Genomic DNA, 42,193 nt, shown 5'->3' on the forward strand with positions numbered 1-42,193 from the left:
GCCTGCGGTTTGATTAGAGAAAGCATTTTTTCTGCATATCTCTTACCCAGCTCTCTGTAGCCGGCAGCATTGAAATGAAGATTGTCGGGAGCTGCTTCACAGCCAGCCGAGGAGATAACATACGAATCGGGCAGAGTTGAAGGAAGTTTCGCTATGATAGAGTTCATGCTGGCACACTTGCCGCCCTGGTCTGCTCCCACCATTTCTCCCGCAAGCAAAGGCACTGGAGCAATGCCCAGGTCTTTTATCAGGTTACTATACACGGTTTTAACTTTTTTCGGCCAGTCAGCATCTCCCGTATTCGATTCCCCCTGGTGTAAAAGAACTCCCTTTATCACCCCATCTTTCATGGCGGTTTTCGCTGTTTCTACCAGCCGCTTATATGGGTCGCCGTCGTATTCCCTGACCATGTTCTTTAGCCAGTCAGGCGAAGTTGATACGTAAGTCTGATAGTTATCTTTGTCGAAAAGTTCAATTTTACAACCCCCTACCGAAACATTTATTACCCCGATTTTGATATCCGGCGGAAGTGCCTTAATCAGCGTTTTTCCAAAATAGTCAGCAGGAGTGAGGCCAGTCCTGCACCTGCAGAGGGGAGGGACGGCAGGGTACCAGTTACCTCTGGTTCTTCCAAGATCGGGACAATCGACCGATGCGAGGACCTGGAAACGACTGTCTGCTATCGTGTCCTGCGCTTCAAATTTTGCATTTCCTTCCATATTTGATTGTCCTAAACATAAGAAAATATAGAAGTTAGGGTCCTGTGAAAATGCTTTCGTCGCCGTTAACAGGAAGATGGTGAGCGTTAGTATCGCTGAACATGATTTTCTTTTTAATTTGGTTTTCATATATCTGTTTTTAGGTTGTATATGGCTGATTTATGCTGCCTAAGCCTCTGATCTCTGACGCTACCAGTTCGGATGTCTATTCATTTTCTGGTTTGAGATTTCGGACTTATGGAAGTCAAAGCTAATCTATAAGCGCTGAAGCGAAATGCCAATCTGTAAAAAAAGATAGTATAAATGTTCAATCTGTAGCCCGCGAAAACGACCTCAACAGATATTTGGAGCAGAAGAATAATTCTTTAAACATTGGTGCTATTAATTTGGACGTTTTAACCATCCTGTCAGTGTCCATGCTCTTAGTTTTGGCGATGCATACAGGTCTGTCAGCCTGCCGTGTGATAAAACTAACATAATCCTTTTTAAAAAATGAATAATAGTAATGTAGAACTGCTTAAGAGCCTTGCATCTCAGGTAAGGCGCGATATTGTACGGATGGTTCATTCCTGTCAGTCTGGACATCCCGGCGGTTCCCTTGGCTGTACGGATTACCTGGTCGCCCTCTATTTTTCTGAAATGTATCATAATCCTGAGTTCAATATGAACGGGAAGGAAGAAGATCTTTTTTTCCTCTCTAACGGACATATTTCACCTGTGTTCTATTCGATACTGGCGCGGTCGGGGTATTTCGAAATTTCAGAACTCAGTACATTCCGAAAATTGGGCTCAAGGCTTCAGGGGCATCCTACTACCCATGAAGGGTTACCCGGGATCCGGGTGGCATCGGGCTCCCTGGGACAGGGACTTTCTGTCGCAATCGGCGCCGCTCTTACTAAGAAGCTGAATGGAGATGACCGCTGGGTATTTTCTCTTCACGGCGACGGCGAACTGCAGGAAGGACAGATATGGGAAGCCGCAATGTTCGCAGCCCATAACAAAGTGGATAACCTGATTGCTGCAGTTGATGTTAATGGCCAGCAGATAGATGGGCCTACCGAAAAAGTACTTTCTCTGGGCTCCCTTCGCGAAAAATGGCTCGCCTTTGGCTGGGATGTGCTGGAAACAGAAGGGAACGATATGGAGCAGGTTGTAGGTGCGATCAGGGAAGCGAAAAACCGGAGTAATAAAGGAAAGCCGGTCATGATCCTGCTGCGTACCAGTATGGGATACGGTGTTGATTTCATGGCAGGAAGCCATAAATGGCATGGAGTAGCTCCCAATGACGAACAGTTGAATGCTGCGCTGGTACAGCTTGAAGAAACCTTAGGCGATTACTGACCGGTACTTTTGCAGACAAACCTGAACAGAACAATTAAACCGTTAAATGACAGATGAAAAAATACACGTATAGTGAAAAAAAAGATACCCGTTCCGGTTTTGGAGCCGGGCTTTTAGAAGCGGGCAGGAGAAACACCGATGTCGTCGCCCTGTGTGCCGACCTGATCGGATCTCTTAAGATGCAGGACTTTATAAATGCGTTTCCCGAACGCTTTTTTCAGGTCGGTATCGCGGAAGCCAATATGATTGGAATGGCTGCCGGACTTACTATTGGAGGCAAAATTCCCTTCACCGGTACTTTTGCCAATTTCTCAACAGGACGGGTGTACGACCAGATCCGGCAAAGTGTTGCTTATTCCGGTAAGAATGTGAAGATCTGCGCCTCTCACGCGGGCTTAACCCTTGGTGAAGACGGTGCCACCCACCAGATCCTGGAAGACATAGGTCTTATGAAAATGTTACCGGGAATGACCGTTATCAATACCTGTGATTTTAATCAGACGAAAGCAGCAACGATCGCTGTCGCTGAATATGACGGACCTGTTTATCTCCGTTTCGGCCGTCCGGTTGTTCCGGTTTTTACAGCTCCGGACCAGGAATTTAAGATCGGTAAAGCATGGATGGTGAATGAAGGTATTGATGTGTCGATTTTTGCCACAGGTCACCTTGTATGGGAAGCAATCCTGGCAGGTGAGAAGCTTGCGGCCGAAGGAATCAATGCCGAGATCATAAATATTCATACGATAAAGCCTCTTGATGAGGAGGCCGTACTGAGATCTGTTGCCAAAACAGGGTGCGTAGTGACGGCAGAAGAACATAACAGGCTGGGCGGCCTTGGGGATAGTATAGCTCAGGTACTGGCTTCGAAATTACCATCACCACAGGAATACGTCGCGGTGAATGACTCCTTCGGCGAATCGGGGACACCTGAGCAACTGATGAAGAAATACGGGCTCGATAGCGAAAATATAGTAAAAGCAGTTAAACGTGTTATGCAGCGGGCGGGCAGCCGTAAAGGAGTGCTGCTCTAAAAAAGTACATCATGATGAAACGAAAAGGATTTAAAATTACTCTCCTTCACAAGAGCCTGACAATGCTCTCAACAGTCGCAATGTGTATGCTCTCTCCAGCATCTGCACAGCAGAATAATAAGGCAGCTAAGAATGCTCCCCTTTTTTCTCAGTTTGAGTATAAAGGGAATGACCGCGTTTACAATGAAAATCCGCTGAAGGACGATGAGTTCTATACTCCGGTTCTCCAGGGATGTTACCCCGATCCAAGTATCACCCGGAAGGGGGATGACTATTATCTTGTAAATTCTTCGTTCGCTTTTTTTCCCGGCGTACCGATCTTCCATTCCAGGGACCTTGTTAACTGGAGGCAGATAGGACATGTGCTCGATCGCACTTCTCAGTTGAAAGTCTACGATTCTGGCATATCCGCCGGGATATATGCCCCCGCTATTAAGTATAATCCGAATAATGACACCTTCTACATGATTACGACCCAGTTTTCGGGAGGTATAGGGAACATGGTGGTCAAGACCAAAGATCCGGAGAAGGGATGGAGTGACCCAATTAAACTTCAGTTCGAAGGGATAGACCCGTCTCTCTTCTTTGATGATAATGGAAAAGCCTATGTGATCCACAACGATGCTCCTCCTAAAGGAAAAGCTTTGTATGAAGGGCATCGCGTGATCAAGATCTGGGAGTATGATGTTCAGAATGACAAAGTGGTTCCCGGAACAGATAAAATTATCGTTGACGGAGGAACAGATCTCTCTCAGAAACCTATCTGGATTGAGGGGCCGCATATTTATAAGAAGAACGGAAAGTATTACCTGATGTGCGCAGAAGGCGGTACCGGTGGTTGGCATAGCGAAGTGATTTTTGTCAGCGATAAGCCTGACGGACCCTTTATTCCCGCTAATAATAATCCAATTCTTACCCAAAGATACTTCCCGGCTAACCGTGCCAATAAAATTGACTGGACCGGGCATGCCGATTTAGTGGAAGGCCCGGGAGGGAAATACTATGGCGTTTTTCTTGGGATCCGGCCCAATGAAAAGAACCGGGTGACAACAGGCCGGGAAACTTTTATACTCCCGGTAGACTGGAGCGGCGAATTTCCTGTATTTGAAAACGGCCTCGTTCCTTTAAAAACAAAGTTGAAAACCCCGGGAGGTGTGAAAAGTCTTGCCGGGCAAAATGGCTTTTTTCCTAATGGAAACTTTACCTTCAGAGATGATTTTGCTAAAAAACCGCTTGATTACAGGTGGATTGGTGTAAGAGGGCCGCGTGAAGACTTTATTACCTTAACCAAAGAAGGGTTGAAGATCAGTCCCTATAAGCAAAACATAAAAGCGGTAGTTTCTACATCCACTCTTTTTTACAGGCAGCAGCATAACACCTTTAATGCAACTGTAACGATAAAGTACGTTCCCGGATCTGAAAAAGACCTGGCTGGAATAGTGTGTTATCAGAGAGAAACATTTAATTATGTATTCGGGCTAACAAAGAAAGGAAGTGAATCCTACCTGGTACTGGCCAGAACTGAGAGGGGTAAAACTACTGTGATCGGAAGTGAAAAAGTGGATGCCCGTAAACCGTTACAATTACAGGTTGAAGCTAAGGGAGACAATTATCAGTTCAGCTATTCCACGGATAAGCAGCAGTTTAAGAACATAGGGGGAACCGTATCAGGAGACATCTTGTCAACGGATGTTGCAGGTGGTTTCACCGGCTCTTTAATCGGCTTGTATGCCACTGCTGAAAATGATATCACTCCTTAAATCTGCAGAAAAATCTAAATACTTAATTGTAATTTCGCGAACAGGCATCTGGTGTCTTTAGCCAAAAGTATAAATCTTAATGAGCACTTCATATCTTCAGCGACCATTACTGCAGCTTTTCACTACGGCGTTTATCCTGGTCTCAGTTACCAAACTTCAGGCCCAGGAAAAGTTGTACAGGAACAGTTTTCCCTTAAGGGATGTAACCTTGCTCGACGGGCAATTTAAGCATGCCCGCGATCTGAATACTCAGGTTTTGTTAAAGTACGATGCCGACAGGCTGCTGGCAGGATACCGGAAAGAGGCAGGCTTACCTGCCAAAGCCAGTATTTACCCAAACTGGGAAGGCCTCGACGGGCATGTTGGAGGCCATTACTTGTCGGCGCTGGCAATGAGTTACGCATCGGCTAATGACGCTGAATGTGGCAGGCGGCTGGATTATATGCTGTCAGAGTTAAAAGCATGCCAGGCTGCTAATGCTAAAAAATATCCTGACTGGGGTGCTGGATATCTGGGAGCGGTACCTGGAGGGGCCGGATTGTGGCCCCAGATAAAATCGGGCAACGTCAGCATTGTCTGGAAGTACTGGGTGCCATGGTATAATGTCCATAAGATGTATGCGGGTTTAAGGGACGCCTGGCTGTATGCGGGCAGGGAAGATGCTAAAAAGATGTTTCTGGACTTTTGCGACTGGGCTCTGGATATTACTTCGGCTTTGTCAGCGGAAAAGATGGACGAAATGCTGGCCAGTGAGCATGGTGGCATGAATGAGGTTCTGGCTGATGCATATCAGATAACAGGTGATGAAAAGTATCTGGTTGCAGCTAGACGGTTTTCTCACAAAATGCTTTTGGACGCAATGGCTGCATCCAGTGATAACCTGGATAACAAACATGCAAATACACAGGTGCCTAAGGCGGTGGGTTTCGAAAGGATCGCCGAGCTGTCGCATGATGAAAAGTATGGAAAAGCAGGAAGCTTTTTCTGGGAGACTGTTACCTCTACCCGCACGCTTGCTTTTGGCGGCAACAGCAGAAGGGAGTTTTTCCCTTCCGCGGCGTCCTGTACTGATTTTGTTAATGAGGTAGAAGGGCCTGAAACCTGTAACACCTATAACATGCTAAAGCTTACCGAGGATCTCTTCAGAGGCACTCCGTCTGCTAAGTATGCCGACTACTACGAGAAAGCCCTTTACAACCATATTCTATCGTCGCAGCACCCTCAACATGGTGGATATGTCTACTTCACACCTGCGCGTCCCCGGCATTACCGGGTGTATTCCACTCCTAACCAGGCTATGTGGTGTTGTGTCGGCAGCGGCATGGAAAACCATAGTAAATATGCGCAGTTTATTTATACGAAGGTTAAAGACTCGCTTTATGTCAATCTGTTTATTCCGTCAGAATTAAACTGGCGTGAAAAAGGCGTCATCATCAGGCAGGAGACGCAGTTCCCTTCATCAGAACAAACAAAACTGATCATAAAGAAAGGGGGGGGGCGGTTTAAATTAATGATCCGGTATCCGCAGTGGGTAAAAGAGGGGGCCCTGGGCATCAGGGTCAACGGGCATCGGATTCCTTTTGAACAAGCCCCCTCTTCCTACATCTGTGTCGACCGGCTGTGGAAGAAAGGTGATGTCCTGGAAATAGATTTACCGATGCAGAATACCTCTGTACCTCTCATTAATGTTCCGCACTATTTTGCATTTATGCACGGACCCCTTCTCCTGGCTGCAAAGACGGGTACCGAAGATTTGAACGGACTTGTTGCCGGCGATTCGCGCTGGGGCCATATCGCCAGCGGAAGGAAACTTCCTCTCGACAAGGCCCCCGTTCTTATAGAGAATGATATGGCTTCGCTTGCCGGAAAAATACGTCCCGTACCAGGTAAGCCTCTTTCATTTGCCTTCTCAGATCTAAAAATAGAAAACGCCGCAGATGTGGTTTTAGAGCCATTCTACAAGATCCACGACAGCCGGTATGAAATGTACTGGATGGCATTATCACCAGGAGCCTATAAGTCGTATATCGATTCTTTATCGGTACTTGAAAAACAAAACCAGGAACTGGAGAAACGTACAGTTGATTTTGTAGCGCCCGGTGAACAGCAGCCCGAAGCAGATCATGCGATGGAAAAAGAGAACTCGTCGTCCGGAAATATGATGGATGCTTTCTGGCGGGATGCAAAAAATGGCGGATACTTCAGTTATAAGCTGAATACGCAAAATGAAACAGGACTGAGTCTCATGGTCAGCTATTGGAATGAGCCTGATGATCAAAAAGCATTCGATATTTATATAGACGGGAAGAAGCTTGACGCCGGCAGTGCTGATAAAAAGACCGCTAAACCAGGTCTTTCGAACGTAGAGTATATCATCCCCGACCCTCTGTTGAAGGGAAATGCCGTGATCAGGGTCAAATTCCAGGCTGGTCAAAGCACTGAGACGGGAAGGATCTTTAAAATCCGCTTACTGCGAAAATAACAAGAACCTTCGGCGTTCCTTGATTGTCTTTCTTATAACCTGTAAGCCGATAATAAAACAAGCGCCCGGATGAGGATATCAAAACCTCATCCGGGCGCTTGTTTTATGGCAACACGTTGTTTTAGTGTCTTTCGCCTGGCCTATAGCTTAATCGTGTATGTAAACGATTCTGGTCCTGAGTATACCTGGAATTTATCAAGCGGACGTGGTCCGCAGCTCGCAGACCCAACTCCCAGGGTTTTAGAAGAAATACATAAGACTGTTGAGGTACTTGCCGGCAGGTCTATTTTATACTCTACGGGATACATCTGCTCATCGGTATGCGGCAGGGCAGATACTTGCATAAGTTTCTCGTCCGACCTGATAAGTACAGGCGGATAATCTTTTCCTGTTAGCTTTGCCCATCTTACCTCTTCATGATTTCCCCGTTCCATTGGCTTTTCATATTCATACTGCTCATTAACACCAATTTCATACAGCCCCACGTCTGCCGCACTTTTACGGTCCGGGTAATTTTCAAAAGGCCCTCTGCCAAAGAATTGCATCCGGTCATATTTTTTATCAAGCATCATCCTGACGCCGATCCGGGCAAGGTTAATGCGCAGACCTTCAAAATTTATATCATTGTCAACCTTTACAGAGCCATCCCCCTTAACCAGGTAACTTGCCGTATGAAACACGGCAAAGCCTTCTTTTCCGGTAGCTTTGGTTCTGGACGTTATCCTGACGCTTGTTTTACCCAGTTTTTCTGATTTGATGCTCACCACTTCATATTTCAGGTTATTGACTCCAAACCTTTCACCGATAGAATAAACCCAGTCATCGTCATTCCGGTGTGCCGCCCGCCACAAATGGAGTTTTGGCGCCCCATCCTGCGCCAGGAGATTCTGTCCGTTCTTTGCCAGCCGACTCATAAAGCCTGTGTTCTTATCGAATCCTATCACGAAATCCTTTCCTGTAACGGTGATAGTAGCGGCATTCTCACTGAGCGTAACAGGCAGGCTGGTTCCGGCTTCTGCAATAGGTTGTGTGTGCACCGGCAGTTTAAATTGTGCAGAGGCGACTTCGAACCCCTGATCGGCCCAAAGCGTTTTTTCTTTCTGGGTATAGGAGATCCGAAGAAAATATTCGGCTCCGGCTTTTGGATGTTCGATTTTATAGGGGATCCTGGCAAAACCGGTCTCCCGGGCGCGGATGGGACGATGCTGTACGGTTCCCTTCGCTATTTCTACCCCGTCTTCACTTAAGCTCCAGTGGGTAGTAAACGCATCGAGCGGGATAAACTGATATTTATTCCGTATTCTTATACCTCCGCTAACAGGATCAGTTAATTGTGTTTCTATCCATTGAAATGCTTTTTTCATTTCGGGAAAATGAGGCTTTGTTCCTTTCCTTTCCCAGTCGACAACACCCTTATGGATAAAATAATGGTCGTTAGGATATTCACCAAACCCTCCTCCGTAAGCAAGTATCGGATGCTCAGGATTTCGTTTATTCCATAATCCCTGGTCCTGAAATTCCCATATAGCGCCGCCCAGTATTTCGGGATGCTTGTCAAAAACCTCAGAATACTCATCCAGGGATCCCATGGAATTAAACATGGCGTGAACAAACTCGCAGATATAGAATGGTTTTGTTAACTTTTTATTCATGGCGACATTTGCATAATCCTCTGCCGTTCCATACATTCTGCCATCCAGGTCTGCAGGGTTATTTTTCCCTGTGCCAAAGCGTTCATAATGTACAAAGCGGGTTGGGTCTATGGCTTTGACGGCAGCCATCGCTGCTCTGACATTAGTTCCGCCTGCGCCGCCTTCATTTCCCAAAGACCAGATAATCACTGAGGGGTGATTCTTGAAGTTCTCGGCATTGGCGACGTTCCTGTCAACAATCGCAGCTTTCATTGTGGGCTCTTCATCAAACTTGTTGTCGTAGCCGTGATACTCCATGTTCGCTTCAGATACCAGCCAGATCCCCCATTCATCACACAATTCATACCAGCGGGGATCGTTTGGGTAATGCGACGTACGAACGTGGTTACAGTTGCCTTGCTTGATAATCTCCAGATCACGGATCATCTGTTCTTCTGTAACCGCGTGTCCAACGTCCGACCAATGCTCGTGACGGTTCACCCCTTTCAGCTTGACCGGCACTCCGTTTACCATGAAAATACGGCCTTTGATTTCTACCTTCCGGAAACCAGTTCTGGACGACAGGATCTCGCCTGCTGAAGTGGTCAATACCAGCGTATAGAGGTTGGGGGTTTCGGCTGTCCATTTCAGTGGGGCAGGAACATTAAACTTCAGCTTTAGTTCTGCTTCTTCTTTAGATTTTAATGCAGCTCCGTTCGCCTTGGTTTTCGCGATTTCATTTCCTGTTTTATCATACAGGATAGCCGTCAGGGTCTGACCTGCAACAGCCTGTCCGCCATAATTCCTGATACGTGCAGAGACATCTATTACCGCATCTTTATACTCCTTGTCGAGATCTGTTTTAACAAAGAAGTCGCGGACGTGCACTTCCGGTGCACTCCAAAGGGTAACATTCCGGAATATGCCGTGTAAACGCCACATATCCTGGTCTTCTAACCAGGTGCCTGAGCTATATTGGTATACTTCCGCTGCAATGAGATTTTTACCTTTCTTCAGATATTTGGTGAGGTCAAATTCCGCTGCATTGCGGCTGTTCACGCTGAAACCAACTTTCTGTCCGTTCACCCATAGGAAAAAGGCACAGTCTACTCCGTCAAAAGTGACAAAAATACGTCTGCCTGTCCATTCAGAAGGAAGGTCAAACTCTCTCCGGTAGCTTCCAACAGGGTTTCTTTCTTTAAATGAAGTGTACCGTTCTTCCGGTTCGCTCATGACATGCGGGAAGTCCCGTTTTATCGTGTAGCCCAGATTCCGGTAGAACGGTGTCCCGTATCCCTGTACTTCCCAATTGGAAGGTACAGGGATCTCTTTCCACGCGGATACATCAAAATCTGGTTTATAAAAGTCAGAAGGACGCTGTTCCGGCCGGGGCACCCAATTGAACTTCCATAACCCGTTAAGGCTCCTGCAATAAGAGGATGAATGTCTTTTTGCCCTTAAAGCTTCCTGCAGGTTGGCATAAGGCATCAACGTCGCATGGTATGGCTCTTTGTTTATACCCGTGATTTCAGGGTTTTCTATTTCAGGTGGAACCGGGGCATTTCCCCGTGCCGATGGTGGATTTAGCTGAGCATTGACGCTTTTTACGGCGATAAATACCATAAATAAACTCAGAATAATGTTTTTTTTCATTTTACTGCTGATAACTGGATGTGTGATTAGTGGATATCTTCTTCAACTTCGTAGTCTTGCGGAGATGTCAGGGTTTGTATAATGTGTGCTGCATATAATTGATTCAATGACAAGTGGATTGACTGATCGTCAAATGTAATGTGTAAACTGGTCATTTACAAAGCTAAATGTAGCTTGAAATTCTTATGGATACGAATGGCTAAAACTCTGTCCGGAATGTTCATGCCTGAATGTCTTTATCAACATTTGTGCTATCATTTTCTTAAATCATGCCATCATCACACTTCTTTATTGCTGATCTTGCAATCATTGAAAACCAATTACCAGGCCGCTTACATCATGATACAAGCCAATATGTTTAGACTAAGTTTCTTCCTGATTTTATCGTTTCTGTTGACTGGTGGTTCCTGTGCGCTCTTTGCTCAGAACCCTCTGATCTCAGGTCAGTATACAGCAGATCCGTCTGTCAGGGTTTTTGGCGATAAGGTCTACCTGTATCCTTCGCACGACATTCCGGTACGTCCGGGCAAGGGACGGCCCGGCTGGTTCTGTATGGAAGATTATCATGTGTTTTCGTCGGCAAACCTCACCGACTGGACAGATCACGGAGTGATTGTATCTCAGAATAAAGTCCCCTGGGTGAAGTCTGACACTTACAGCATGTGGGCACCTGATTGTATCTTCAGGAACGGGAAGTATTACTTTTATTTTCCGGCACCACCAGCTGATACCACTCTGGGCCGGGGATTTGCAATAGGGGTGGCAGTATCAGATAATCCTGCAGGGCCGTTTGTTCCTGAGCCCTCTCCCATAAAGAACGTTAAAGGTATAGATCCTAATGTGTTTATTGACAAAGACGGGCAAGCTTATTTGTACTGGTCTCAAGGCCATATCTATGGTGCAAAGTTGAAAGAGAATATGCTTGACCTTGCTTCAGAGCCGGTGATTCTCCAGAAACTTCCCGAAAAGGGTTTAAAAGAAGGCCCTTATCTGTTTGAGCGTAACGGCATTTATTATATGACATATCCGCATGTAGAGAACAAGATAGAAAGGCTTGAATATGCGACAGGTGACAATCCACTCGGACCCTTTAAAATGGCGGGCGTCATAATGGACGAATCTCCCGACGGATGCTGGACCAACCATCATTCGGTCATAAATTTCAAGGGGCAGTGGTATTTGTTTTACCACCACAACGATTATTCTCCAAGCTTTGATAAGAACAGATCGGTTAGGCTCGACAGCCTGTTTTTTAACGCAGACGGAACGATCAGGAAAGTCGTGCCTTCCCTTAGAGGGGTTGGTCTCACTTCTGCAACGCAAAAGATCCAGGTTGATCGTTATAGTAAAATAGGTGAAAAGGGAGTATCTGTCAGCTTTGTTGATACTGCCGACAGGTTCAGGGGATGGAAAACGCAGTTTACTTTACCTGGCTCGTGGCTGCAATACAACCGCGTGGATTTTGCGAAACAAGCTCATCGTACCGTGACGCTGCTGGCGTCCTCTGAGACTTCCGGTATACTGCAGATCAGGACGAATTCCTTGTCCGGCCCCGTGATCGCCGAGGTGAAGATTCCCAAAAGTTCTTCATGGAAAATAGTCAAAGCCAATTTAACCAGGTCTGTTACCGGGATACAAAACCTGGTTTTAGTGATGAAGGGGCCGGGCAACATCACGCTGGACTGGCTGAGCTTCGGCGAGAATCCTGAAGCCGGTGCGGCATTTTATTCAGGTAACTATCCCAATTTGTTCCGGAAAGCCGGATATACGCAGGAAGATATTGACCGGAAGCTGAACAAGGCGTATCACGATATTTTCGAGGGGCCCGGCCGCATCTATTATACGGTTGGTGATTCCATGGCATATGTATCGGATCTGAAGAACCATGATGCAAGAACTGAGGGCTTGTCATACGGCATGATGGTAGCTGTTCAATTGGACAAGAAAGATGTTTTTGATCGTATCTGGAGGTGGTCAAAAAAATACCTTCAGCACCAGGAAGGCCCCAGGAAAGGTTATTTTGCCTGGAGCATCAATCCTGAAACCATGAAGCGAAATGCAGAGGGATCTGCTTCTGACGGCGAGCTGTATTATGTGACCAGCCTTCTGTTTGCAGCAAACCGCTGGGGCAATAACACGGGGATCGATTATTACCGCGAAGCCCGCACGATCCTCGACGCCATGTGGGAAAAGGATGGCACCGGGAGGATCTTTAATCTTTTCAACACCACCAGTAAACAAATAACTTTTGTACCGGAAGGCGACGGTTACAACTGGACAGACCCTTCTTATCATTTGCCTGCTTTTCTGGAAGTTTGGGCTCTTTACGCCAGGGATGGTCATGAACAGTTTTACAGAGACTGTGCCGATACGGCAAGGGCCTTTCTGCACCGTACCTGCCACCCCGAAACTGGCCTGAATCCTGATTATGCCGACTTTAGCGGCGCTCCTCATAATACCCGGTGGATGCCTGCTGCATTTCGCTTTGATTCCTGGCGGGTACCGATGAATATCGCCATGGATTACGTCTGGTTTGGAAAAGACAGGGTCTGGCAGGAGAGCTACGCGCAGCGGTTTCAGAATTTTCTTCGCTCAAAAGGGATAGACACCTTTGAAGATCAGTTTAACATGGACGGTTCCCGGCCTGACTTTATCCTTCCCGCTGGTAATGTGAAGAAACTAAGGCATTCTCTCGGTTTGATATCTACCGCTGCTTCTGTCTCCCTGGCAAACACGAACGGCAAGAACTATGATTTTGTTCATGCTTTATGGAAAGCGAAACTGGAACCTTACGACGACGGCTACTTTGATCCTTATTATGATGGTTTGCTTTATTTGTTCAGCCTGATGCATTTAAGCGGTAAATATCAGATTATAAAGCCCCTGAGGTGATATAGTAGTTTTTTTAGGAGGATATAAGGCTCTCATAGCCGGGTAGTTTGAACATTTGTTCCATTATCATGAACATCAGACCTGCTGTCTGGCGCTGGGTCTGTAATATCTTTACATAAGAGAAGCCAATTATAAAACAGGCATTCCAGCTTCGTAGAAAGGATCATATCGCCGCATAGTCTGATAAAACTGTGCGATAAACGGTTTATATTCGGAGCGGAAGTAAATACTGGTCATCTTATGGAAATTCGATACCCTTTAAAAACTTTTTCAGTTCGCTGTAAAGTGTTTTTTGCTATTCTTTGTATCCTGCTGTTAAAAAACGTATACGCACAGGAGGAACCGGTCAACTTTATCAATATTGGCAGTAAAGAGGGACTTTCTTCAAATATTGTAAATTCCATCCTGAAAGACCGTTATGGTTATATGTGGTTTGCCACCGACGACGGCCTGAACAAATATGATGGCAGCCACTTTACCGTTTACAGACATGATCCGGATATAGCCGGGAGCATTATCTCCAACGATGTCTCTGAAATTTATGAGGATGGTGAAGGGAATCTGTGGATCGGTACAGCCATCGGGCTTACATTCTACAACAGGCGTATGGATTCTTTTATAAGTTACACCTCCATTGTGAATTATTCCGTGACTTCCATCTGCAGCGATATGTCCGGGAAAATATGGGTGGCGGGCTACGACGGACTTAAGATCATTGATCCGAAAACCGGAAAAGAAGTGGTTCGAGGAACAGAACTAAAAAATCCTGAAGCCAGGAGAGGGATGCCGGGCAAAGGCATCCTCCGTCTGTTTCGCGACCAGAGGGGACGCATATGGTTGGGAACAAGCAACGGTTTATACCTCTACCGGCGTGAGAGTGGCCTGTTTAAACGTTTCGTACATCTGGATAGTGACCCGTTTAGTATAGCCGACAATACGGTCAGATCGGTATGTGAAGACAACCATGGGAATATCTGGTTTGGAACAAACAACGGCTTAAGCATGTTCAGCCCTTCGCAAAACGGCTTTATCAATTACTATCACAATGATAGTAGCCCCGCTACGCTGAACGACAACATGATCTATGCGGTTGCATCAGACAACAGGGGCAAGCTCTGGGTGGGTACCGAGCAGGGTTTGAATATTTTCGACAGTAAGACCAAAAAGAACCTCCGGCTGGAAGGGAATAGCAGGAACAGGTATGGCCTGATAGGAAAGGCGGTTAAAAACATCTTCATTGACAAGCAGGGGATATATTGGATTGCCGCTTTCCGGGCGGGAGTGAATAAGTATGATAAAAATCTGCCGTTTTTTAACTTCAGGCAGGTAAATGCTTCGGATCCATCGGGACTTAGTGCCTCTGTTGTCACATCTTTTGCAGAAGGCATGGGAGACGACCTGTACATTGGTACCGACGGAAGAGGATTGTCATTGTTCAATACAAGTACCGGTGTATCCGGCCGTCTCACCCTCCCCGGCGTACCGGCAAGCTCGGCCCTGTCAATCATGGTACTTGAGAGAGCTTCTTCCGAAGTCTGGATCGGAACTTTCCTCCGGGGTTTGCTGATAATGGATTTAAAAACCGGACAATGCCGGCAGATCACAAAAGGCAGAGGTGCACAAAATATCAGCGGCAACGATATCTTTAGTATCAGGAAAGACAGCCGGGGAAATGTGTGGGTGGGAACCAACGGACAGGGAGTGGATCTTTTTGATGCGAAGACTAAATCCTTTTATCATCTGAATAATACGTCAACAGGTAAGTTCAGGCTGATGCTGAACGGATATATCAGGGCGATCGAAGAAGACAGGAACGGAAATATGTGGATAGGATCGAGCGGATCGGGAGTAGCTGTTTACAACCCGCTTAACGGAAGGTCCAGGATATTCAACCGGCTCAACAGCAGGCTTCCAAATGATAATGTGACCGCAGTTTGTGTAGCCCGGAATGGGGTGGTCTGGGTCGGACTGCGTGGTGGCCTCGCTTTTTATAACGCAGGGAAAGATCAGTTTGTGTGTTATACAGAGAAGAACGGCCTTGCTAATGCTGTGATCTATAAGATCCTGGAAGACAATGCCGGGAAGCTGTGGGTCAGCACCAACAAGGGGATCAGCAGTTTTGACCCCGCATCGGGAAAGTTTAAAAACTATTCTTATCATAACGGATTACAGAGAAACCCTTTTGTGCAGGGTGCAGGCCTGAAGCTGCCCGATGGCAGGATGTTCTTCGGGGGTATAGATGGGTTCAATTACTTTGATCCCGAGCAGCTGCATGCCACCATCAGGATTCCGAAGGTGGTGCTCACAGATCTGAAGATCTCAAACAGGAGTGTTGTCCCCGGGGAGGATTCTGAAATTACAGAGCATATTTCGGTAGCAAAGGACATTTCTCTCGACTATAAACAGAATTTTACCCTGGGTTTTTCAGCCCTCAATTATACCTCGCCTGAAGAAAACAGGTATCTGTATAAGCTTGATAATTTCGATAAGGAATGGAACCAGGTGGGGAAGTCTACCACCGCCTCCTACACCAATTTAGGTCCGGGAGAGTATACGTTTAAGGTAAAGGCCCGGAGTGATGCCGGCGAATGGACTACTCCCGAAACCTCCATTACTATTCATGTGCGGCCTCCTGTCTGGATGACCTGGTACGCTTTTATTTTCTATGTATTGCTGATCGCATCTTTCTTATGGTTCCTTCGTTACCGGGGTATACAAAGGATTAAAGCCCGTTTTGAACTGGAGCAGGAACGTTTGTATGCCAGGCAGCAGATTGACCAGGAAAGGCATAAGGCTGATCAGCTTCGTCAGTTCGACCAGCTAAGGATCAAATTTCTTACCAATGTCAGCCACGAGTTCAGAACTCCTGTATCTCTCATTGTCGGACCCCTGGATCAACTGCTTCAGCAGGAAACCAACCCCGCCAAAGTGAGGCGCCTGGATATGATCAGGAGGAACGCCCGCAGATTGCTGAACCTGGTTAATGAGTTGCTGGATTTCAGAAACCTGGAGGAGAAAGAATCAAAGCTGAATATGACGGAAGGTGATTTTATCGCCTTCGCCCGTGATGTCGCCGAATCATTCAGGGACCTTTCCGAGCGCAAGCAGATCAGTTTCGGATTCAGGAGCTCCTTTAAATATTATTTTACAAATTTTGATAAGGATAAGATTGAACGCATTCTGTTCAACCTTCTCTCTAATGCGTTTAAATTCACGATGCAGGGGGGAGAGGTGGTCTTGTCCATACAGGGCACTGAGAACCGGGATGGGATTAAGGTAATTCTCACCGATACTGGTATCGGAATAGAAAACAGGAAGCAGGAGCAGATTTTCGAGCCTTTTTTCCAGGGAGAAGCCAATCCTGCAATTCTGAATCAGGGCAGTGGCATCGGTCTTTCTATTGTAAAGGAATTTGTTAAAATGCACGGAGGAAGAGTAGAAGTGGAAAGCATTGAGGGCAAAGGCTCTGTTTTTTCTATTTATTTTCCATTTGTGCAGGTGGATGGTGACGGAGCTGCTGAAGATGTGTCATTGTCAGCTGAAGAACCAGGAGGAGATCCGGCCGGCAGCCCGCACCCGGAAGCTGTCTCCTCCAGCCATCTTCCGGTAGTGCTCCTGGTAGAAGATAATGAAGAATTTCGCTTTTATCTGAAGGACAGCCTCAGAGGATTCTATCGTATTGAAGAAGCTTCAAACGGAAAGGAGGGCTGGCAGAAAGTCCTGTCTGTGCATCCTCAGGTAGTGGTAAGTGATATTAGCATGCCCTATGTCAGCGGGGTGGAGCTTTGCTGCAAGATCAAAAGTGATAAAAGGACCAGCCATATTCCCGTTATGCTGCTGACGGCCCTGACCAACGAAGATGATCAGTTGCAGGCACTGGAGACTGGTGCTGATGACTATGTAACCAAGCCCTGTAACTTTGAGATTCTGAATGTGAAAATTCGTAATCTCCTCGCTTTGAATGAACGGCTCAGGAATACCTACAGCAAGCAGATAAAAGTGGCTGCACCTGAAGTGCAGATAGAATCTGACCAGGAAAAGTTCCTGAACAAAGTCATACAGTATATCGATTCCAACCTGACTAACCCTCAGTTATCGGTAGAAGACCTGAGCCGCCGGATGGGAATGAGCCGGGGTTCTTTATACTCGAAGATACTGGAGGTAACCGGAGAGACCCCGGTTGAATTTATCCGGTCTATCAAACTCGACAGGGCTGCTGTACTGCTCGAAAAGAGCGATATGAATGTGGCGCAGGTGAGTTATTCTGTAGGCTTCTCCACGCCTAATTATTTCTCCAGGGCCTTCAGAATCAGGTTTAATATGCTGCCATCGGAATATATCAGCCTGAAGCGTGAGGGTACGGGGAAAATCTGATTTACCGGGTGATATAACACCGCCCGGTAAATCAGAAATGGAGAAGCCTTTGTTTGATAAATGTATCAGACAGAGGCGTGTTTCGCCGAATAAGGAATGATCTCTTCAATCGTTCCGTCACTGAGGTGCTTAAGCGGCGCCACCTTAACAGAGCGCAGGTGTGTAACGCCCCGGGATAATGACGAATCGTGATAGAACAGGTACCAGGAACCTTCGAACTCGGCTATTGAATGATGGTTGGTCCAGCCTACCACGGGATGAAGCACGATCCCTTTGTAAGTGAAAGGTCCGTAAGGATTGTCTCCCACTGCATAACAGATAAAATGAGTGTCGCCGGTAGAATATGAAAAGTAATATTTGCCTTCATATTTATGCATCCAGGAGGCCTCAAAAAATCTCCGGTCGTGATCGCCCGCTAACAGAGGCTCGCCGTTTTCGTCGACAATCAGGAGCTCACGAACCGGTTCTGCAAACTCTTTCATATCGTCTGAAAGCAATGCTGCTCTCGGGCCAAGGGCTTTTTCATGGGGCAGCGGTTCCAAATTCTCTTCACTGTATTTATGGTCCCGGTAATGTTGTAGCTGTCCGCCCCAGATTCCTCCGAAATACATATAATGCTTACCGTCGTCGTCACAGAAAACGGCGGGATCAATAGAGTAACTGCATTTAATAGCTTCCGGTTCGGCAGTAAAGGGGCCGCTTGGCGAATTGCTGCTTGCTACGCCGATCTGGAAGATACCGTCGGCCCTTTTAGCAGGAAAATAAAGATAATAGGTGCCTTCTTTAAAGGCTGCATCGGGCGCCCACATCTGTTGTTTGGCCCAGGGAACGTCTTTTACATGAAGGGCGACACCATGATCTGTTACCTCTGCCCCCGGCGAATCCATGGATAATACGTGATAATCTTCCATGGCAAAATGACTGCCCAGGTCATCAAAGGGGATATCTGTTTCGATATCGTGCGAAGGATAAATGTAGATCCTTCCGTCAAAAACATGTGCCGAGGGATCGGCTGTGTAAATGTGCTTAACGAGAGGCTGCGATATAGCCCTCCTGTTTAAGTCATCAAAATCAATATGATCTATCGGATCTTCCGGCATAAATTGAAAATTTTATAATGTAACGATACAAATACTTTTATTCCACTATCTCTGTTCTGATCTCCGAACCAGATTCTCTTCTTTCCCTCAGATCCTTTTCTATTTGCAGTTCTGTTTCCTTACTGATAGGATACCAGAACAAAAGGATGGCTCCCGCAATAAATATGAGGCCCGGAATGGTACTGATAAGCATCCTTATGCCATTCGTTGCCGATTCAGCCTGTACAGCCACATCGGGAACATATCCAAATATACCCAATAACCATGCTGACAAAGCTCCTCCCACGCTGAGCCCGACTTTCAGTCCGAAGATCATAGCAGAGAAAACGATGGCAGTCGCCCGCCTGTTATTTTTCCATTCCGAATAGTCCGCCACATCGGCAATCATTGCCCAGAGAAGAGGAATGGTAATTCCATACAAAAATCCATGAATGATTTGTGTAACGAAGACTGCAACAACAGCCGCATTTGAGTAAAAACTGATCGCGATCAGACAGATTGCCGAGAGGGCGAGAAAGCACCCGTAAATATTCCGTTTCCCGAACCTGTCAGCCAATGGCTTTGAGAGGAATATTCCCAGGATCATCGAAATAGTACTGAAGGCGCTCGTGAAACTGGCGACAGCATAGGGGGCACTCCCCGGTTTCGTAAATTCTTCAAATGCATGGGGGGGGAAAATGTTGCTCAATCCGCTGATGATACTGTTAAATCCTACAATGTCCAGGAATTCAACCTGGCTTGCCTCTGTCAGGTAGTATTTGAAATAAAAGATATTCATTCCTCCTTTGGTCGCAAGCGTTGTGAATACCAGGATGGTCAGCACCAGCATAATGATCCACGGCTTATTAGCACCCAGGTCAGCCAGGTCTTGTTTGAGCGGGGTTTTCTGCTCTTTTGGGGGAGCAATCCGTTCCCGGGTTGTCAGGAATGTAATAATGAAACAGATCACTCCTGTAACAGCGAAAACGAGCATCACCTTTTCGAATCCACTAGCTTTGTCGCCGCCTCCCAGTGAAAGCGCCAGCGGCAAAAGCAGTACCTGGATGGTGAACTGTGCGATCATTACAGCCACAAAACGATAGGATGCCAGACTGTTACGTTCTTTCATGTCTCCGGTAAGCACCCCGCTCAGAGCGGAGTAGGGGAGATTGTTGGCCGAATAAACAATCACCAGCAGGAAGTATGTAATAAAGGCGTAAGCAATTTTCCCGCCTTCATTAAATCCTGGTGTCGAAAAGGCCAGCAGGGAGATTATTCCAAACGGGACTGCGGTCCATAACACCCATGGCCTGAATTTTCCCCACCGGGTATTGGTGCGGTCGGCTATTGCACCCATAGCGAGATTAAAACAAGCCCCTACTACACCACCGATCAGCATAATAAGACTGGCAGAAGCAGGAGGTATCTTATATATATCGGTATAAAAGAAGGCGAGAAACGCCATTAACGTTTGAAAAATGAGATTTGCCGCCAGGTCACCAAGACTGTAACCTATTTTTTCGGTAACTGAGAGCTTTTGTCTTTTGGGCACTCCTTTATCTGCCAGAATATCTGATACAGATGAGTTATTGTTTGAACTGTGCATGGTTATTATCACTTAGGATATTGGAGGAATTTTTTTTCTTAAGATTTATGAGCCTGTAAAAAGCAGGTTTCGGCGCGAATTCCCTGTCAAAAAGAAGCGGGTAGTTAGTCCTGCCCGGAATAGGCCAGTTATTAAGCCATGACACGCCGTCTGCAACTCCCCACACCGTCACCCTGCTGATTTTGTCACGGTGCTTTAAGAAGATACGGAATACTTTTTCATAGCTGTCAGCCAGCTTTTTCTGAACTGAATCGGGTAGTCCGGCCGTGTAGGGATTTAATGTTGCTGCATACCTTGCTTTTTTACCTACATCTGCTTCATTGGATTTAAAAGGCGTAGGCAATACGCTGATATCGAGTTCTGTAAATGCTACTTCAAGCCCAAGCGCGGAAAATTCGGAAATGGCATCTTCAATATTTTTCAATGGAAGATTGTCGATGTTCCAGTGTCCCTGGATCCCCACTCCGTCAATCCGTACGCCCGCCGCCTGTATTTTCTTGATTAGCCGGATGGCACCCGCTCTTTTTGCCGGCTGCTCTATATTGTAGTCGTTATAATACAGCCTGGCTTCGGGAGTGAATTTCTGGGCAAGCCTGAAAGCATCTGTCACATAGTCCTCCCCGAGTTTTTCGTAAAAGATAGACGTCCTCATGCTTCCGTCTTCATTCAATGCTTCATTCACCACATCCCATGAGTCGATCTTGCCCCTGTATCTTGAAGCTACTGTTTGGATATGGCTGTTAAAGAACATGCGGACTGAGTCTGCACTTTTCATTCTGTGGACAAAAGCCGGCAATTGGCTGTGCCACACAAGGGTATGGCCGGTAACTTTCATCTTATTCCGCTTTGCATAGGAAATAAGTTTATCTGTCACATCGAAATGATACACGTTCCATTCGGGATGTATCTCTTCCGCTTTCATCGCATTTTCCGGTGTAACCGCATTGAACTGTTCAGACAGGATTTTTGCAGACTTAGGGTCCTTTTCGAGTATTTGATACTCGTTAATAGCTGTGCCAATCAGGAAATCGTCTTTGAAGCTCTCTTTAAGGGCTGGAGCCTTTTGTATGGCTGTCAGGTTCCGCGGATTCCGGCAACTGTCCAACAAAAGGAATACAGGAATAATGGTTACTAAATAACGCGCTTTGTTCATATAAAGGGTTTAATTCTAACTGGCTTTTATTCGTGCTGGTCAGGAAAGTAAAACTAGGATACCCCGGCAGCAAGAAAGGGGACTTTTAGCTATTTTTATGATACAAATGTTTTATCGCAGACAGGTAATCTGGTCAAACAGGCAAAGCTGCCCTGGCAGGGCTTCTTTTAAGGACAAAAATATCCGGATGAACATTTGTACTATCAATTTGGTTAATCCTCTCATTCCCGCAAAAACAGGCTGGTAACTTTGTCCCATACAATAACAGACCCTTTATCAACCTGATTTAAGATTAGCGAAAGTGTGAAAAAACTAGTACTCCTGATATTCCTGGTGTTTTCGGCAACTGCCTGTATTCATGCCGGCAGCATTGTAAAAGACCGCTTTGTCTATACCGAAAAAGGGAAAGATTATTTCCCTATGGTGACTGGTGGCCGGGCAGTTTCCCTTCTGTTTGACTCCCGTGACCATAAAGGGGTTCTTTTGGCTATAAATAGTTTAAGGGATGATTTTAAAAAAGTAACAGGGAATGAACCTGCTGAAGCAGCCGGCAGGTACAGGATAATAATCGGAACGGCCGGCAAGTCTCTTATAATTGATGATTTAATCAGGACGGGAAAGCTTCCTCAGAACGGACTTTCCGGAAAAAACGAGAAGTTCATTATCCAGGTCGTCAAAAGTCCGTTGAAAGGTGTAGAGTCAGCTCTTGTTATTGCCGGCAGCGACAAGCGTGGTACTATATATGGAATTTACGAATTGTCCGCTCAGATGGGTGTTTCTCCATGGTATTACTGGGCGGATGTGCCGGTTACCAGACGGAATCAATTGTATGTTAAGCCGGGGGGATATACACTCGGAGAGCCGGCGGTAAAATACAGGGGAATATTTCTGAATGACGAAGCCCCTGCCTTATCAGGGTGGGCGCATGAAAAGTTCGGCGGATTTAATCACCGGTTCTATGAAAAAGTGTTCGAACTGATTCTTCGTTTGAAAGGCAATTATTTATGGCCTGCTATGTGGGGAAACAGCTTCAATTCGGACGACCCTGAAAACCCGCGCCTGGCAAATGATATGGGCGTGATAATGGGAACCTCCCATCACGAACCGATGATGCGGGCTCATGCAGAATGGAAAAAGTTTGCTGGAGGAGGGCAATGGAATTATGCGACCAACGCTTCTGGCCTGGATGAATTCTGGAGACAGGGAATCAGGAGGATGGGGAGTAATGAAAGCGTCGTGACGATAGGTATGCGGGGAGATGGAGATGAACCGATGAGCGAAGAAAGCAATATCAGCCTGCTTGAGAAAATAGTCTCTGCCCAGCGCCGCATACTGGAAGAGGAAACAGGGAAGCCGGCGGAAAAGGTTCCCCAGCTATGGGCTCTTTATAAAGAGGTCCAGGAGTATTACGATAAAGGGATGCGCGTCCCTGACGATGTCACCCTGCTTCTCTGCGATGACAACTGGGGGAATATAAGAAAGCTTCCTGAGCTGAAAGATAAGCCAAGGGCAGGCGGATATGGTATTTATTATCACTTTGATTATGTAGGGGGACCGAGGAACTATAAATGGTTAAATACCAACCCCATTACCAAAGTATGGGAACAAATGCATCTAGCCAGGGAGTATGGGGCAGACCGGCTCTGGCTCGTGAACGTCGGAGATCTTAAACCAATGGAATTTCCGATTGAGTTCTTTCTTGACTATGCCTGGAATCCGGAGCAATGGACATCAGACAAGCTGCAGGACTATACCCGGTTATGGGCGGAAGCTCAGTTCGGCGCTGCACATGCCGGCGAAATAGCAGACATCATCTCTTCTTACACCAGGTTTAACGGAAGGGTGAAGCCCGAACTTCTCAGTGAAAAAACATACAGCCTGCATCATTACAGGGAATTTGAAAGGGTGACATCAGACTACCGGGAACTTCTCAGCCGGGCTGAGAAAACGGGTAAACTTTTACCGGCGCAATACCGGGACAGTTATTTTCAGCTTGTTCTTCATCCCGTGATGGCCTGTTCAAATCTTTACGAACTTTATTATGCCGTGGCTTTGAACAGGCTGTATGCTGGTCAGCGGCGTGCTTCCACTAATGAACTTGCATCAAAGGTCAGAGATTTATTTGCCCGGGATGCAGAGATAAGCAGGATCTATAATCAGGATATCGCCGGCGGCAAGTGGAACCACATGATGGATCAGACTCATATCGGTTATACTGGATGGCAGCAGCCCGAGACGAATATAATGCCACGCGTAGACGAAATAGAGGTGCCCGAAAAAGGATATGCAGGCCTTGCACTGGAAAACACCGCCAAATGGTGGCCGGAATCAGACACGGTAGCAGTATTACCGGCATTCAGTCCCTGGTCACAGCAATCTTACTTTATGGAATTGTTCAACACCGGGAAAACTCCCCTGCAGTATGCAATATCCTCCGGCTCTTCTTTCGTAACGGTCAGCTCCCCTGACGGGCTTCTGGAAAAAGATAAAAGAATAGAGGTCAGCATTGACTGGAAGAAGGCTCCCCGCGGAGAACACCAGGTACCGCTTGCTGTCAAATGCGGGGACCGTACTTACTCTGTTTTAGTAAAAGTGTTTAACCCGGCGGAGGGTGAAAAAATAAAAGGGTATGTGGAAAGCAATGGGGTGATAGCCATGGAGGCCGCTGGTTACAGCAGGCTCCGGAAACATGGCAATGCTTCCTGGGCGGTCATTCCCGGTTATGGAAAAACCTCCTCCGCTATCAGTCCTTTCCCCGTTACATCTTCCCCTTTTTCTGCCGGGCCTCAGGCTCCGTGTGCAGAATACGACTTTCATTCATTTAGTAAAGGAGAGGTGAGTGTGAATGTACTGGTGGCTCCGACCATCGACTTCCATAATACAGGTGGTATGAGATATGCAGTTTCCATTGATGACGGCGAGCCTCAGGTGGTCAAAATAAACGGGGCATCCCCTGATTGGGGATGGGAAAGATCTGTCGCCCGGAATATCAGGATCCTGACATCAAAGCATCAGCTGAAATCTGAAGGAGCTCATACATTGAAACTGTGGGCAATTGATCCGGCTGTAGTGGTCGAAAGGATCATTATCGATGCAGGAGGGGTAAAAAACTCTTACCTCGGTCCTCCCGAAAGCGCAAAGAAATAACTTTAAAAATAGAACAAAATATCAATTAAATATCATTATGAAGTTTTTTATCGATACTGCAAACCTTGCTCAAATTAAAGAAGCACATGAAATGGGCGTATTGGACGGCGTTACCACCAATCCGAGCCTGATGGCAAAAGAAGGGATTTCCGGACATGAAAGGGTTATAGAACATTATAAAACAATTTGCGGCATTACAGACGGCGACGTAAGCGCTGAGGTGATTGCTACTACATTTGATGAAATGGTAGCCGAAGGAGAAGCCCTGGCGAAGTTACATGAACGGATTGTAGTGAAGGTCCCCATGATAAAAGAAGGGGTAAAGGCCATCAAATACTTTACATCCCGCGGGATCAAAACCAACTGTACCCTGGTTTTCTCTGCCGGACAGGCTTTGCTGGCTGCCAAGGCAGGAGCTACTTATGTATCCCCGTTCATTGGCCGGCTGGATGATGTATCAACTGACGGTTTAGGCCTGATAGAAGATATCCGGACTATTTACGACAATTACGGATATGCCACCCAGATCCTTGCGGCATCAGCGCGTCATCCAATGCATATAGTGGAATGTGCTAAAATCGGAGCTGACGTCGTCACTGCGCCACTTTCCGCAATCGCGGCACTGCTCAAACATCCTCTTACAGATAACGGCCTGGCGCAATTCCTGGCAGACTATAAGAAGGCGGCTTCGCAGGCAGCTATCGGATGATCTTAGGGCTTAAAAGCCCGGTAAACAAAATTCTTCGTTTATGCAGCGTATTAAGATATTTTTCTCATCTCTCATATTGTCGGCTGTGCTGTCTTTTTCGGCATCGGCACAGGTACGGCTTCCTCAGATTATCAGAGACAGCATGATTTTGCAAAGAAACGCTCCTTTGAAATTATGGGGATGGGCATCTCCCGGTGAAAAGGTACGGATCCGCTTCAACGGAAAAAGCGCCGCAGGCAAGACCAGTCCGGGCGGCCGCTGGCAGGTTCAGTTACCCGCTATGAAAGCAGGAGGGCCTTACACCATGACTGTAAGCGGGAAAAATACCATTGTACTGAAGGAAATTTTGATCGGGGATGTCTGGGTATGTTCCGGTCAGTCTAATATGGTGCATCAACTGGCCATCCACAACATCACGTATGCAAAAGATATCGAAACGGCGGACTATCCGCAAATCAGGCAATTCTGGATTCCAACAACTACACGCTTGGAGGGGCCTGCCGCCGATCTTCCGCCGGGCAATTGGAAATCCGCCAATCCGAAGGATGTCAACACCTTTTCTGCAGTAGCTTATTTCTTCGCAAGGAATATCTTTGAAAGGCATCATGTGCCTGTTGGGATCATTAATGCAAGTGTAGGAGGTACTACTATCGAAGCGTGGACGGGCGAAGATGGACTGAGCGGTTTTCCCGGGATAAAGGAAGTGATCACCCGTAACAAGGATACTGCCTGGGTAATGAGTCAGAAACGCCGGCAGCCCGCCGGAAACACGGCCAGAATGAAAGATGCCGACAAAGGTACGAGCGGACCGGTCAGCTGGTTTGATCCTTCCTATGTTCCGAAAGGCTGGCAGGCTTTCGATGTTCCGGGCTACTGGGAGGATCAGGGGATCCGCGATCTCGACGGAGTCGTGTGGTTTCGGAAAGAATTTGAACTGCCTGTGCATGTTGCAGGAAAAAAGGCTTCCTTATTTATGGGAAGGATTGTTGATGCCGATATCGCATATCTTAACGGGAAACAGGTGGGCAGCACGTCTTATCTGTATCCTCAAAGACGGTATCAGGTTCCGGAAGGAGTTCTGAAGGCCGGGAAAAATATCCTGGTGGTCAGAGTTCAGAACAATTCAGGCAAAGGTGGCTTCGTTCCGGTGAAACCTTATTTTCTGAAGGTGGAAGATGTTGAGGTGGATCTGAAAGGTGACTGGGAATATAAGGTAGGGCAGGTTTACAGGCGGGACAATGCATCCCGCGGATTTTATGCATTCTCAGAGCAAAGTCAGCCGGCGTCCCTGTTTAACGCCATGATCGCTCCTTTTACATCTTATGCTGTGAAAGGTGTACTGTGGTATCAGGGAGAGAGTAATACCGGGAATGCACAGGAATACGGGAAACTGCTGCCTGCTTTGATCGCAGATTGGAGAAAGCAGTTTGGCAGGGCAAACCTTCCTTTTTATTATGTCCAGCTGCCGAATTTTGGCGACGCGGTCTATCTTCCCTCAGAGAGCGGTTCGGCGGTGATCCGGGAAGCGGCTTTAAAAACATTGTCGGTTCCTAATACAGGCATGGCTGTGACCATCGACCTGGGCGAATGGAATGATATCCATCCGGATAATAAAAAAGACGTCGGCGAACGCCTGGCTTTGATAGCACGGCATTTCCTTTACGGAGAAAAAGACCTGGTATTTAGCGGGCCGCTCTACCAGTCATCCAGGATAGAAGGAAATAAAATAATTGTTAGTTTTTTACACACAGGCGGCGGGCTGATCAGCATAGACGGCGAGCCTCTCTCTCAGTTTGCTATAGCAGGAGCCGACAGGAAGTTTGTGTGGGCTAATGCCAGGATCACGGGGGATAAAGTGGAGGTTTGGTCGGATGAAGTTCCGCAGCCTGAATTTGTACGCTATGCATGGGCTGATAATCCGGTCGGTCCCAATCTGTATAATGTTGAAAAATTGCCTGCATCTCCTTTCAGAACGGATGAGTAACGGCAAACATTTTTTACTACTAACTAATACGTAACTAATCATGAACATCAAAACCATTTCCGGTATTTTCTGCATTATCCTATGCATGACAACCGCAGCCAGGGCTGAAAACGGGCATCAGCTATGGCTAAGAAAGGGAAAAGCTAACCCCGTAACCATTGTTTGTCAGGGAAGTTCACCTATATTAAAGAACGCTGTAAAAGAGCTGGAGGCCGGATGGCTGGGCGAACCCGGCTCAAAGTTAATCCTCTCAGTGGGCAGAGATAAAAGATTAAAGGGAGATGGTTTTATGCTGGATTCCCGTGGCATACATGCTTCTACGGATAAAGGTATTTTGTATGGAGTATATGATTTATTGCGTCGTCAGAAGACTGGTGAAAGTGCAAAATCCGTTGTCTCCAACCCTGCCTATGAGTACAGGTTACTGAATCATTGGGATAACCTGGATGGAAGTGTGGAACGGGGATATGCCGGACGTTCTATATTCTGGCGCGGAGATAAGGACCTGGCGGTAACACAAAATGACAGAGTTCTCTGGCAGGAATATGCGCGGGCCTGTGCCTCGGTAGGAATAAACGCAAGCGTTCTGAATAATGTCAATGCCTCGCCCCGTATACTTGACCCTGAATATCTTAAAAGAGTAAAAGCTATTGCTGATATTCTCAGGCCTTATGGAATAAAAACGTTTTTGTCTGTGAACTTCTCTTCGCCGGTGAGGCTGGGGGGACTAAAAACATCTGATCCCCTGGATAAAGATGTGATCAGGTGGTGGAAGGTAAAAACTGAGGAGATCTATAAGCTCATTCCTGACTTTGGAGGCTTTCTTGTAAAAGCAAACAGCGAAGGGCAGCCCGGTCCCCAGGATTTCGGCCGGACCCATGCGGACGGGGCGAATATGATGGCGGATGTGCTGAAGCCCTATCGCGGCATCGTGATGTGGCGCGCCTTTGTTTACAGCTCACAGGAAAAAGACCGTGCCCGTCAGGCATACAACGAATTCATGCCCCTTGACGGGGCTTTCAGGGATAATGTCATCATACAGGTAAAAAACGGTCCTATAGATTTTCAGCCAAGGGAACCCTTCAGCCCTCTTTTCGGGGCGATGAAAAAGACGGCTGTTATGCCCGAGCTCCAGATCACGCAGGAGTATCTCGGGCACTCTTACCAGCTGGCCTTCCTGGCTCCTATGTGGGAAGAATGTCTCAAGAGCGATACTTACCAGGAAGGTAAGGGCAGCACGGTCGCCCGCTGTACGGATGGCAGCATCTTTAAATACCCATATACGGCCATTGCAGGTGTAGCAAACACCGGGCTTGATTTAAACTGGTGCGGGCACCCCTTCGCACAGGCCAACTGGTATGCCTTCGGACGGCAGGCCTGGGACCATACGCTGACAAGCGAACAAATCGCAGATGAATGGACAAAACTGACTTTCTATAACCCGGACGTTGCTTATGGAAAATCAGAGAAGCACGGCGACTGGGAACGCGGATTTCTAAAACCGGTAAAGGAAATGATGCTGGAGAGCAGAGAGGCTGTCGTGAACTACTCCATGCCCCTTGGCTTTCACCATATCTTCTCAGCAGATGATCATTACGGGCCGGGCCCCTGGTTTGGACCTAAGAGTGTAAGGCCAGACTGGACCTCAGTGTATTACCACCAGGCGGATACCAATGGCGTTGGCTTTAACCGTACCCGTAGTGGCAGTAATGCAGTCAGTCAGTATCACGAGCCCCTTGCATCTCAGCTCAACGATGTGCAGACCTGTCCCGAAAAGTACTTGTTATGGTTTCATCACTTACCCTGGGATTTTAAACTCAAAAGCGGAAAAACACTATGGGATGAGATCTGCTTTCACTACGATCATGGAATACAGCAGGTCAGAGGATTTCAGAAAACCTGGGACCTGACAGAACCCTATGTCGATAAGCAACGGTTTTTACAGGTTCAGAACTTGTTGATGCGTCAGACCCTTGATGCCCAGGTATGGAAGGACGGCTGCATTCTTTATTTTCAGCAATTCAGCAGGAGGCCGGTACCCTACGATTTGGAGCGGCCTGTGTTCGGTCTGGAATTTATAAAGAAAAAGAGACCAATATTGATTTTTGAATGATGTATCTGGCGTATTTGCAGGGCACCTAAACTCAGCATAAACAACTGTTTTTGATCGCCTGACCTGTGGTGTTGCATCACAGTGCTGGTTGATCTTTTTTTACATGATTCCGTGGTAAGCTTTCTACTGCTCCATTCTGAATTTTATTGCTTCGATCGGATCAGGTAAATCAATCGGAAATTTCTCGTTCTCGTATTTTTCAATTAAGATGCCAAGGATTTCCAATTCGTCTCCATCTTTTGATCCCTTCCTGGCATCAAAGATCTTCTCGAGTCTTGCGAGCGCCTCAATGTAGTCGTTCTCCGTTTTTATCGGCTTCAATTTCATTTATAATATACATATAAATTCGGTAACCATAATGGATCTTTATCGAATTAGAATGATAAAAATGACTAGAAATGAAATACGCAAATCCAGCTCAAGCCAACAGCCATCTTTTATTGTGTCCGACGGAAGTATAATCTTGCAATTCCAGCACAGCAAAGTTAAAAGCAAACTTTTGCCGAAAGTGCATTGACCACTACGTAAAGATATAATGTCTTGAAAAATCACCTGTCTAGAAAATACTGAACCAATCGACAAATAAGAAGATACTCAGCAGACCCGGAATATCAATCTTTTTATCGTTAACTCTTTTTAAATGCTGCTTCTTCCACTTTGAGAAACCCGATTTATAAGTGGTACCGATAGGAAGTTTGTATTTAATATTATCATTTAGAATTACATAGTTCCTTCCCACAACAGCTGTTATTTTTGAATTGTTAATAATATACGACTTATTGATCCTTTGAAAACCGGAAGAAAGAACGGTTGTAATGCTTTTTAATGTCATATGAGTACGATAGTTTTTATCACCCTCCATATGGATATTGAGATAGTCCTCAAAAGATTCAATATAAATGATGTCTTTAAAAGGAATAATGGCATCTATTATTCCATAGATGCTTTTTGCTTTTTTTATAAAAAGAGATTCCGGACTGGTTTGGTATTTGCGTACATTTCTGTCACTTGTAAGGCTACCTGCGGTTGCCTGCTTTAAGTGCTCGTTTGCATTATAAATAGTTGGATACTGGGCGGTTAGGTTGTTAGTGGGGACTGTAATAACTACTGTAACTTGCCTTAATAAAGATAAGTCTGGTTCATGAGCTTTTATCAGTCTTTCATCAACAAATACTAATTCAGTTTTCAGGACAATTATCTGTTTCAGTGCGGCATAGAAATCGTTGGTCAATTCCAAAACCCATTCTAGGGAGAACGAAGTAAAACTAGAGGTGAGAGCGTTTAAAGTGTTCTGATCTCCTATTACGTAGCAGGTTATCATATCATGATAGATTAGGGACTATTGTTTGTTTTCTCTTTTTAACGTGTCGGAAAAAGATATTATTAAAGATAATAATTTTCTAAACATAAGTTCAGTAGAATGTTGTTGTAATTTTTCTGTTATGTTTATAAGGGAGCTAAATCTCTATTTTTGTTAGGAATAAAAGTAGATGTTTTTTTAACTGAATGGAAGATGTATAATGAAAAACATCAATATATTATCGGGATTTAGTGGCGTAGAAAGGATACGTTTACCCCCTGAAAAGGTATCACTTACCCTATATTTCTTATCATTTGTCTAAAGATTTTTTCCGACAAGGTATTGTCGCGAAATTACTTATGCAAAAGCTATTGCAAATGAAGTTGTCGCTTGCCATTCTTTAATAACTTACTAAAAAGAACATTATGCAAATAAAAAAGAATATACAAATTGTTGTATCGCTGTTCTTTCTGCTTGCTGGAAATGTAAACGCACAGGATCACAGGAGTAATGAGCTTAAACAAAATAAGATCAACTCTCTTAGCCAGAGATTGAAAATAAGCATTAATTCAGCAACAAAGATTGTTGAATTAATGGAACACTATACCAATCTGTCGAATAAGATCTATCACGATAGCTCCCTGACAACGGAACAAAAGGTGGACAAATTGGATGCTCTGGAACGTGAAAAATTACAAAAGCTGGGGTCCTTTTCTAAGGTTGAAGGCAAATTGAATGGTAAAGAAAAACTAGCGCCCTTACTGAAAAAACAAGAAAAGTCATTTTCGAATAAATAAAACTAATCAATACAAGCTATACACATGATCAACAAGAATTCTTTTTCCGAATCAAAAAAGTCCATTTCAACTTTTCTTATCCTGTTCAATGTCCTGCTCAGTTTAGTGGTTATTTCTTTGCTAGTGTTGTCTTTCCGGAATAATGATAAAATAGCGTATGTAGAATCCGGGAAATTGTTGAACGAATATAAAGGATCAGAAAAAGCCAGAAAGGAATTTCAGAAGAAAGCAACAGAATGGCAGGCGAATATCGATACCCTTGAAACAGAAGTAAAGAATGCCATGAAAAAGTATGAAAAAGATCTGCCGGGTATGACAGCGAGAGAGCAGAAGATGGGACGTGAACTTATCAACACCAAGAGATCTGCGCTTGTAAATTATCAGAGGGCAATTAGCGAGAACGCCAAACAAGAAAATGCTAAACTAATGCAAGGGGTATTTTCAACTATTAACAGTTTCTTGACGGAGTATGGAAAGAAAAATGGGTATAAGATGATCTTTATAGCAAATGAATCGGGAACTATCGCCTATGCCCGGGAGGGTCTGGATCTTACATCCAGGGTGTTACAGGAACTGAACGATGAGTATTTAACGTCGAAAAAATGAAAATTATGCTCGCCTGTATCGGCATGACATTGCTGATAACCGCATCCTGTACCTCTCAGATAACAACTAAAACCGGGTTACAGGAATATATTGGTGACAAGAAAAATGGCCTCATAAGTGAAGTTAATTGTACGGGGGGAATTACTTTAAAGATGAGATATATTCCGGCCATATTGCTGGATCCAAAGCTGGACACCAATAAAGGGTATTACTTTTTGTTCACTTTTTCCAGGAATGGCAAAGAACTATTGCCACAACTGGATAATGACTCCTATAGCGAGATATTAAATGTCCTTTCATTCAGAATGCCTGGTTATATATCGCTTGTCTCACAAAATACATCTTTGATTGAGCCAGAGGCGTGTTTCTTCCAACAGACTTTTGGCCTGACAGGCGGGAACGAATTGTTGATTGTCTTTAGCCAGGAAGAAATGAAGAACGCCGGACGATTTGAGATTAAGATCAACGAATTCGGTTTAAATCTGGGGCCGCAGACTTTCCAATTTGACGAAGATGCCCTAAAAAAAGTAACGGAAATTTCAGGTAAGCTTAAAATTTAAATAAACGCCATGTCCCATCAAAAGAATTCATATTCACGAATTAAGCGTGTCACTGCTATGTTTTTGCTGGTAACTATGCTTAATCAATTGTTTTCTCCTGCTGTTGCCCTGGGTTTAACATCAGGCCCGACAGCCCCGGAGGCAACCAGTTTTGAGCCGGTAGATACCACAGATATGGTCAATTTGCTCACTGGTGATCTGGCGTATAATTTACCTTTATTGGAAGTCCCTGGCCCCGAAGGCGGTTACCCTCTTTCACTGTCTTATCATGCCGGGATACAACCGAATGAGGATGCTAGCTGGGTAGGACTCGGTTGGACTCTGAATCCCGGTGCTATTAACAGGGCAGTGAACGGTTTTCCCGACGACTGGTATGGGGCACAATCAAGCAGGCGGGACTATTGGGAGGGAGGTAAAAAGAGTGCCTCAAGAATAGGTTTCTCGATTCCAGCGTTTGGGGGGATTGGGTATTTGGGCTTTGGTCTTTCTTTTTCTAATGATACGTTTCTCGGGCGAAGTTTCGGTGCAGATATAAATGGTGGAATCGGCATTCCAAATACACCCTTGACCATCGGTGCAGGTGCCGGTGCGAATACAAGAGGAGATTATAGTGCCTGGGCCGGAATAGGCGGTAAGTGGGGATCATTTTCTGCCCAAATGAATGTAGGTGGTGGTTCTGATGGTTGGTTTGTAAATGGCGGAGTAGGAATAGGAGCAGAATATGGTCCTTATGCCATGGATCTGGGATTGGGTGCCTCTGTAAATAGGGAAGGGGTAGCCGGGGGTTTTATGATCAGCCAAAGATTAGGAGTGTTGGGAGTTTCAATGTCAAGTGATGGTGGTTCATCATTTTCTGTTGGAGGATATACTGCGTCTACTCAAAATTCTAAAGCCGGTTCCATTTCCACTCAAACAAAAAAGACCGACGTCAATTTGATCTTTGCTTCATATAGCCGTACAAAGACAAGATACTGGTCGAATGAAACTGAGTCATCCTTTATGTATGGATCATTGTATCCCGGGTGGCAATATTACATAGACGTTCCTGATGCGGTTGCTTATGATGCCTATACTCTTCAGGAAGAAGACAAAAATATAGTAGATGACCCCGAACCTAATAAGCGTATGGGCGGTTCATTCCCTTCGTACGATCAATATCAGGTAACTGCTCAGGGATTGGGCGGCTCGATGCGGCCATATCGGTTTGAAGGCGAAGCTATACAGCAAAACCGGTGGGAAAAGATCAGCGATAACCTTATTGTGCAAACGGTTAAATATATCACTAACAGCTCGGCTGTAGCTTTTCCCGAGTTCAGATTTGAGAATGATTTCTCAAATAACTATTTACAGAACTATCCGGACTTTATGGCAGACCTTGATTCAAGGATCATTGCTTATCCGCCTCCTTATTATGGGCCTTTAATTGAAGATGATGAGTGGGCAGGCGGCTTTTCCGGTAATGAACTCGCCGGATCAAAATATATTTCTTATTCGGTAACCAGGTCAGACGGAACGGTTTCAACTTATGGGAACAATAAATTTATTACTCCCATTGTAAACGGGTTAAACAGGAAGGCACATACTTTTCAGTCAGGAACAGCTACTCACATTGCAGGTTTTGCTATAACAAGTGAGAGCGGGGTAACTTATCATTATAATTTACCGGCTTACTCTTACGATGAAGAAATGTACCAGGAGTTTATTGGAAGCCCGGTACTTCAATTTAACCGGCAGACAAGAAATGAAGGATATGCTTATACCTGGTACTTAACAGCGATTACCGGCCCGGATTATGTCGATAGAGGCACTGTCGGTGTGATAGATAGCCAGGACTACGGACACTGGATTAGCTTTGAATATGGAAAATGGTCTGATAAATATGCTTGGCGGAATCCATCGGAGGGATATTATCGGGATGATGATAATCGATTCAGATCTGTCTCAATGGGAAAGAGAGAAGTTTACTACCTAAACGCCATTAGGACACGAAGCCATACTGCTCTTTTTGAAAAAGATGTGAGATATGATGCCAAGGGCGAGTCGCCTGAAATTTTTAACAAGAATTGGGCCGGTAGCCCTATAAGCTCAGAGTCAAATTATCAGAATGAAGGAGTATTCAATACAAATTCGAGCCAGAGTCTGAGGCTGGACAAGATCTATTTGCTCAATAATAGCGATGCTTCGATCATAAGTCCGGCAAGCGGAGGATCAGGAAGCTATATTCCCCCAGGGAGAAGCATTAGTTGTTCAGATTGCGAGCTTCACGCAAATGTTTTGGATAAAAATGATGTTAACGCAGTGGGAAGAGCGGTATTAGAAGCTAAAGCAATCCGGATCATCGATTTTAACTACGACTATTCCCTTGTCCGGGGTACTGTAAATAGCTATAATATCAATAGTCCCTCTACGAAATATGGTAAATTAACCCTTAATTCTGTTAAGTTTAGAGGTGTGGGAGGCGCGGATTTACTGCCATCTATCGACTTTCAGTACGGTTTAGATGCTACTGCGATTAAATCATCTACAGGGACCCTGACTTCAAATAGCTTTATAACCAGCAGCAGCGCATTTATACCGGGGGATTTGCTGGAAACAAGTGGCGGTGATTATTGTGGTGTAATTGTTTCGAAAGCTCAGAGTGGCAATAACTGGGTTTATAGCTTAAAGAACGGTAAGTTTTCGGGATCAGGCTCGTTTGAGGTAAGAACGACAAAAAACCCGCCATACAACAAGGATCAGCAGGACGTTTGGGGAATGTTTAAATCTGATTATTCGGGCACTTCAAACGAAAATCTAAACCGGCTGACTAACCCGATATCGAACAGGGCAACAGATGTGTGGTCTTTAAGAACGATAAAAACAGGCCTTGGTGCAGAAATAAGCATAGATTATGAGGGGGATACTTATGGACAATCCATTTTAAATAAGAACCGTCCCCTCATCATTAGCGATTTTTCGAGCCAGGGGGGAAACAACTTTTACTACTATGTCAACACGGAGGGACAAAATTTGAACGATCTGTTCAAAGTGGGAGATGAACTTGATATGACATTATTTAAAGAAGGAAGTGGGAATACCTTTACGACTATTTCTACTTCTTCTTATTCTATACCGCCCAGAATAACTTCGATCAGTGGCGATTATATGTATATATACTGTCCTGTTAATCTAACTAACGATATTCTTTATGGGGGAGGATCTGGAACAATAAGAACTGGTAATCTTAAGCTCGGAGGAAATGATATATATTATGGCGGTGGCATAAGGGTGAAGAGTGTCACGATTGATAACCTTGCAGGTGTCAGGAGCACAGCCCAATATGGATATTTGAACCGGGACCAAATGATGTCATCGGGTGTTACCTCTTATGAACCAATAACCCAGGAAATGGATAACGTTGCATCATCTGTTACATCTACAAATACTTCAGTGAGAGAGGAAGCTGCGAAGGTTTACAGACGGGAACTTTATAAAGATATGAGCAGACTGTTAAGTATATCAAGAGAAGTCCCGGGACCGGGAGTGATGTATGAGTATGTAACCGTTACCAAAGAAGTTTATAGCGCTATGGACAACCAGACCCGTCAGGTTCCAGGCCGTACTGTATATCAGTTTGAAGTTTTTCGTAAAAATATGGTTGGGAAAGAAGACGTTTCTCCCCGGAGATCTGCGCCGAAAGATCCTGGATTAAGTAGCTACTATACAAGAAACCTTGTTCTTAAGAAGTTTGTAAGCAATATCGGTGCATTAAAACGGGTGACTGCATACGATATATATGGGAATAAACTAAGTGAAACGATCAATCACTATCTGCATGACGGCTTAGAGGGCTCTTCTTATTCTGATTTTATGAATATGTATGAGCAACGTCTTGTTGCCTATAAAAAGCAAGGCCTGATAAAAGAACGCTATTCAGAGGTAAAGTATGTTTGGACCGGCTCTGATGCCAATTGGGACGTTATGGGCACTATGAGTGCACGGGAAGAGTACCCTGCTATTTGCACAGGTCAGACGGTTGTTGATAACACCACGGGGATACAGACTTCGTCCGTAAACCAGGCATTTGATTTTTACAGTGGTGCTGTCACTCAAAAGATAGTGACAGATAGTTATGGTAACAAATTTATGCAGGAAGTGATCCCTGCGTACAGGAGATATTGGGAAATGGGACTGAAGATGCAGTCTCAACTGAATAAGAATATGTTAACACAGGAAGCGGCAACTTACACTTATAAACTAGATAACAGCAATGCTAAACTGGGATTGGTTTCTTCTGCTGTTCAGCTGTGGGGAGTAGAGACGCCGGTAACAGATGGCAATGGAATAAACATTATTCAGAACGATGCAGCGGCAAATGGAAAGGTGTGGAGAAAAACAGACGCATATGCATGGATACCGGACGGACAGACGGCAGACGGCCTTACTGCAATAAGTAATTTTGTTGATTTTGACTGGGAATCTGTTTCTCAGAACGCTTTCTGGAAGAAGACAGGTAAAGTTTCATTATTTGATGTTTTTTCAAAGCCTCTCGAAAGTATTGATATAAATGGTATCCGCTCTTCATCTAAAATGGGCTATAACGATGGAAGAGTAGTTGTTTCCGGATCGAATGTTGCTTATAATGAAATGGCATTTGCTGGTTTTGAAGATGGTTCCCCCGTTAATGGAAAGCTGAGTACGAATGTCAATTATGTCTCTGGAACGATAGCCAGTGCTGCTTCCCATTCAGGAAGAATGAGTCTGATAGTGGCTCCAAACAAAACGGGTATTTCCTACATTCTGCCACTGTCCGCATTACCTTCACTGGGAAAGGACTATGTTGCCTCTGTTTGGTTTCAGACAAACGCCAATAACCTTTCTGCTGCCAGACTTTATTACTCTGTAGCGTCCACCACTGTTTTTGCGACTCTGAATCTTCAAAAGCAATCAAGGGGATGGTATCTTCTCGAACTAAAAATTCCCGGTTCTCTTCTTTCAGATCCTACTAAAGTGCTCACTGTGTCATGTGCAAACGTACTTGGGGCCACAGATATATTTTTCGACGATTTCCGGTTTCAGCCTTTGCAGGCCCAGGTCAATAGTTATGTGTACGATGCATTAACGGGAGAACTGACCAATATTCTGGATAACAATAACCTTTTCACTCGGTTTGAATACGATGCGGTGGGAAGGTTGACAAAGGTATACAAAGAAGTACTGGGAAAAGGGAATATGGTTCTCGTCAAGGAGAATCTATACAATTATCAAAAGAAGCAGTTATGAAAAACTCGGTTAAGATCATTCTGTCTGTTTTGTCTGGTCTGTTCTTTTTTATCAATTCTGTCAGCGGACAGGGACAAACCATCTCAAATGCCATAGATGCAGGAACTTTTGGTGGCTGTGGAAGCAGAACATTTATGGATTTTAAGAATAACAGTGGATTCGGAAATGAATATGGCCAGCCAAGTGAGGATGTCTGGTACCGTTTTTCGCTGACAGGCACATCGCTGATGAATATCTCAACCTGTAACTCGGGGTTCGATACTTATGTTCATCTTCTTAATGGATCAGGTTCTTTAATTACTGCTAACAATGATAATGGCCTGTTATGTTCGGGAACAAGAGCTTCTATTCAGTATTCGTTATCCGCAGGGACATATTATGTAGTTGCTGAAGGATATGGAAATAATAGTGGGGTCATAGTTCTCAATATAACCGGGATAAGTAGTCAGCCCACTCCCGCGGGTGCGACGCTTGCAAATGCGATTGATGCGGGAATTATTGTTCCAGGCGGAACTTTTTCACATACCTTCAATAACAACCCTTCTAATTGTTACGGTAACGAGATTGGAGAACCGGGTGATGATATTTTTTACAAGTTTACAATCTCACAAAACCAGAAGATAAATATTTCTCATTGTGGATCTGGGCTTAGAACGGTGATGCATTTGGTGAATTCCTCTGGTTCTGTGATAAACACAAATGGTGGAAATGGCCTTCTATGCAGTGAAAATAGTGCTTCTCTTTCTGTAACACTTGCTGCCGGAACTTACTATGTGGCTTCGGAGGGATATTCGAATTCTAATATTGGAGCAATCACTACAACTATTGCTATCGGTAATGAAGATATAAATAGAAATTGGATTATTAGCCGTAGTTACGATGATGACGGGAACATAGATGGTGAATCTAAATCTTTTTTTGATAATGCAGGGCAACCTACTCAATCTCAAATAAGGAACCTTTCCACTGCTCAGGTTCTCGCCTTCGAAACTCTTTATGATGCGTTGGGAAGGCCAGCAATAAGTACTTTAGCAGCACCGATAGGCAACCTGGATTTTTCTTATAAAGACAATTTTGTAAGCAATAGTCAGGGTGGAAAATATAACTACACAAATTTTGATCTTGGGAAAACAAATACTCCTGACCCTTTAGGGATATCAGTTGCAGGCAGCCTCGGCAGGTACTACAGTCCCAGTAATACTTCCGAGCCTTATATGCCCGTTACCAGTTACCCCTTGATGAGAACCGTATATAATAGCGATGGATCAGGCTCGGTAAAAAAGACTTCGAACGTTGCAGAGGCTTTCAGAACTGGCCTGGGTCGGGAACAGCGTAGTTATAGTGTTCCTGTAAACAACGAATTAACTCATTATATCCAGGTACGAAACAAATTTTTCAGCATCGGACAGCTCGGGAATCTTTCTTCTTCAATTGAAGCTGTACAATTGGTACAGAGAGATGCCAACGGGAAACAGATAATCAGTTTTTCTGATAAATCGGGCAATTTGCTGGTAAGTGCCCTTTCTGGCAATGATTTGAGTGTTACGGTTACAAAACACGTACCAATCTTTGCTCTTTACTATTTTGTTCTGCTTAAACCCAGTACTGTTAATATAGTAGCTCTGAATGCAACGCTGGTAGATATGTCAACGGAACAGGAAAGCATTGTGAATGACACACAGCTGCAATTGCAGGCGGGTTATTATAAGATATCAAACCTAATATCTTTGAGTTTAAGTTACACGAATAGTTATGGCGATCTTAGTTATAATTTCTATAATCAACTTGGACAGTTGATTGCTAGTATTGCCCCCGAAGGCGTTAAGAAATTAATCGATAATATTAATGCTTATAATACTCTTGCCGATGTACCTTTTGTGACAAAATATGAATACGATACCAGGGGGCGGCTTATCGCAATGACAACTTCTGACGCAGGGAGAACAGAATATATTTACCGGACAGACGGAGCTCTTCGCTTCTCTCAAAATACAGAACAACGCAAAACAGGCCGTTTTTCCTACACGAATTATGATTATCTGTCCAGACCTGTAGAATCAGGAGAATATATACCGGGTACAATCAGTTTTGCGTCAGCAAAAACCAATATCACGGTGCAGGAGAGTATAACTACAGACGGGGGATTGACTGGTGGTACAAAACAGCAGTGGGTAAAGAGTTTTTATGATTATGCCGATAATGGTCATGGTGTTGCAGGCTATGTTCAGGATGAGTTCTTCTTAAGAGGGACGGTCAGCCGTACAGAGAATGAACAAGGAAAGACATGGTATAGCTATGATAGTGAGGGTCGATTGATCTGGCTAATAAAACATATTACCGGGCTCGGAATCAAAACGATCGACTACACGTATAATGCCAAAGGAAGAGTCAGCCAGGTAGACTATCAGAAGAATATTCCGGGAGAACGATTCATTCATGAATATGAATATGATGGGGAGGGAAGATTAAAGGCAGTTTACACTACCACGGATCCAAACGTTACCAGAAAGCTGCAATCTAAATACTACTATTACCTGCACGGACCGCTGAAAAGAGTTGAAATTGCGGATAACCTTCAGGGGGTTGACTATACTTATACCCCCCAGGGATGGCTCAAAGCAATAAATCATCCCGATCAGACTAGAGACCCTGGAAAAGATGGTACATCAAATGGCTTTGCTCCAGATGTTTTCGGGATGACACTCGAGTATTTTAACGGTGATTATGTTCGTCCAGGAACAGGTGTTAACAGCTTTGTTGCCTCGACTGCTCCCGAAAGCTATAACGGAAGTATAAGAGGACAAAGCTGGAGAAGTACTAAACCAGCATCGGTAGTTAGCGCATACGGCTCTTCAGTCAACAATCCTGCAATGTTTACATACGAATATGATGACAAGTATCAATTCAGCAACAGTAAATACGGTAGTCCTACTTATACGTCAATGTTTGATTCGTTTACAGAAGCAGTTGGTAAGAACCGGGAATATGGCTTAACTTATGACAAGCACGGGAATATCCAGGGGCTAACCAGAACAAACAATGCGGGAACCGTTATAAATTCACTGGTTTACCGCTATCAGGCCAATACTAACAGGCTTAACTCTGTAGATAACTATGCGAGTTATCAGTATGACGACCTTGGGCAGATGACTGCCCAAATAAGGGGTAGCCAGGGGATGTATTTATCATATGATGTTAGTGGCAAGGTTACAGCAATCTATTCGGATGCTGCGAAAACTCAGTTAAAAATCTCTTTCGCTTACGATGAAGGCGGCAACAGGATTAAGAAAACGGATCATTTAACCGGGATTACAACCTATTATGTTCCTGATGCCGGAGGGAATGTACTGGCCATCTATGATAATAACGGCACTTCCATGCAGGAGAAGGAAGTGCCGGTATATGCAGCCGGGAGGATGGGGATATATAAAAAGGCATCAGGAACTTATCAGTATGAATTAACCGATCATCTGGGTAATGTCCGGGTAGTGATCAACCAAAATAAAACCTCCGGAGGTCTTGCAGATGTCCTGTATTATTCTGATTATTATCCTTTCGGATCAGATCTGACCCTCGCGAACAGTGATCATCGTTATGGCTATCAGGGGCAGTATGCAGAGAAAGACAAAGAAAGTGCCTGGCTGAATTTTGCATTGCGGATGTATGATCCAACTATTGGCAGGTGGATGACGACGGATCCTTACGGGCAGTACTATTCGCCCTATGTGGGAATGGGGAATGATCCGGTGAATGGAGTAGACCCGGATGGTGGTTATACACGATTTGGGGCACTTTGGAGGCACGCCGTAGCATATTTTACAGGAAGGGATCCAGGCCCGATATTGAAGTCAGGAAGCGAATATGGTTTTAATACGCATGATTCAGATAATGATGGAGAAATCCGGGTAAATGCCCATTACGGAAGGAGTGTGGGCCAAAAGGAGGCCATCCGGATGGCATCAATGTTTTATACTGCTCCAAAAGTTGGACAATT

At 45.1% G+C, this 42,193-nt stretch carries 22 protein-coding genes (1 of these 22 running past the window's edge); 15 read left to right on the forward strand and 7 right to left on the reverse strand.

The genetic code is table 11. The annotated features are described in order from the left end of the window. Nucleotides 1-848, reverse strand: the 5' portion of a protein-coding gene (locus DDR33_RS08130; protein ID WP_109415271.1) for a sialate O-acetylesterase. 22 nt of this gene lie to the left of the window's left edge; 848 of the gene's 870 nt are visible here — the first part of the coding sequence; the start codon lies at nucleotides 846-848; its stop codon lies beyond the left edge, outside the window. A gap of 363 nt (nucleotides 849-1,211) precedes the next feature. On the opposite strand from DDR33_RS08130, the gene DDR33_RS08135 reads away from it, so the two are divergent. The 4 genes from DDR33_RS08135 (at nucleotide 1,212) to DDR33_RS08150 (ending at nucleotide 7,333) form a co-directional block, all read left to right on the forward strand. Then, entirely contained in the window at nucleotides 1,212-2,060 is an 849-nt protein-coding gene (locus tag DDR33_RS08135; protein WP_109415272.1) for a transketolase, read from the forward strand. A 53-nt stretch (nucleotides 2,061-2,113) separates the two neighbouring features. Next, nucleotides 2,114-3,091 carry a transketolase family protein gene (locus DDR33_RS08140; RefSeq protein ID WP_109415273.1) on the forward strand — a complete coding sequence of 326 codons (978 nt, stop codon included), beginning with the start codon at nucleotides 2,114-2,116 and terminating at the stop codon, nucleotides 3,089-3,091. A gap of 11 nt (nucleotides 3,092-3,102) precedes the next feature. Then, nucleotides 3,103-4,851, forward strand: coding sequence for a glycoside hydrolase family 43 protein (locus DDR33_RS08145; RefSeq protein WP_238387716.1), 1,749 nt, complete (start codon nucleotides 3,103-3,105; stop codon nucleotides 4,849-4,851). A gap of 79 nt (nucleotides 4,852-4,930) precedes the next feature. Next, nucleotides 4,931-7,333 carry a glycoside hydrolase family 127 protein gene (locus DDR33_RS08150; protein WP_109415274.1) on the forward strand — a complete coding sequence of 801 codons (2,403 nt, stop codon included), beginning with the start codon at nucleotides 4,931-4,933 and terminating at the stop codon, nucleotides 7,331-7,333. Between the two features lie 140 nt (nucleotides 7,334-7,473). Here the strand turns inward: DDR33_RS08150 and DDR33_RS08155 are convergent, their stop codons facing one another. Continuing rightward, the gene (locus tag DDR33_RS08155; protein ID WP_109415275.1) at nucleotides 7,474-10,617 is read right to left on the reverse strand and encodes a glycoside hydrolase family 2 TIM barrel-domain containing protein; all 3,144 of its coding nucleotides are present in this window, start codon (nucleotides 10,615-10,617) and stop codon (nucleotides 7,474-7,476) included. 354 nt (nucleotides 10,618-10,971) lie between these two features. Between DDR33_RS08155 and DDR33_RS26620 the strand changes: the two genes are divergently transcribed. Next, nucleotides 10,972-13,509, forward strand: coding sequence for a glycosyl hydrolase family 8 (locus DDR33_RS26620; protein WP_109415311.1), 2,538 nt, complete (start codon nucleotides 10,972-10,974; stop codon nucleotides 13,507-13,509). A gap of 240 nt (nucleotides 13,510-13,749) precedes the next feature. Beyond that, a complete protein-coding gene (locus tag DDR33_RS08165; protein WP_109415276.1) occupies nucleotides 13,750-17,883 on the forward strand; it encodes a hybrid sensor histidine kinase/response regulator transcription factor in 4,134 nt (1,377 codons plus the stop codon). 65 nt (nucleotides 17,884-17,948) lie between these two features. On the opposite strand, the gene DDR33_RS08170 is transcribed toward DDR33_RS08165, so the two are convergent. The 3 genes from DDR33_RS08170 to DDR33_RS08180 are packed head-to-tail and all read right to left on the reverse strand — an operon-like array spanning nucleotide 17,949 to nucleotide 21,721. Continuing rightward, nucleotides 17,949-18,983 carry a glycoside hydrolase family 43 protein gene (locus tag DDR33_RS08170; protein ID WP_109415277.1) on the reverse strand — a complete coding sequence of 345 codons (1,035 nt, stop codon included), beginning with the start codon at nucleotides 18,981-18,983 and terminating at the stop codon, nucleotides 17,949-17,951. Nucleotides 18,984-19,020: 37 nt separating this feature from the next. Then, nucleotides 19,021-20,568 carry an MFS transporter gene (locus tag DDR33_RS08175; protein WP_109415278.1) on the reverse strand — a complete coding sequence of 516 codons (1,548 nt, stop codon included), beginning with the start codon at nucleotides 20,566-20,568 and terminating at the stop codon, nucleotides 19,021-19,023. Continuing rightward, complete coding sequence (locus tag DDR33_RS08180; protein ID WP_109415279.1) at nucleotides 20,549-21,721, reverse strand: endo-1,4-beta-xylanase; 1,173 nt, start codon at nucleotides 21,719-21,721, stop codon at nucleotides 20,549-20,551. Before DDR33_RS08180 ends, DDR33_RS08175 begins: the two co-directional genes overlap by 20 nt. A 303-nt stretch (nucleotides 21,722-22,024) precedes the next feature. Here DDR33_RS08180 and DDR33_RS08185 point away from each other — a divergent pair, with 303 nt between their 5' ends. The 4 genes from DDR33_RS08185 to DDR33_RS08200 are packed head-to-tail and all read left to right on the forward strand — an operon-like array spanning nucleotide 22,025 to nucleotide 29,674. Further along, nucleotides 22,025-24,868: a glycosyl hydrolase 115 family protein gene (locus DDR33_RS08185; RefSeq protein ID WP_109415280.1), complete on the forward strand. Its 2,844-nt coding sequence runs from the start codon at nucleotides 22,025-22,027 to the stop codon at nucleotides 24,866-24,868. A gap of 37 nt (nucleotides 24,869-24,905) precedes the next feature. Further along, nucleotides 24,906-25,577 carry a fructose-6-phosphate aldolase gene (gene fsa / locus DDR33_RS08190; protein WP_109415281.1) on the forward strand — a complete coding sequence of 224 codons (672 nt, stop codon included), beginning with the start codon at nucleotides 24,906-24,908 and terminating at the stop codon, nucleotides 25,575-25,577. A 40-nt stretch (nucleotides 25,578-25,617) separates the two neighbouring features. Further along, the gene (locus DDR33_RS08195; RefSeq protein WP_109415282.1) at nucleotides 25,618-27,561 is read left to right on the forward strand and encodes a sialate O-acetylesterase; all 1,944 of its coding nucleotides are present in this window, start codon (nucleotides 25,618-25,620) and stop codon (nucleotides 27,559-27,561) included. Between the two features lie 40 nt (nucleotides 27,562-27,601). After that, nucleotides 27,602-29,674, forward strand: coding sequence for an alpha-glucuronidase (locus tag DDR33_RS08200; RefSeq protein ID WP_109415283.1), 2,073 nt, complete (start codon nucleotides 27,602-27,604; stop codon nucleotides 29,672-29,674). Between the two features lie 123 nt (nucleotides 29,675-29,797). Here the strand turns inward: DDR33_RS08200 and DDR33_RS08205 are convergent, their stop codons facing one another. Together DDR33_RS08205 and DDR33_RS08210 are read right to left on the reverse strand one after the other, a co-directional pair. Further along, on the reverse strand, nucleotides 29,798-30,001 hold the full coding sequence (locus DDR33_RS08205; RefSeq protein ID WP_202913682.1) for a helix-turn-helix domain-containing protein: 204 nt from the start codon (nucleotides 29,999-30,001) through the stop codon (nucleotides 29,798-29,800). A 229-nt stretch (nucleotides 30,002-30,230) separates the two neighbouring features. Then, nucleotides 30,231-30,995 carry a LytR/AlgR family response regulator transcription factor gene (locus DDR33_RS08210; protein ID WP_109415284.1) on the reverse strand — a complete coding sequence of 255 codons (765 nt, stop codon included), beginning with the start codon at nucleotides 30,993-30,995 and terminating at the stop codon, nucleotides 30,231-30,233. Nucleotides 30,996-31,399: 404 nt separating this feature from the next. Between DDR33_RS08210 and DDR33_RS08215 the strand changes: the two genes are divergently transcribed. The 5 genes from DDR33_RS08215 to DDR33_RS08235 form a co-directional block, all read left to right on the forward strand. Next, nucleotides 31,400-31,771, forward strand: a complete 372-nt coding sequence (locus DDR33_RS08215) for a hypothetical protein (RefSeq protein ID WP_109415285.1) — start codon at nucleotides 31,400-31,402, stop codon at nucleotides 31,769-31,771. A 24-nt stretch (nucleotides 31,772-31,795) separates the two neighbouring features. Beyond that, nucleotides 31,796-32,377, forward strand: coding sequence for an OmpH family outer membrane protein (locus DDR33_RS08220; RefSeq protein WP_109415286.1), 582 nt, complete (start codon nucleotides 31,796-31,798; stop codon nucleotides 32,375-32,377). After that, the gene (locus DDR33_RS08225) at nucleotides 32,374-32,937 is read left to right on the forward strand and encodes a hypothetical protein (RefSeq protein ID WP_109415287.1); all 564 of its coding nucleotides are present in this window, start codon (nucleotides 32,374-32,376) and stop codon (nucleotides 32,935-32,937) included. The genes DDR33_RS08220 and DDR33_RS08225 overlap by 4 nt, the downstream gene beginning before the upstream one ends. Nucleotides 32,938-32,946: 9 nt before the next feature. After that, nucleotides 32,947-38,199, forward strand: coding sequence for an RHS repeat domain-containing protein (locus tag DDR33_RS08230; protein WP_146198729.1), 5,253 nt, complete (start codon nucleotides 32,947-32,949; stop codon nucleotides 38,197-38,199). Then, a partial coding sequence (locus tag DDR33_RS08235; protein WP_146198730.1) for an RHS repeat domain-containing protein occupies nucleotides 38,196-42,193 on the forward strand: 3,998 nt, incomplete at its 3' end. The genes DDR33_RS08230 and DDR33_RS08235, both read left to right, overlap by 4 nt.

This window comes from Pararcticibacter amylolyticus, assembly GCF_003130405.1.
Classification (GTDB): Bacteria; Bacteroidota; Bacteroidia; order Sphingobacteriales; family Sphingobacteriaceae; genus Arcticibacter; species Arcticibacter amylolyticus.

Coding starts and splice junctions, on each gene's coding strand:
- DDR33_RS08135 (WP_109415272.1), top strand. CDS start 1,212: ATGAATAATAGTAATGTAGAACTGCTTAAGAGCCTTGCATCTCAGGTA.
- DDR33_RS08140 (WP_109415273.1), top strand. CDS start 2,114: ATGAAAAAATACACGTATAGTGAAAAAAAAGATACCCGTTCCGGTTTT.
- DDR33_RS08145 (WP_238387716.1), top strand. CDS start 3,103: ATGATGAAACGAAAAGGATTTAAAATTACTCTCCTTCACAAGAGCCTG.
- DDR33_RS08150 (WP_109415274.1), top strand. CDS start 4,931: ATGAGCACTTCATATCTTCAGCGACCATTACTGCAGCTTTTCACTACG.
- DDR33_RS08155 (WP_109415275.1), bottom strand. CDS start 10,617: ATGAAAAAAAACATTATTCTGAGTTTATTTATGGTATTTATCGCCGTA.
- DDR33_RS26620 (WP_109415311.1), top strand. CDS start 10,972: ATGTTTAGACTAAGTTTCTTCCTGATTTTATCGTTTCTGTTGACTGGT.
- DDR33_RS08165 (WP_109415276.1), top strand. CDS start 13,750: ATGGAAATTCGATACCCTTTAAAAACTTTTTCAGTTCGCTGTAAAGTG.
- DDR33_RS08170 (WP_109415277.1), bottom strand. CDS start 18,983: ATGCCGGAAGATCCGATAGATCATATTGATTTTGATGACTTAAACAGG.
- DDR33_RS08175 (WP_109415278.1), bottom strand. CDS start 20,568: ATGCACAGTTCAAACAATAACTCATCTGTATCAGATATTCTGGCAGAT.
- DDR33_RS08180 (WP_109415279.1), bottom strand. CDS start 21,721: ATGAACAAAGCGCGTTATTTAGTAACCATTATTCCTGTATTCCTTTTG.
- fsa (WP_109415281.1), top strand. CDS start 24,906: ATGAAGTTTTTTATCGATACTGCAAACCTTGCTCAAATTAAAGAAGCA.
- DDR33_RS08195 (WP_109415282.1), top strand. CDS start 25,618: ATGCAGCGTATTAAGATATTTTTCTCATCTCTCATATTGTCGGCTGTG.
- DDR33_RS08200 (WP_109415283.1), top strand. CDS start 27,602: ATGAACATCAAAACCATTTCCGGTATTTTCTGCATTATCCTATGCATG.
- DDR33_RS08205 (WP_202913682.1), bottom strand. CDS start 30,001: ATGAAATTGAAGCCGATAAAAACGGAGAACGACTACATTGAGGCGCTC.
- DDR33_RS08210 (WP_109415284.1), bottom strand. CDS start 30,995: ATGATAACCTGCTACGTAATAGGAGATCAGAACACTTTAAACGCTCTC.
- DDR33_RS08215 (WP_109415285.1), top strand. CDS start 31,400: ATGCAAATAAAAAAGAATATACAAATTGTTGTATCGCTGTTCTTTCTG.
- DDR33_RS08220 (WP_109415286.1), top strand. CDS start 31,796: ATGATCAACAAGAATTCTTTTTCCGAATCAAAAAAGTCCATTTCAACT.
- DDR33_RS08225 (WP_109415287.1), top strand. CDS start 32,374: ATGAAAATTATGCTCGCCTGTATCGGCATGACATTGCTGATAACCGCA.
- DDR33_RS08230 (WP_146198729.1), top strand. CDS start 32,947: ATGTCCCATCAAAAGAATTCATATTCACGAATTAAGCGTGTCACTGCT.